Annotated in this window: 49 protein-coding genes (2 of these 49 only partly in view); 32 read left to right on the top strand and 17 right to left on the bottom strand. The window is 71.5% G+C overall.

What is annotated here, in order from left to right:
• A protein-coding gene (gene sepH, locus C8K30_RS20045; protein WP_158281069.1) for a septation protein SepH crosses the window boundary here: on the bottom strand, nt 1-578 show its 5' end (the start). It extends 598 nt beyond the left edge of the window; only the first 578 of its 1,176 coding nucleotides appear in the window; the start codon lies at nt 576-578; its stop codon lies beyond the left edge, outside the window.
• 120 nt (nt 579-698) lie between these two features.
• Here sepH and C8K30_RS20040 point away from each other — a divergent pair, with 120 nt between their 5' ends.
• A complete protein-coding gene (locus tag C8K30_RS20040; RefSeq protein ID WP_108494657.1) occupies nt 699-1,562 on the top strand; it encodes an inositol monophosphatase family protein in 864 nt (287 codons plus the stop codon).
• Nucleotides 1,563-1,872: 310 nt separating this feature from the next.
• Nucleotides 1,873-2,172, top strand: coding sequence for a DUF4193 domain-containing protein (locus C8K30_RS20035; protein WP_020014531.1), 300 nt, complete (start codon nt 1,873-1,875; stop codon nt 2,170-2,172).
• 85 nt (nt 2,173-2,257) lie between these two features.
• Here C8K30_RS20035 and C8K30_RS20030 read toward each other — a convergent pair whose 3' ends face one another.
• Entirely contained in the window at nt 2,258-2,701 is a 444-nt protein-coding gene (locus C8K30_RS20030; protein WP_108494656.1) for a DUF3093 domain-containing protein, read from the bottom strand.
• Nucleotides 2,702-2,790: 89 nt separating this feature from the next.
• Between C8K30_RS20030 and dut the strand changes: the two genes are divergently transcribed.
• From dut to C8K30_RS20010, 4 genes are all read left to right on the top strand, one after another.
• A complete protein-coding gene (gene dut, locus C8K30_RS20025) occupies nt 2,791-3,267 on the top strand; it encodes a dUTP diphosphatase (protein WP_165919536.1) in 477 nt (158 codons plus the stop codon).
• A 131-nt stretch (nt 3,268-3,398) separates the two neighbouring features.
• Complete coding sequence (locus C8K30_RS20020) at nt 3,399-4,124, top strand: DUF3710 domain-containing protein (RefSeq protein ID WP_108494655.1); 726 nt, start codon at nt 3,399-3,401, stop codon at nt 4,122-4,124.
• Between the two features lie 15 nt (nt 4,125-4,139).
• Entirely contained in the window at nt 4,140-4,520 is a 381-nt protein-coding gene (locus tag C8K30_RS20015; protein ID WP_108494654.1) for an OB-fold nucleic acid binding domain-containing protein, read from the top strand.
• A gap of 29 nt (nt 4,521-4,549) precedes the next feature.
• Entirely contained in the window at nt 4,550-5,293 is a 744-nt protein-coding gene (locus C8K30_RS20010; RefSeq protein WP_233257294.1) for a DUF3159 domain-containing protein, read from the top strand.
• Here C8K30_RS20010 and C8K30_RS20005 read toward each other — a convergent pair.
• The gene (locus C8K30_RS20005) at nt 5,290-5,955 is read right to left on the bottom strand and encodes a TrkA family potassium uptake protein (protein ID WP_108494652.1); all 666 of its coding nucleotides are present in this window, start codon (nt 5,953-5,955) and stop codon (nt 5,290-5,292) included. The two genes, C8K30_RS20010 and C8K30_RS20005, sit on opposite strands and share 4 nt — an antisense overlap.
• Nucleotides 5,955-6,608 carry a TrkA family potassium uptake protein gene (locus tag C8K30_RS20000; protein WP_108494705.1) on the bottom strand — a complete coding sequence of 218 codons (654 nt, stop codon included), beginning with the start codon at nt 6,606-6,608 and terminating at the stop codon, nt 5,955-5,957. Before C8K30_RS20000 ends, C8K30_RS20005 begins: the two co-directional genes overlap by 1 nt.
• A gap of 82 nt (nt 6,609-6,690) precedes the next feature.
• Between C8K30_RS20000 and C8K30_RS19995 the strand changes: the two genes are divergently transcribed.
• From C8K30_RS19995 to acnA, 5 genes are all read left to right on the top strand, one after another.
• Nucleotides 6,691-8,688, top strand: coding sequence for an APC family permease (locus C8K30_RS19995; protein ID WP_108494704.1), 1,998 nt, complete (start codon nt 6,691-6,693; stop codon nt 8,686-8,688).
• A 13-nt stretch (nt 8,689-8,701) separates the two neighbouring features.
• Nucleotides 8,702-9,241 carry a DUF4870 domain-containing protein gene (locus tag C8K30_RS19990; RefSeq protein WP_108494651.1) on the top strand — a complete coding sequence of 180 codons (540 nt, stop codon included), beginning with the start codon at nt 8,702-8,704 and terminating at the stop codon, nt 9,239-9,241.
• A gap of 58 nt (nt 9,242-9,299) precedes the next feature.
• Nucleotides 9,300-10,685: a class I SAM-dependent RNA methyltransferase gene (locus C8K30_RS19985; RefSeq protein WP_108494650.1), complete on the top strand. Its 1,386-nt coding sequence runs from the start codon at nt 9,300-9,302 to the stop codon at nt 10,683-10,685.
• A gap of 10 nt (nt 10,686-10,695) precedes the next feature.
• On the top strand, nt 10,696-11,448 hold the full coding sequence (locus C8K30_RS19980; protein ID WP_158281068.1) for an SGNH/GDSL hydrolase family protein: 753 nt from the start codon (nt 10,696-10,698) through the stop codon (nt 11,446-11,448).
• A 142-nt stretch (nt 11,449-11,590) separates the two neighbouring features.
• Complete coding sequence (acnA, locus tag C8K30_RS19975) at nt 11,591-14,335, top strand: aconitate hydratase AcnA (protein WP_108494648.1); 2,745 nt, start codon at nt 11,591-11,593, stop codon at nt 14,333-14,335.
• Between the two features lie 71 nt (nt 14,336-14,406).
• Here acnA and C8K30_RS19970 read toward each other — a convergent pair whose 3' ends face one another.
• The 5 genes from C8K30_RS19970 to C8K30_RS19950 form a co-directional block, all read right to left on the bottom strand.
• A complete protein-coding gene (locus tag C8K30_RS19970) occupies nt 14,407-16,281 on the bottom strand; it encodes a plastocyanin/azurin family copper-binding protein (protein ID WP_108494647.1) in 1,875 nt (624 codons plus the stop codon).
• A 29-nt stretch (nt 16,282-16,310) separates the two neighbouring features.
• Complete coding sequence (locus C8K30_RS19965) at nt 16,311-20,333, bottom strand: ThuA domain-containing protein (protein ID WP_199230588.1); 4,023 nt, start codon at nt 20,331-20,333, stop codon at nt 16,311-16,313.
• Between the two features lie 37 nt (nt 20,334-20,370).
• Nucleotides 20,371-21,450, bottom strand: a complete 1,080-nt coding sequence (locus C8K30_RS19960; protein ID WP_108494645.1) for a multicopper oxidase domain-containing protein — start codon at nt 21,448-21,450, stop codon at nt 20,371-20,373.
• 312 nt (nt 21,451-21,762) lie between these two features.
• Nucleotides 21,763-22,380, bottom strand: a complete 618-nt coding sequence (locus C8K30_RS19955; protein ID WP_108494644.1) for a hypothetical protein — start codon at nt 22,378-22,380, stop codon at nt 21,763-21,765.
• Between the two features lie 150 nt (nt 22,381-22,530).
• Nucleotides 22,531-23,427 (bottom strand): alpha/beta fold hydrolase, encoded by an 897-nt coding sequence (locus tag C8K30_RS19950; protein WP_108494643.1) that lies wholly within the window; start codon nt 23,425-23,427, stop codon nt 22,531-22,533.
• An 80-nt stretch (nt 23,428-23,507) separates the two neighbouring features.
• Between C8K30_RS19950 and C8K30_RS19945 the strand changes: the two genes are divergently transcribed.
• The 4 genes from C8K30_RS19945 (at nt 23,508) to C8K30_RS19930 (ending at nt 26,671) form a co-directional block, all read left to right on the top strand.
• Entirely contained in the window at nt 23,508-24,140 is a 633-nt protein-coding gene (locus C8K30_RS19945; RefSeq protein ID WP_108494642.1) for a TetR/AcrR family transcriptional regulator, read from the top strand.
• A 65-nt stretch (nt 24,141-24,205) separates the two neighbouring features.
• On the top strand, nt 24,206-24,988 hold the full coding sequence (locus C8K30_RS19940; RefSeq protein WP_108494641.1) for an alpha/beta fold hydrolase: 783 nt from the start codon (nt 24,206-24,208) through the stop codon (nt 24,986-24,988).
• Nucleotides 24,989-25,023: 35 nt separating this feature from the next.
• Complete coding sequence (locus C8K30_RS19935) at nt 25,024-25,713, top strand: CoA pyrophosphatase (RefSeq protein ID WP_108494640.1); 690 nt, start codon at nt 25,024-25,026, stop codon at nt 25,711-25,713.
• Between the two features lie 25 nt (nt 25,714-25,738).
• Entirely contained in the window at nt 25,739-26,671 is a 933-nt protein-coding gene (locus tag C8K30_RS19930) for a threonine/serine dehydratase (RefSeq protein ID WP_108494639.1), read from the top strand.
• A 31-nt stretch (nt 26,672-26,702) separates the two neighbouring features.
• Here C8K30_RS19930 and C8K30_RS19925 read toward each other — a convergent pair whose 3' ends face one another.
• Together C8K30_RS19925 and C8K30_RS19920 are read right to left on the bottom strand one after the other, a co-directional pair.
• Entirely contained in the window at nt 26,703-27,419 is a 717-nt protein-coding gene (locus C8K30_RS19925; RefSeq protein WP_108494638.1) for a DUF4241 domain-containing protein, read from the bottom strand.
• 29 nt (nt 27,420-27,448) lie between these two features.
• On the bottom strand, nt 27,449-28,336 hold the full coding sequence (locus C8K30_RS19920) for an aminoglycoside phosphotransferase family protein (RefSeq protein WP_108494637.1): 888 nt from the start codon (nt 28,334-28,336) through the stop codon (nt 27,449-27,451).
• Nucleotides 28,337-28,525: 189 nt separating this feature from the next.
• On the opposite strand from C8K30_RS19920, the gene C8K30_RS19915 reads away from it, so the two are divergent.
• The 4 genes from C8K30_RS19915 (at nt 28,526) to C8K30_RS19900 (ending at nt 33,266) form a co-directional block, all read left to right on the top strand.
• Nucleotides 28,526-28,960, top strand: a complete 435-nt coding sequence (locus tag C8K30_RS19915) for a DUF1801 domain-containing protein (RefSeq protein ID WP_233257293.1) — start codon at nt 28,526-28,528, stop codon at nt 28,958-28,960.
• A gap of 119 nt (nt 28,961-29,079) precedes the next feature.
• Nucleotides 29,080-30,576: an alkaline phosphatase gene (locus C8K30_RS19910; RefSeq protein WP_199230587.1), complete on the top strand. Its 1,497-nt coding sequence runs from the start codon at nt 29,080-29,082 to the stop codon at nt 30,574-30,576.
• 16 nt (nt 30,577-30,592) lie between these two features.
• Nucleotides 30,593-31,126: a hypothetical protein gene (locus C8K30_RS19905; protein ID WP_108494635.1), complete on the top strand. Its 534-nt coding sequence runs from the start codon at nt 30,593-30,595 to the stop codon at nt 31,124-31,126.
• 73 nt (nt 31,127-31,199) lie between these two features.
• Entirely contained in the window at nt 31,200-33,266 is a 2,067-nt protein-coding gene (locus C8K30_RS19900) for an AAA family ATPase (protein WP_199230586.1), read from the top strand.
• Between the two features lie 16 nt (nt 33,267-33,282).
• Here C8K30_RS19900 and C8K30_RS19895 read toward each other — a convergent pair whose 3' ends face one another.
• The gene (locus tag C8K30_RS19895) at nt 33,283-35,277 is read right to left on the bottom strand and encodes an NAD(P)-binding protein (protein ID WP_108494633.1); all 1,995 of its coding nucleotides are present in this window, start codon (nt 35,275-35,277) and stop codon (nt 33,283-33,285) included.
• A 135-nt stretch (nt 35,278-35,412) separates the two neighbouring features.
• Nucleotides 35,413-36,864 (bottom strand): GuaB1 family IMP dehydrogenase-related protein, encoded by a 1,452-nt coding sequence (locus tag C8K30_RS19890; RefSeq protein WP_108494702.1) that lies wholly within the window; start codon nt 36,862-36,864, stop codon nt 35,413-35,415.
• Nucleotides 36,865-37,037: 173 nt separating this feature from the next.
• On the opposite strand from C8K30_RS19890, the gene dxs reads away from it, so the two are divergent.
• On the top strand, nt 37,038-38,960 hold the full coding sequence (gene dxs / locus C8K30_RS19885; RefSeq protein ID WP_108494632.1) for a 1-deoxy-D-xylulose-5-phosphate synthase: 1,923 nt from the start codon (nt 37,038-37,040) through the stop codon (nt 38,958-38,960).
• Nucleotides 38,961-38,967: 7 nt separating this feature from the next.
• Here the strand turns inward: dxs and C8K30_RS19880 are convergent, their stop codons facing one another.
• Nucleotides 38,968-39,474: a MarR family winged helix-turn-helix transcriptional regulator gene (locus tag C8K30_RS19880; protein WP_108494631.1), complete on the bottom strand. Its 507-nt coding sequence runs from the start codon at nt 39,472-39,474 to the stop codon at nt 38,968-38,970.
• Nucleotides 39,475-39,558: 84 nt separating this feature from the next.
• Between C8K30_RS19880 and C8K30_RS19875 the strand changes: the two genes are divergently transcribed.
• The 7 genes from C8K30_RS19875 to C8K30_RS19845 all read left to right on the top strand — a co-directional run bounded on the left by C8K30_RS19875 (nt 39,559) and on the right by C8K30_RS19845 (nt 47,602).
• A complete protein-coding gene (locus tag C8K30_RS19875) occupies nt 39,559-40,956 on the top strand; it encodes an MFS transporter (RefSeq protein WP_108494630.1) in 1,398 nt (465 codons plus the stop codon).
• A 13-nt stretch (nt 40,957-40,969) separates the two neighbouring features.
• Complete coding sequence (locus C8K30_RS19870; protein WP_108494629.1) at nt 40,970-42,325, top strand: cytochrome ubiquinol oxidase subunit I; 1,356 nt, start codon at nt 40,970-40,972, stop codon at nt 42,323-42,325.
• Nucleotides 42,322-43,341, top strand: a complete 1,020-nt coding sequence (locus tag C8K30_RS19865; protein ID WP_108494628.1) for a cytochrome d ubiquinol oxidase subunit II — start codon at nt 42,322-42,324, stop codon at nt 43,339-43,341. Before C8K30_RS19870 ends, C8K30_RS19865 begins: the two co-directional genes overlap by 4 nt.
• The gene (locus tag C8K30_RS19860) at nt 43,338-43,583 is read left to right on the top strand and encodes a hypothetical protein (RefSeq protein ID WP_108494627.1); all 246 of its coding nucleotides are present in this window, start codon (nt 43,338-43,340) and stop codon (nt 43,581-43,583) included. Before C8K30_RS19865 ends, C8K30_RS19860 begins: the two co-directional genes overlap by 4 nt.
• Nucleotides 43,555-45,237, top strand: coding sequence for an ATP-binding cassette domain-containing protein (locus tag C8K30_RS19855; protein WP_108494626.1), 1,683 nt, complete (start codon nt 43,555-43,557; stop codon nt 45,235-45,237). The genes C8K30_RS19860 and C8K30_RS19855 overlap by 29 nt, the downstream gene beginning before the upstream one ends.
• 2 nt (nt 45,238-45,239) lie before the next feature.
• Entirely contained in the window at nt 45,240-46,778 is a 1,539-nt protein-coding gene (locus C8K30_RS19850; RefSeq protein WP_233257309.1) for an ATP-binding cassette domain-containing protein, read from the top strand.
• A gap of 158 nt (nt 46,779-46,936) precedes the next feature.
• A complete protein-coding gene (locus C8K30_RS19845) occupies nt 46,937-47,602 on the top strand; it encodes a GNAT family N-acetyltransferase (RefSeq protein WP_108494624.1) in 666 nt (221 codons plus the stop codon).
• 4 nt (nt 47,603-47,606) lie between these two features.
• On the opposite strand, the gene C8K30_RS19840 is transcribed toward C8K30_RS19845, so the two are convergent.
• The gene (locus tag C8K30_RS19840; protein ID WP_199230585.1) at nt 47,607-48,275 is read right to left on the bottom strand and encodes an MSMEG_1061 family FMN-dependent PPOX-type flavoprotein; all 669 of its coding nucleotides are present in this window, start codon (nt 48,273-48,275) and stop codon (nt 47,607-47,609) included.
• A gap of 96 nt (nt 48,276-48,371) precedes the next feature.
• Between C8K30_RS19840 and C8K30_RS19835 the strand changes: the two genes are divergently transcribed.
• The 4 genes from C8K30_RS19835 to C8K30_RS19820 all read left to right on the top strand — a co-directional run bounded on the left by C8K30_RS19835 (nt 48,372) and on the right by C8K30_RS19820 (nt 55,141).
• Nucleotides 48,372-50,576 (top strand): DEAD/DEAH box helicase, encoded by a 2,205-nt coding sequence (locus C8K30_RS19835; protein ID WP_108494623.1) that lies wholly within the window; start codon nt 48,372-48,374, stop codon nt 50,574-50,576.
• Nucleotides 50,577-50,637: 61 nt separating this feature from the next.
• On the top strand, nt 50,638-53,166 hold the full coding sequence (locus C8K30_RS19830) for a tetratricopeptide repeat protein (protein WP_146197535.1): 2,529 nt from the start codon (nt 50,638-50,640) through the stop codon (nt 53,164-53,166).
• Nucleotides 53,167-53,292: 126 nt separating this feature from the next.
• Complete coding sequence (locus C8K30_RS19825) at nt 53,293-54,174, top strand: hypothetical protein (protein ID WP_233257292.1); 882 nt, start codon at nt 53,293-53,295, stop codon at nt 54,172-54,174.
• A 103-nt stretch (nt 54,175-54,277) separates the two neighbouring features.
• Entirely contained in the window at nt 54,278-55,141 is an 864-nt protein-coding gene (locus tag C8K30_RS19820; RefSeq protein ID WP_108494620.1) for a hypothetical protein, read from the top strand.
• Here the strand turns inward: C8K30_RS19820 and C8K30_RS19815 are convergent.
• Nucleotides 55,101-55,856, bottom strand: coding sequence for a bifunctional 2-polyprenyl-6-hydroxyphenol methylase/3-demethylubiquinol 3-O-methyltransferase UbiG (locus tag C8K30_RS19815; protein ID WP_158281067.1), 756 nt, complete (start codon nt 55,854-55,856; stop codon nt 55,101-55,103). The two genes, C8K30_RS19820 and C8K30_RS19815, sit on opposite strands and share 41 nt — an antisense overlap.
• Before the next feature lie 232 nt (nt 55,857-56,088).
• Between C8K30_RS19815 and C8K30_RS19810 the strand changes: the two genes are divergently transcribed.
• Nucleotides 56,089-56,835 carry a metallophosphoesterase gene (locus C8K30_RS19810; protein ID WP_108494619.1) on the top strand — a complete coding sequence of 249 codons (747 nt, stop codon included), beginning with the start codon at nt 56,089-56,091 and terminating at the stop codon, nt 56,833-56,835.
• A gap of 13 nt (nt 56,836-56,848) precedes the next feature.
• Here C8K30_RS19810 and C8K30_RS19805 read toward each other — a convergent pair whose 3' ends face one another.
• On the bottom strand, nt 56,849-57,400 hold the 3' portion of the coding sequence (locus C8K30_RS19805; protein WP_108494618.1) for a bifunctional 2-polyprenyl-6-hydroxyphenol methylase/3-demethylubiquinol 3-O-methyltransferase UbiG. The gene runs 219 nt beyond the window's last position; the window shows 552 of its 771 coding nt (coding positions 220-771); its start codon lies off the right edge, out of view — the gene reads right to left on this strand; its stop codon occupies nt 56,849-56,851.

Genomic DNA, 57,400 nt, shown 5'->3' with positions numbered 1-57,400 from the left:
GGGCCGCCGTCGTCCTCCGGGAGGCCGAGCCAGCGGGCCTCGTCGTCGAGCGCCGTCACGAAGCCGCCGCGCGGCTCGAGGGACCAGCGGGCGATGCGGGGCCGCTCGGCGGCCGTGAACTCGACCTGCACTATCCACGGGTGGCTGCCCTGCCGGGTGGCGGTCCACGTGGCGTCGTCGGGCCGCACGCCGCGCGAGCGCAGCCGCTCGTCGGCGACGTCGCCGAGGGTGGTGGCGCCGTCGTCGTCCGTCAGGACGGCCTTGGCGCGCACCCGCGAGACCGCGTGCTCCCGCTCGGAGATGACGGGGTACTCGAAGCGCCGCACGTGCTCGATCGGCAGGCCCGACGCCTCGGCGAGGGCCTCGCACGTCTCGCCAGCCCGCAGGCGCTCCTGGATCTCGCGGGGGCGTAGCGCCGACGCCTCCTGGGCGCGGATCGACTCCATCCGGGGGCGGTCGCCACGGATGGCGGCACGCAGGGCATCGGTGATGGGCAGGGTGCTCTGGGCGCCGTCGCGCGCAGCAAGGACGAGTCGTTCACCGTCCTCGTGCAGCCGTACCAGCTCCAGCTCGTCCATGCCAGTCCTCCCGGGGTAGTCCTGTGGGCCGAGCCTGCCACCGCGCGGCGGCAGCATGGCGCAGGCGCGTCGGTGTGCCGCCGGATCGTAGCCCGTGGGCGGTTGCGGCAGGATGGGCGCGTGATCTCACCCGCAACGCCCGAGCTGCCCGACGGCGTCACCGTCACCGCCCTCCGCGATCTCGCCGTCCGCCTGGCCACGGCCGCCGGCGCACTGGTGCGTGAGGGCAGACCGGAGCGGGTGGTGGTCGCCGCCACCAAGTCGAGCGAGGTGGACCCCGTGACGGTCATGGACCGCGCCTCGGAGGACCTGCTGCGCGAGATGATCGCCGCCGAGCGCCCCGACGACGCGATCCTCGGCGAGGAGGGTGACGACGTACCCGGCACCAGCGGCCTGACCTGGGTCCTGGACCCGATCGACGGCACCGTGAACTACCTGTACGGCGTCGCGTCCTGGGCCGTGTCCGTGGCTGTGGTGGCCGGCCCGCCGGACCCCGCCTCGTGGACCGTGGTGGCCGGGTGCGTGCACAGCATCGCCGACGGGCGCACCTGGTCGGCCGGGCTCGGCGAGGGCGCCACCCGGGACGGCGTGCCGGTCCGCGTGGGTGCCCCCGCGTCCCTCGGCACCTCCCTGGTGGGCACTGGCTTCGGGTACGACGCCGGCCGCCGCGCCGAGCAGGCCCAGGTGCTGACCCAGGTGCTGCCCAGGATCCGGGACATCCGGCGGCTCGGCTCCGCGGCGATCGACCTGTGCCTGCTCGCGGACGGCTCGCTCGACCTGTACTACGAGCGGGGCCTCAACCCGTGGGACATGGCGGCGGGCGCGATAGTGGCCACCGAGGCGGGCGCCGTGGTGACCGGTCTGCGCGGCGCGCCGGCCGGCAACGCCATGACGGTCGCTGGCCCGCCCGACCTCGTCGCGCAGCTCGCCGAGATCCTCGAGGCGGCGGGCGCCGACGGCGCGAGCTCCCCCGGACACGGGTGATCTTTTTCTGACACGCCGTGGGGGGAGTCATCTCCGCCCATCCCGGTCCAAGGCCGATCAACGGGGTGTCGTTGCAGGTCAGAGCATAGGTGACGGGGGTTACACGGGCAGATGTAGCGCGCCTGACAGAAATGGTGCACAATCCGTGGGCCGACTCGGGAACAAAACCGGGGCCGTGTGCATTATCTGCGCGTACACCCGCAACGGACGCCGTTCGACGGCGCTTGCGGTGACCCGGCCGGGGCGGCGTCGAACCCCCGGACCTCCCGAAACCTTCCGGCGCGACCACCTACCCGACGGAGAACACCACATGGCAACTGACTACGACGCCCCGCGTAAGAACGATGAGGATGTCGAGCAGGACTCGATCCAGGAGCTGCAGGCACGTCGTTCTGACAAGTCCTCGGGCGTTGTGGACGAGGACGAGACAGAAGCGGCCGAGGGCTTCGAGCTCCCGGGTGCTGACCTGTCCGGCGAGGAGCTCGCAGTACGTGTGCTGCCGCGACAGGCGGACGAGTTCACGTGTTCGAGCTGCTTCCTGGTGCACCACCGCAGCCAGCTGGCCTACGAGAAGGCCGGCCAGATGATCTGCACGGAGTGCGCCGCCTGATCCACCAGGCCTTCGGCACCGACGACACGACCGGGCTGTCATGCAAGTGCGTGGCAGCCTTCGTCGTGTCCCAGCCCGTCAGGTCTCAGCCCGTCAGGGCCTGCACCAGCAGCTCTGGCCGGCGCGTGGAGACGAGCCAGTAGGGGGTGGGGTCGGCCGGGTCGTCGAGCGCGACCCGCACCCCGGTCCTGGCCCAGGCGCGCAGGCACACGTACGCGCGCGCATCGAGGCCCGGGCCCAGCTCGTGCCGCATGGCGGCGACGTCGAGCGGCTCCGCGGCGCCGAGCAGCGCGACCGGGATCCGGGCGCTCCCGGCGCGCAGGACGCCGTCGGACACCTCCACGACGGGGGAGGTCGCCGCCAGAGCGACAGCCGATCCCACGCACACCAGCAGCCCGACGGCGACCGCCGTCGCCGCGTGCACCGGCCACAGCGCGATCGCCGCGATGGCGCCCAGACCGACCGTGCCGAGCCAGCCACCGGGACCAGGCAGGAGACGCTCGTGGAAGGTGAGGGTGGTCGCCGTCATGGGGACATCATCCCAGCCGTGAGCACCGCCCGAGCGCACTCCCCGGCACTCTTGCGGCGGCATGCGCCGAGGTGGCGTACTCTTCCGGCGTGCCCACCCCTGTGCCGACCGACGACGGGAGCACGGTCGACGTGCTCATCCGCCTCCTCGACGACGTTCCCGTCCCCTCCTACGCGCATCCCGGCGACGCCGGTGCCGACCTGGTGACCACGGTCGACCTCGAGATCCCGCCGCAGGGCCGGGTGACGGTGCCCACGGGAGTGTCGATAGCGCTGCCGGACGGCTACGCGGCGTTCGTGCACCCGCGGTCGGGCCTGGCCGCGAAGCACGGCGTCACCATCGTGAACGCGCCCGGCACGGTGGACGCCGGCTACCGCGGCGAGATCAAGGTCACGCTGCTCAACACCGACGTCACCGAGGCCGTGAAGCTGGTCCGTGGCGACCGCGTGGCGCAGCTCGTGATCCAGAAGGTCGAGCGGGCGCGGTTCCTGACCGCCGAGACGCTCCCCGGATCGCACCGGGGCGACGGCGGCTTCGGTTCCAGCGGCGGTTTCGCCGGGCGCTGAGCGCCTCGCACGAAGGCTGTCCCGACTACCGTCCCAACTCCGCCCCGGACGGGTCTAGGCTGTAAGTAACGAGCGGATAACGCTGCCCTGCGAAGCAATCGCGGGCGGACGAACAACGAAGGAGCGTGGCTGTGGGTCTGTTCAGCCGACGAGGCACGGCCAATGAGCCCGCCTCGGTGGAGTGGGCGTCGGTGAAGGCCGAGCAGCAGAAGCGGCCGCACGGACCCTTCGACCGGTCGCAGGTGGACGAGATGGGCCCCCGGGTCGACCTCGGAGCGATCTGGCTGCCGGTGATGCCGGGCCTCGAGCTCCGCATGGAGATCGACAAGAAGACGCAGAAGGTGACCGGGGTGACGGCCGCGCTGGAGGGGTCGAACCTCCAGATCCAGGCCTTCGCCGCGCCGCGCACCGAGGGCATCTGGGACGAGATCCGGCACGAGATCGCGCAGTCGGTGAGCGGGCAGGGCGGGATCGTGGACGACGTGCCCGGCGTGTTCGGCCGCGAGCTGCTGGTCCGCATGCCCGTGACCGGCCCGGACGGGCAGTCCGGCCAGCGGCCCGCGCGGTTCGTCGGCGTCGACGGCCCGCGCTGGTTCATCCGTGGCGTGCTGGCGGGCAAGGCGGCGCTGGACGCCGAGTCGGCCAAGCCGCTGGAGTCCGTGTTCGCGAACATCGTCGTGGTGCGGGACCAGAGCCCGCGCCCGCCGCGCGACCTGCTGCCCCTGGCGCTGCCGAAGTCGGCGCGCAAGGACGGCGCTCAGCAGGCCTCGGCCGCGGACGGCCCGGCGGACGCCGTACCGCAGATGTCGGACTTCAACCCGCTGCGCCGCGGTCCCGAGATCACCCAGATCGGCTGACGAGGTGAACCACTGATGTCGCTGCGCTCGGCTCTCGCGTCCCGCATCGCGGCGACGCTGGCCTCCAACGAGCAGGTCGAGGACACCGAGGAACGCGCCGACGCCTCCCGCAACGTGGGCTGCTCGGCCGTCACGTCCCTGCCGGACCGCACCCGCGGCAAGGTCGCCGGCGTGCTGCGCTCGGTGGTGCTGCGCCCGCGCGAGGGTGTGCCCACCATGGAGGCGGAGCTCTTCGACGGCTCCGGCGCCCTGGACCTCGTGTGGCTCGGGCGGCGGACCATCGACGGCATCGAGCCGGGCCGCCGGATCCGCGTCGAGGGCATGGTGTGCGACGTCGACGGGCGTCGCACCATGTTCAACCCGCGCTACGAGCTGCGGCCGCGGCCGGGTGAATGACCCCCTCCGAGCACGGCACAATGGGCCCCATGAGCGAACCAGCACGTCCTGACGTGCCCCCGCAGTCCGCAGACACCCCCGCGCGCGGCATGCGTGCCCTCGCCGGCGAGGAGTTCTCCGCAGCTCAGGCCGTCGGCGGTGTGCGCGGCCTGGTGGAGGCGGTGCTACCCGGTCTGGTCTTCGTTGTCGCCTTCGTGATCTTCACGGACCTGACGATCCCGCTCATCGCGTCGGTGGTGGCCGCCCTGGTGCTCGTCGTGGCGCGTCTGGTGCAGCGCACGCCCGTCACGCAGGCGCTGGGCGGCCTGCTCGGCATCGCCATCGGCGTGGTGTGGGCGTGGACGTCGGGCGAGGCCGAGAACTACTACGCGGGCGGCCTGCTGCTCAACGCCGGGTACCTCGTGGTGCTGCTCGTCACGATCTTGGTGCGCCGTCCCGCCGTCGGCTACGTCGTCGAGGCGCTGCGCGCCGGCCTGACGCCCGACGCCGTGAAGGCCGAGGCCAACCGTGCCGACGGCGAGCCCTCGGTGCTCGCCGCGCTGACCGCCTGGCGGGACGACCCGGCGAAGATGCGGACCTACACGATCGCCACCTGGCTCTGGGTGGGGTTGTTCGCCCTGCGCCTCGCCGTGAAGACGCCGCTCTACTTCGCGGGCGACATAGCGTGGCTGGGCACCTTCCACCTCCTGCTGGGCGTGCCGCTCTGGGCGCTCGTGCTGTACCTGACCTGGTATGTCGTGCGGCGGCCGAAGGTCCAGGCGCAGGCCGGCTAGCCCTTCGGGACCAGCAGCTTCTGGAGCGCGTCCGTGTCGGCGTCCGCGCCGGCGACGAGCAGCAGCTCGTCGCCGGCCTCCAGGGTGTCGTCCGGGCTGGGCACCAGCGGGCGGCCGTCGCGCACGATGGTCGCGAGCGTGACCTCCGCCGGCCACACCACCTGGCCCACGCGGGTACCCGCGACCCGGGAGTCGGCGGGCAGCGTGAGCTCCAGGATGTCCGCGCCCGAGTGGCTGAAGCTGAAGATCTTCACGAGGTCGCCGACGGCGACGGCCTCCTCGACCATCGCGGTCATGATGCGCGGCGTCGAGACCGCGACGTCCACGCCCCAGGACTGGTCGAACATCCACTCGTTCTTCGGGTTGTTCACGCGCGCGACGGTGCGCGGCACCCCGAACTCCGTCTTGCCCAGCAGGGAGAAGACCAGGTTCACCTTGTCGTCGCCGGTGGCGCCGACGACGACGTCGGCCTGCTCCAGCTCGGAGGCCTCCAGCGCGGGGAGCTCGCAGGCGTCCGCGAGCACCCACTCCGCCTCGGGGACCTGCGAGACCCGCATGGCCGAGGCGTTCTTGTCGATCAGGGTGACCTCGTGGTCGTGGCTCAGCAGCTCCCGGGCGATCGAGCGGCCCACGGAGCCGGCCCCGGCGATGACTACGCGCATCAGTCCTCCTCGGCGGGTGGGGCGGCGGTGAGGATCCGCTCGACGTCGGCGGCGCTGTCGGCCGTCATGAGGAGGTGCAGCACGTCGTTCTCCTGGAGCACGATGTCGGGTGTGGGCAGGACCGCCGTCGTGTACCGGATGACGAACGCGACGCGCGCGCCCGTCGCGGCCTCGAGGCTGAGCACCGGCCGGCCCACCCAGCGCCGGTGGTAGTCGATCTGCGCCAGCCGGACCGTGCCCGACGGGTCGCGGTACTCGTCGGTGGAGCCCAGCGGCAGCATGCGGCGCAGCACCTGGTCCGCCGTCCAGCGCACGGTGGCGACCGTGGGGATGCCGAGGCGCTGGTAGATCTCGGCGCGGTGCGGGTCGTAGATGCGGGCGACGACGTTGTCCACGCCGTACGTCTCGCGCACCACCCTGGCGGACAGGATGTTGGAGTTGTCGCCGTCGGACACCGCGGCGAACGCGTACGCGTCCTCGATCCCCGCCTGGACCAGGGTGTCGCGGTCGAAGCCCACGCCGGTCACCTTCTTGCCGGAAAAGTCCGCGGGCAGGCGCCGGAACGCGTCCGGGTTCTGGTCGATGACGGCCACGGAGTGCCCGCGGCCCTCGATCTCCTGGGCGAGGCTGGAGCCCACACGGCCGCAGCCCATGATCACGAAGTGCACGGACGGAACGCTACCGCGCCGGATGGCCGGTGCGCTGCAGGGCATCCGCGGGCATAGGGTTTCCAACGTGTCGGACATCGTCGATGCGGCCAAACGACTCCTGGTCGGCCGCCCCATGCGCAGCGAGAGCCTGGGGCACACGCTGCTGCCCAAACGGATCGCCCTACCGGTCTTCGCCTCGGACGCCCTGTCGTCCGTGGCGTACGCGCCGGACGAGATCCTCCTGACTCTCTCGATCGCCGGTATAGCGGCCATGGCATTTTCGCCATGGGTCGGCCTCGTGGTGGTCGTGGTGCTGCTCATCGTGGTCGCGTCCTACCGCCAGAACGTGCACGCCTACCCGTCCGGCGGCGGCGACTACGAGGTCGCCACCACCAACCTGGGTCCGTCGGCGGGCATCGGCGTGGCGTCGGCGCTGCTCGTCGACTACGTGCTCACCGTGGCGGTGTCCATCTCGTCGGCGGCCCAGTACGCGTCCGCGGCCATCCCTGGGCTGCGCGGGCACGAGGTGGTCGCTGCGGTGATCGCCGTGGCGCTGCTCACCCTGGTCAACCTGCGCGGCGTCAAGGAGTCGGGCACCGCGTTCGCGATCCCGACGTACTGCTACATGGCGATCGTCGGGGCCCTGGTGGTCACCGGCGCGTTCCGCTTCTTCTCGGGAACCCTGCCGGAGGCCCAGAGCGCGGAGTTCGAGCTCTCCGCCGAGGCCGCGTTCGACCAGGGCCTCGTCGGCCTCGGGGGCGCGTTCCTGCTGGCCCGGGCGTTCGCGTCCGGCTGCGCCGCCCTGACCGGCGTCGAGGCCATCAGCAACGGGGTCCCCGCGTTCCGCAAGCCCAAGTCGCGCAACGCCGCGACCACGCTGCTGCTGCTCGGCACCATCTCCTCGACGATGATCATCTCGATCCTGCTGCTGGCGCAGGCCACGGGCGTCCGGTTCGCCGAGAACCCGCACGAGCAGCTCACGGTGGACGGGCAGCCGGTCTCCGACGACTACGTCCAGATCCCCGTGATCGGCCAGCTCGCCGAGGCCGTGTTCTCCGGCTTCCCGCCGGCCTTCTACGCGGTGTCCGCAGTGACGGGCCTCATCCTGGTGCTCGCCGCGAACACGGCGTTCAACGGGTTCCCCGTGCTGGGCTCGATCCTCGCGCGCGACGGCTACCTGCCGCGCCAGCTGCACACCCGCGGCGACCGGCTCGCGTTCTCGAACGGCATCGTCGCCCTCGCGGTCGCCGCGATCGTCCTGATCATCGCCTTCGACGCCCAGTCCACGCGCCTCATCCAGCTCTACATCGTGGGCGTGTTCGTGTCGTTCACGCTGTCCCAGCTCGGCATGCTGCGGCACTGGACGCGCGAGCTGCGCACCGAGCCCAACCCCGCGGTGCGCGGCCGCATGAAGCGCTCGCGGATGGTCAACGGCGTCGGGTTCGGGCTCACGGGCACCGTCCTGATCATCGTGCTGCTCACCAAGTTCACCCATGGTGCCTGGATCACGATCCTGGCCATGGGTGTGCTGTTCGTCCTCATGCGCGGGGTGCGCAAGCACTACGACCGGGTACGCGACGAGCTCGCGCTCGACGACGTCTCCGCCGCCCGCGCGCTGCCGAGCCGCGTGCACGCCGTCGTCCTGGTCTCCAAGGTGCACAAGCCGACCATGCGGGCCGTGGCCTACGCGCGGGCCGCGCGGCCCAACGTGCTCGAGGCCGTCACCGTGGGCGTGGACCGCGAGGACATCGAGCGGCTCACCGCCGAGTGGGAGGCCCTCGACCTGCCCGTGCCCCTGCGCATCCTCGACTCCCCGTTCCGCGAGATCACGCGGCCCGTGCTCAAGTACGTACGGTCCGTGCACCGCGAGTCGCCGCGCGACCTCGTGATCGTCTACATCCCGGAGTACGTGGTCGGCCACTGGTGGGAGCAGCTGCTGCACAACCAATCGGCACTGCGCCTCAAGGGCAGCCTGCTGTTCACGCCCGGCGTGGTGGTGGCGTCCGTGCCGTGGCAGCTCGCCTCGTCGCGGGGCCAGACCGGCCTCGAGGGGGACACCTTCCTGCGCGGCCGGCGGATGTAGGGCAACGCTCAGCATGGTCCCTGGCGACCGCTACGATCGCGCAATGACGACACCTCAACAGGGCCCTCAACAACAGGCGGCAATGCCGCTACACCCCCAGGTGTCGCAGAACCAGCATGCCCAGTACCTGCCAGTGCCGCCGACAGGCGCGGTGTCCTACGCACTTGGCTTCCTGGCTTTCATCGGCATCCCGTTCCTCTCGCTCCTGGTCGCGGGGATCGTCATGGCCGCCGTGTATCCGTCCGCGAAGAGGAAAGGCGGGCTCGCCGCGGAGAACGCGCGTCGTGCCGCCAACTGGGGAATCACAGCGTTCCTGATCGCCACCATCACCCTGGTCACACACTTCGTTCTTCTCTTCACCGCGACGGGCACGTCGCTCGGTGACGGCTTCTATCCGGTCGGCATCCCGATCACGATCTTCGCCGCGACGTTCGTCGTCCACCTGGTCGTGATCATCTGCGGTCTCGTCAAGGCGAACCGCCGCGAGGTGCTCCGCAACCCGCTCGCCATCCCCTTCATCCGGAGTGCACAGCCGACACAGAACGCTGCCTGAGCGGGTCGCCGGGCCAGGCGGTGGAAAGGGTGATGGCCGGGCAGGGGATACTGGGCGCATGCCCCGCAACCCCGACCGCCGCACCGCGCCCGCCGACCCCGAGCAGGGCGGCCGCCCGCGCCGTCGTCCGCAGCGTTCCCCGCGGCCCGGCCGGGCCCGCCGCGTGAGCGACGTCCCCGCGGCCGAGGTGGGGACCGAGGTCGAGCTGGAGGTCGGTCCCGTCGCGCACGGCGGCCACTGCGTGGCGCGCCTGGACGGCCGCGTCGTCTTCGTCCGCCACACCCTGCCGGGGGAGCGCGTTCGCGCCCGCGTCACCGAGGGCGGCCCCAGCTTCTGGCGGGCCGACGCCGTCGAGGTGCTCCAGGCCTCGCCCGACCGCGTCGAGCCCGCGTGGCCCGCCGCCGGGGCCGACGGCGTCGGCGGCGGCGAGCTGTCGCACGTCGCGCTGCCCGCCCAGCGGCGCTGGAAGACCGACGTGCTGGTCGAGCAGCTGCAGCGCCTGGCCCGGATCGACCCGGACTGGCTCGCCCGAGAAGTGACGGTCGAGGGTGTTCCCGGCGACGACGAGCGCCGTGGCCTGCACTACCGCACGCGCATCGACCTGGTAGCCGACGCCGACGGCCACGCCGGCATGCGCAAGCACCGCTCGCACGACGTGCTCGCGCTGAAGAAGATGCCGCTCGGCACCGCGGAGATCGCGGCGTTCGCGGTCGCCGAGGACGTGTTCACCCGCACGTGGGAGCCGGGCGCGCAGCTCGCGCTGGTGGCGCCCTCCGAGGGTGACCCGGTGCTGCTGGTCGACGGCGAGCCGTGGCGCCGCGGGAAGCCCGACACCCGGCCCAACGCGCGCCGCGCCGTGACCGAGACGGTGGCTGGACCGTGGGGCACGCACCGCTACCGCGTGGCCGCCGACGGGTTCTGGCAGGTGCACCGTGAGGCGCCGGCCGTGCTGACGGGCGCGGTGCTGGACGCTGTCGGGCCCGTCGAGGGCGCCACCGTGCTGGACCTGTACTCCGGCGCGGGGCTGTTCACGCTGCCGCTCGCGGACGCCGTCGGGCCCGACGGGCGGGTGGTCGCCGTGGAGGGCGACGCCCGGGCCGTGAAGGACGCGCGGCGCAACGCGCACGCGTTCGGGCAGGTCGACCTGCGCGAGGGCGCGGTGGACCGCGTGCTCGCGGACGACCCGGACGGCGCGGCCGACGTCGTGGTGCTGGACCCGCCGCGAACCGGCGCCGGGCGAGCCGTGGTGGACGCGATCGCCGCGCGTGCCCCGCGCCGCATCGTGTACGTGGCGTGCGACCCGGCGGCGCTCGCGCGCGACGTCGGCTACCTCGCGGGGCACGGCTATACGCTCACGGGCGTGCGCGGGTTCGACCTGTTCCCGCACACGCACCACCTGGAGGCCGTCGCGGTCCTGGACAGGCAGGTTCTTCCGGGCGCATAGGATGCGCAGCGTGAAGCGGTGGCTGATGAGCGGCGGGATCGTCGCGTCCGTGGTGGTGGCGCTCGTCGCCGCGGTGGTGGTCGGCATGATCGCCGGAGCCGGTGGCACCGCCGCCGGTGATACGAGCGGGGAGGCGAGCGGTTCGCCGAGCCCGACGGCGTCGCCGTCGGCGTCGGCGTCGGCGATGGTCCCTACGGTCACCGTCGAGAAGAAGCCTGTCGCGCTGTTCGTCGGCGACTCGTACACGGTGGGTCAGGGCTCGTCGGCGCCGGAGAAGCGGTGGAGCACGATAGTGGCCGACAAGATGGGCTGGGCCGAGCGCAACGAGGCGCAGGGCGGCACGGGCTACGTGAGCCGGAGCGTCACGATCCCGAAGCTGTCCTACGGCGAGCAGCTCCGGGCGGCGTCGAAGGAGGGCGTCGACGTCGTGGTGATCGCCGGCGGCCAGAACGACTTCGACGAGCTCGAGGAGGACCCGGAGCTGGTGTTCAGCGCCGTCGCGCGGGCCTTCAAGACTGCGCACCAGAAGTTCCCGGACGCGCGGATCATCGCCGTCGGGCCCTCCACGCCGTGGGAGATCGGGCTGGAGGCCCGTGCCCTCGACAGCGCGGTGCGGGCCGCGGCCGAGCAGCAGGGGGCGACGTACGTCTCGCTGATCGACCCCGACGTGGTGCTGGACCAGTACGTGCACGAGGACGGCATCCACGTCACGGACGAGGGCTACGCGGCGATCGCGCACCGGGTGATCTCGCAGATATCTTGACGTCAAGATAAATGCGATATGCTGGCTCCAGCAGCCCGGCCTAGGCTGGGTGAAGCCCCCTGGAACCCATGCGGCGGCTCCTTCGCGCGATGACCGCGCCTGTGAGAGCCGACGCACCGTCAGCCCCGCAGAAGGAGCCCGAGTGAGCACCGTGGACACGTTCGGATCGAAGGGAACGCTGGAGGTCTCCGGTAAGTCCTACGAGATCTTCCGGCTCAGTGCGGTCGAAGGCGTGGAGCGCCTCCCGTACTCGCTGAAGATCCTCGCCGAGAACCTCCTGCGCACCGAGGACGGCGCGAACATCACCGCCGACCACGTGCGTGCCCTCGCGTCCTGGGACCCGGACGCGCAGCCCGACACCGAGATCCAGTTCACGCCGGCGCGCGTGATCATGCAGGACTTCACCGGCGTGCCCTGCGTCGTCGACCTCGCCACGATGCGTGAGGCCGTTGCCGCGCTCGGCGGCGACGCGACCAAGGTCAACCCGCTGGCCCCCGCCGAGATGGTCATCGACCACTCCGTGCAGATCGACGTCGCCGGCCGCGCCGACGCGTTCCAGCGCAACGTCGAGTTCGAGTACCAGCGCAACCACGAGCGCTACCAGTTCCTGCGCTGGGGCCAGACGGCGTTCGACGACTTCAAGGTCGTCCCGCCGGGCACCGGCATCGTGCACCAGGTCAACATCGAGTACCTGGCTCGCACGGTGATGACGCGTGAGGTTGGTGGCGTCCTGCGGGCCTACCCCGACACCTGCGTCGGCACCGACTCGCACACCACCATGGTCAACGGCCTGGGCGTGCTGGGCTGGGGCGTCGGCGGCATCGAGGCCGAGGCCGCGATGCTCGGCCAGCCGGTCTCGATGCTCATCCCGCGGGTTGTCGGCTTCAAGCTGAGCGGCTCCATCCCCGCCGCCGTGACCGCCACCGACGTCGTGCTCACGATCACGCAGATGCTGCGCCAGCACGGCGTGGTCGGCAAGTTCGTCGAGTTCTACGGCGAGGGCGTGGCCCAGGTGCCGCTCGCGAACCGCGCCACCATCGGCAACATGTCGCCGGAGTTCGGCTCCACGGCCGCGATCTTCCCGATCGACTCGGTCACGGTCGACTACCTGCGCCTGACCGGCCGCTCCGAGGAGGCGCTCGCGCTGGTCGAGGCGTACGCCAAGGAGCAGGGCCTGTGGCTCGACGCCGACTCGCCGGAGCCGGTGTTCTCCGAGTACCTCGAGCTCGACCTGTCGACGGTCGTCCCCTCGATCGCCGGGCCGAAGCGCCCGCAGGACCGCATCGAGCTGACGAACGCGAAGTCGGCGTTCCTGCACGACCTGCCCAACTACGCCCCCGAGGTCGGGGCGGGCGCCGACGAGACCGGCGGCGAGTCGTTCCCCGCGTCGGACTCGCCGGCGCCGTCGACCAACGGTCGCAAGCACGTGCACGTCACGAACAGCGAGGGCAAGGAGTTCGAGCTGTTCCACGGCGCCGTCGCGATCGCCTCGATCACGTCCTGCACCAACACCTCGAACCCGTCGGTCATGATCGCCGCGGCGCTGCTCGCGAAGAACGCCGTGGAGAAGGGCCTCGTCTCCAAGCCGTGGGTCAAGACCTCCATGGCACCGGGCTCGCAGGTCGTGACCAACTACTACGAGAAGGCCGGCCTCTGGCCGTACCTCGAGAAGCTGGGCTTCCACCTGGTCGGCTACGGCTGCGCCACCTGCATCGGCAACTCCGGCCCGCTCGACGAGAAGGTCTCGGAGGCCGTCAACGAGCACGACCTGTCCGTCGTCTCGGTGCTGTCCGGCAACCGCAACTTCGAGGGCCGGATCAACCCGGACGTCAAGATGAACTACCTGGCGTCCCCGCCACTGGTCATCGCGTACGCGCTGGCCGGCACCATGGAGTTCGACTTCGAGCACGACCCGCTGGGTCGCGACGAGGACGGCAAGCCGGTGTTCCTCCGCGACATCTGGCCCAACCCGGACGAGGTCGAGAAGACGATCGCGTCCTCGATCGACCGCAAGATGTTCGAGTCGGACTACGCCGACGTCTTCAAGGGCGACGAGCGCTGGGCCGCCCTGGAGACCCCCGAGGGCGACACGTTCGCCTGGGACAGCGAGTCCACGTACGTGCGCAAGCCCCCGTACTTCGAGGGCATGGGCATGACGCCGGAGCCCGTCACCGACTTCTCCGGCGCCCGCGTGCTCGCCAAGCTCGGCGACTCGGTCACGACCGACCACATCAGCCCGGCCGGCTCCATCAAGCCGGACAGCCCGGCGGGCAAGTACCTCGCCGAGCACGGTGTGGGCCGCCGCGACTTCAACTCCTACGGCTCGCGCCGCGGTAACCACGAGGTCATGATCCGCGGCACGTTCGCGAACATCCGCCTGCGCAACCAGCTCCTGAACGACGTCGAGGGTGGCTTCACCTTCAACTTCGTGAAGAACGCCCAGGACACGATCTACGACGCCGCGCAGGACTACGCCGCGGCCGGCACCCCGCTCGTGGTGCTCGGCGGCAAGGAGTACGGCTCCGGCTCGTCGCGCGACTGGGCCGCCAAGGGCACCGCGCTGCTGGGCGTCAAGGCAGTCATCACCGAGAGCTTCGAGCGCATCCACCGCTCCAACCTCATCGGCATGGGCGTGCTGCCGCTGCAGTTCCCGGCCGGCCAGAACGCCGAGTCGCTGGGCCTGGACGGCACCGAGACCTTCGACGTCACCGGCGTGACCGCGCTGAACGAGGGCGTCACGCCCGAGACGGTCAAGGTCACCGCGACCAAGGCCGACGGCTCCAAGGTCGAGTTCGACGCCGTGGTCCGCATCGACACCCCGGGTGAGGCGGACTACTACCGCAACGGCGGCATCCTGCAGTACGTGCTGCGCTCGCTGGTCGCCTGACCGCTCGTCGTCCGACGACAAAGCTCGGGGCACCTTCCCTGTGGAAGGTGCCCCGAGCTTTGTCGTGTCCGCTACCGCCCGACGTCGGACCGCTTGGCCACGTTGATCAGCTTGACGCGCTTCGTCTCGGTGATGACGCCGTCCGCCCTCAGGCGGTCGGCGACCTGGGTCACATGGCTGACGAACGCGCTGTGGCTGACCCACGGCCCGTCCGCATCGATGAGGTCGGCGATGGTGCAGCCGTTACCCGTGTCGACGTTGGCCACCGTGCTGTCCAGGTTCCCCATGATCACCGTCGGGCGCTCGTCGGAGACGGGGCAGGCGTCGGTCCCCTCTCGTGAGACGGAGAACCTGAGCGTCCCCGTCCGGGTGACGTTCCCGGCGTTGTCGGTGGCCCGGTACTGCAGCGCGTGCGCGCCCGGGCCGGTGACCTCGATCGGGCCGGTGTACTCCCGGAAGATGAACGAGTCCAGCGCGTACTCGATGAACGCCACCCCCGACCCGTCGTCCCGGGCGTTGATCGTCACCGTCGCCGAGTCGATGTAGGCACCCTCGTCGTCCTGGTCACCGTCGACCTGCGCGGAGGCGATCGGCTGCGTCGTGTCCGGCGGGTCCGCCCCGCCGACGACCACCAGGTCCACCGTACCGGGCTGGGAGACGTTCCCGGCGTTGTCGGTGGCCCGGTAGGACACCGTGTGGGCGCCCGTGACGTCGACGACCACGGGGTCCGTGTAGGCCGCCCAGCCGGCGCCGTCCAGCCTGTACTCGACGCTCGCCACACCCGAGCCGGCGTCCTCCGCCAGGAGCGACACCGTGGCCGAGGCGACGTAGGCGCCGTCGGCGTCCTGCTCGCCCGTGACCTCGGCGGTGACCGACGGGGCCGTGGTGTCCTCGTCGGGCCGCTCGACGACGGTGAACGTCGCCGACCCCTCGGCGGAGGCGTTGCCTGCGTTGTCCGTGGCCCGGTAGGTCACGGTGTGCTCGCCCAGCGTGTCGACGACGACGGGGTCGGTGTAGGGCGCGTACCCGGCGCCGTCGAGCGCGTACTCGACGGTCGCCACGCCCGAGCCGGCGTCCTCCGCCGCGATGGTCACGGTCGCCGACCCGAGGTAGGCGCCGTCGGCGTCGAGGTCGCCGGACACCTGGGCGGACACGTCGGGGGCCGTCGTGTCCTCCCCGTCGCTGGGCACGACCACCAGGTGCACCATCCCGGGCTCCGAGACGTTGCCCGCGTTGTCGGTGGCGCGGTGCTCCAGCATGTACGTGCCCGGCTCGTCGAACACGACCGGTTCGGCGTAGGGGACGTACGCGCCGCCGTCGACCGAGTACTCGACGGATGCGACGCCCGAGTCGTCGTCCTCGGCCGCGAGACTCACCGTGGCCGAGCCGATGTAGGCGCCGTCGGCGTCCTGCTGGCCGGCGACGTCGGCCGTGACGACCGGGGCGGTGGTGTCCTCGCCACCGCCGTCGGTGACCACGAGCTCGCCCACCATCGTGCCGTGGCCCGGGATCGCGCAGAAGTACCGGTACGTGCCCGGCGTCAGGACGACGTCGGCCTCGTAGCGCCCGCCGTTGGAGTCCAGGGGGTTGGCCAGGATGTCCAGGGTGACGTCGTGGTTGTACCCCGGCGTGCTCGTGTCGAACGTCAGGGTGTGGCTCATGCCGATCGTGTTGCCGGTGGCCGTGCTGTTCTCGAACACGATCGTCGTGGCCCCTGCGGCCGCCGTGGCGGGCGCCGTGGCGTACGCGGTGACGCTGTTGTTCCCGGTCCAGGTGAGCACCTGGTCCGCTACCTGTTCCGCCGTCGGGTCCGCCGCCTGGGCGGCGGACCGGTCGGCGGGGGTCTCGCCCCGGTACTCCACGGCGGTGGCCGGTGCCAGCGGCAGCGCCACGAGGGCACTCACCGCGGCCCCCGCGAGGAGGCGGGACAGCTTCTGTCGGAACATGGGAGCCTCTCTCGTTCTCGCGGACATGGTCACAGGTCCCGCACCCGGATGTTGCGGAACTCCATGGCGTCCGCGTCGCTGTGGTTCTGCAGGCCCACGTACCCGCTGAGGAACTGCCGCAGGTCCGTCGGCGGGTCACCGGGGCGCGAGGACGCCTTGCCCGGCGAGTTCTCGAACTCGTTGATGACTACGCCGTTGCGGATGATCGTGTACTGCTGGCCGACCACCTGGATCTCGTAGTCGTTCCACTCACCCTTCGGTGTCACCCCGGCCTGCTCGAGGGTGTTCGGGTCGAAGTTGTAGATCGAGCCCGTCTTCTGCGGCTCGCCGGTCGGCCCGTCGTAGAGCTGGACCTCCTGGCCGCAGTAGATCGCCACCCAGGCTTCCTGGTCGGTCAGCTGACCGCACTCCGGCCGCTCGTCCCGCGGCACCCGCGGGTCGGGGAACCGGGTGAAGACGCCGCTGTTGGCGAACCTGCCCTCCGGGGCGGAGTCCTTGAACTGCAGCTTCAGCGAGAAGTCGCCGAGCTCCTCGCCCGGGTACCAGAGCATGCCCAGCCCGCCCTGGGCCAGGATCGACCCGTCGGGCAGGAGGTCGAAGTTCCCGCCCGGCGCCTGCCGCCAGCCGGCCAGCGACTGAGCAGTGCCGTCGAACAGCCAGCGGTACCCCGTGCTGCCCTCCGCCCCGATGCCGGACGCCTTCGCTGCCTGGACCAGCTTCGTCTGCGCCAGCTTCGTGATGACCTGGTCGGCCACGAGCTGCTTGGCCACCGCGGTCACGTGGTTGACGAACCGGCCGTTGGTGTCCCACTCGCCCTCGTCGTTGATCAGGTCGTTGATCGTGCAGCCGCCCAGGTCGACGCTCCGGACGCTGGTCTTGGTGGCACCGAGCCAGACGTTCCTCCGGTCGTCCGGGATGGTGCACGTCGTGGTGGCAGGCACCTCCACCTCTCTCGTCTCGCCGTCGGCGTAGGTCACCGTGAGCGTCGCGTCGTAGCTGCCCACGCGGATGTAGGTGTGCCGTGGGTTGGCCTCGGTCGACGTGCTCCCGTCCCCGAAGTCCCACTCGTAGGAGACACCGCCCGAGCGGTCACCGGTGAAGGCGACGGTGAGTGGGTCGCTCTGCACGCTGGCCCCGGAAGCGGCCGGCACCGGCGTAGCCGGACCGCCCGTGTACGTGATCCGGACGAGCTTCTGGCGGTCGGTCAGGGAGAAGAAGCCGCCGCCGTAGTCGAGCAGGTACAGCGCGCCGTCCGGACCGAACTTGGCGTCCATCCACTGGTCGACGTCGGTGTTCCCGCCGCCGCTCTGGATGATCTGGCGCAGGTCCTCGGCGAAGACCGGGGGACCGGCCTCCTCGACCGTCTCCGGGTTCACCGTCACGGCGATCCGGTTGTTGGAGTTGGACTGGTCCCCGATGAACCACTTGTTGTCCCAGTACGCCGGCCAGGCGACGCCGCTGGTGGTGTCGACGTCGGACCGGTGGTAGGTCGGGCCGTTCATGACCGCCTGACCGCCGCCCCGCAGGTACGGCTGGGTGTAGGTGGCCTCGTCGTCGACGTAGGAGGGGATGCCGTCCTCGCCCGCGGGGAAGACCGGGCCGCCGCCGCTCGGCGAGTACCAGATCATGTTGTCGCGGACCGGCGGAAGGTCGACCAGGCCGGTGTTGCGCGGCGAGGTGTTCTTCGGGTTGTCGCAGTCGTACCAGCCGGTCAGGACCGTCGCGTCCGTGTTGCTGCGGTCACGGTAGGGCTGATTGTTGCCCATGCAGTAGGGCCAGCCCTGGTTGCCCGCCGAGGTGATGATGGTGGCGGTCTCGTACTTGGCCGGGCCGAGCTCCGGGCTGGGCAGGCCCGCGTCCGGACCGACCCAGGCCGCCGTCAGCCAGTCGTTCTCCTTGTCGTAGGCCAGCCGCGAGATGTTGCGGACGCCCATGACGTAGATCTCCGGGAGGGTCTTGTCACCCGGGTCGTCCGCCTCGGGGAAGAGGTTGCCCTCGGGGATCGTGTACGTGCCGTCCGGCTCCGGGTGGATCCGCAGGATCTTGCCGTTCAGGTTGTTCGTGTTGCCGGCCGTGCGGCGCGCGTCCTGGAACGAGATGCCCGCGTACTCCTGGGTCCAGTTGTTGCCGGAGTAGCCGTCCGACCCGCCCGACGAGTTGTTGTCACCCGACCCGATGTAGAGGTTGCCGTCGTTGTCGAAGTCCATGCCGCCGCCCGCGTGGCAGCAGCTGTGGATCGGCGTCTCCCACTGCAGCAGGTCCTTGCGGGTGGACTGGTCGATCGCGTCGGCCTCGGCGTCGTAGGTGAAGCGCGACACCGTCCGCTGGCCGACGCGGCGCTCGCGGTCGATCGACTCGTGCGGCATCCAGTAGGCGTAGATCCAGCCGTTCTGCTCGAACTGGGGGTCGAGCGTGATCCCGAGCAGGCCCTCCTCGTTCTTGACCAGCTCGCTCCCGCTGCCACGGTTGCCCATGACGTCGAGGGTGGTCAGGAGGTTCGTCGACTCCGTGTCCGGGTCCCAGCGGTGGATCGTGCCGCAGCCCAGCCCGACGTTCGGGTCGTCCCAGGAGACGATCGGCCCGGAGGGGCAGGCGGCCTTGCCGACGTAGAAGACGCCGCCGTCGGGCGCGATCGTGAGCCCGTGCGGCTCGCCGATCTGGTCGAGCGTGCCCGCGGCGTTCTTCGCCGTCAGCCGCTCGGACTCGTAGTTCGCCGCGATGGTCGCCTGACAGTCGCCGCGGACCATGCCGGTGGACCAGAGCAGCCCGCCGAGCAGGTGGTCGCGGAACCCTTCCTCCGCGTAGCTCGCCGCGGTGCCGCCCATGCCGGTGTAGAACGACCGGCCGCCGTCGTAGTCACGGCACCAGGAGATCGGGTGGAACGGGCCGTTCGCGGCCTCGCCCGCGTCGTAGTCCCACTCCTGCACCTGCGCGACGGTGTGCACCTCGCCGATGGGGTTCGGCGACCAGTTGAGCCACCGGTCCGAGCGGGTCCAGTTCCGCGGGAGCCCCTCGTTGGCCGGGTGCTCGCGGTCGACGACGTTGACCGTCGCCTCGTTCACCGGGACCTCGGGGTCGGGCTCCTCCTCCCCGCTGCCGTCGAAGAGCTGGATCTCGGCGAGCTGGGTGAGGTCGTCGCCCGCGTTGGCCGTGATGTCGAAGCGGTAGTACGGGTAGGCGACGTCGTTCTCGATCTGGAAGTCGATCGTGGCGAACCGGTCGGGAAACTCCGCGCCGGCCCGCGTGTCCAGGTCGGTCCAGGTCTCGCCGTCCGCCGAGCCCTGCAGCGTCCAGTCCTGTGGGTCGCGGCCCGCGGAGTCGTTGGCCGAGGTGAGCGCGTACCGGGTCGCCGCCAGCGGCTCCTCGAGCTCCAGCTCGATCCACGCCGTCGGCTCGAACGCGAGCCACTTGGTGCCGGAGTCGCCGTCGATCAGGTTCGCGGCCACCTCGTTCGGCGGGTTCTCCGCGCTCGCGGTGGCGGTTACGACCGGCAGCGGGTCCGGCAGGTTGCCCGCCGGCCGGGTGCCGATCAGCCCGGTGAACCACTGCGAGCGGTCCTGCGCACGCGCGGCGTCGCGGACCCCGAGGAACCCGCCACCGCCCTGCACGTACGCCTTGAGCGCGTCCTCCTGCGCGTTGGTGAGCTCGACCCCCTCGGCCGACAGGAAGACCACGCCGCGGTAGCTCGCGAGGTTCTCGGCGGTGAAGGCCTGCGGGTCGGTGGCCGTGTGCACGGTGAAGCCGTGCTCGGCGCCGAGCTCGCGGATGGTCTTGCTGGCCAGCGTCACCGGGTCGGCCTGCTGGTCCGGTGCTCCGTGGAACACGAGTACGTTGACGTCCGCCGCGTCCTGGGGGGCGGCGTCGCCCGGTGCGGCGGCCACGGGGACGGTGGCCACCGGGGCGGCGTCGACGGTGGCGCTCCGCTGGGCCTGCGCCGGGACGGCCGTCATCCCGAAGACGAGGGTGGCGCCCATGGCTGCCGCGAGGGCGCCCCGTGCCGTCCTGCGCGAGGCGGCTGCCTCGCGGGTCGTGCCTCTTCCTGTCCGTTCCATCGCTGCTCCTTTGCGCGTGATCGGAGAATCGTGGCGGTCAGTGGCCGCTGTGGGCTGCTGCGCCGGTCTCGGTGCCGGTCTCAGTGCCTGTGTCGGTGGCGCTGCTGGTCGTGTGGCCGCCGTGCTCGTGGAATCGGTCGATCGCCTCCTGGGCGCCGTCGGGCATGCTGCCGTCGGCATTGCGCACCAGGAAGATGCCGGCCATGCCGCCGTCCGAGTGGAACTGGACGTGGCAGTGGTACATCCAGGCACCCGCGCCGACGGACTCGCCTGCCACCACCTGGAACCCGAACGAGGAGCCCGGGTTGAGGTCGCGGGTGTCGATCACCCGGGTGGGGTCGTCGGGGCCGGTCAGGTACCCCGTGCGGTTGTCGGCCCAGCGGTGGGCGTGCAGATGGAACGTGTGGAGCTGGTCCCCGTGCCCGATCGCGATGAACTCGACCTTCTCGCCCTTGTTCGCCTCGAGCATCGGGGTGTCGGGCGCCGACTTGTTGTTGATGGTCATGTCGTTGAACACGACGGTGTACTGGCGGTCGGGCACGCGGTCGCCCTCGCGCCGCACCACGAGGCCGCCGTAGAGGCCCGCGCGCAGCCCGGCGGTGCCGTGCTCCCCGCCCATCGCGTGGTCGTGGTAGTGCCAGTAGCCCGCGGAGCCCGCCATCCAGGTGCCGTCGGCGCGCTGCTTCTGCTTGTGGCTCCTCCAGACGTAGGTGCGGGTCTCGCCGGGCTCGTTGAACGAGTCGTTGAAGGGGCTGCCGTCCGAGTCGGTCGCGTAGTCCACGCCGTGCGGGTGGATCGACAGGCGCTTGTCGGTGTTGTTCACCAGCTCGACCTGGAGGGTGTCGCCCTCCCACATCTCCAGCACGGGACCGGGGATGGTCGCCTTGCCGGGGGTGAGGCCGTAGCCGTAGAGGCCGCCGGGCAGCGCCTCCGCGTACACGGTGATGTGCCGGGTGGTGGCCAGCGGCCGGACCGCCGACGACACGGCGGCGGCCGAGTCGGAGCCGAGCGCCAGCGCCGCCGTCGGCGCCATGAGCCCGGCGAGCGTGCCGGTCAGGATCGAGCGGCGGGACACTCCGCTGCGCTGGGTTGTGGCGTCAGTGCTGTTCTCGGGCATGAGTCTCCGTTCGACACCATCGGGCAGGCGGTCGTGCCGTCCCGACGAGACAGAAGTGCGGGAGGGACTGGCTCAGGCGCGCGAAGCCGTCGGCGGCGGCGCCGTGAGTGACAGCGTTGTCACGGGGGTGGACCTCATCGTCGTTCCCTCGTGCGTCACGCGGCGGTCGGTGACGACTGCCGCGCCCCCGTGGCAGGACGTGCACCACCGGGTGACTTTTCGAACATAGGAGGACTTATGCCGAGTGTCAAGCAAAAGTTGGACAAAGACCGACAGGCTTCGTCTATACGACCAAGCAAAGATTGTGGTGCGTCACGCGAGCGCGACGAGCAGCCAGGCTGCCGACACGAGCAGGACCACCGCGGCCAGCAGCCCCGTCAGGGGGTGGGCGAACGCCGCCGTCGGACGGTGGGCGCGTGGGTGGGTGGTCATGCGGAGCACCCAGCCGAGCGGCCACGCCAGGACGGCGGCCAGGAGCCCGGCCAGCGCGCCGAGGTACAGGCCGGGCGCGTCGAGGGTGTTCGCGATGACCCCCACCTGGATCGCGGTGGAGAGCGCGACGACGGTCGGGATCAGGTGGAGTCGCGACTTGCCGGCGGTGACGCCCGGCTTGTCCTCGTCCTTGGCCGCCGCGACGGCCGCGCGGTACTTGCTCGCGACGAGCCCGGTGCACAGCCGTGTCAGGACGGCGTGGGCGACGAGCGCCGCGACGTAGATGCTCACGACGCGGCCGGTCACGACGGTGCCGTCGGGCCAGGCGTGCACGGTCGCCAGGGCGCCGAGCGCCGCGAGGGCGGTGCCCAGCACGATGCCCGCGCCGGGAACGAGCCGCGACCAGGGGCCGGAGTGCCGGACGGTCCAGGCGAACCATGGGATCGCCAGGACGCTGACCATCGTCGCCGCCAGGGTGCCGTCGCTCGTGTGCTCCATAGTCTTCCCCTCGACGAAACCGGTATAAACCGGACACGAGCGTACGGCGTTACCGCAGGTCAGGGAAGGTTTCTGGTATTCGGGTGGTGATGTCAGGCGGTGTTCACGCGGTGTTCACCGTGCAGGCGGCGATGTGCCCGGCGTCGCCGGCTACGCGGACGCCGGTGCCGCCAGGTGGTCCAGGATCCTGGACCGAACCGCGGGGTCGCCGAGGATCTTGTTGTGCCCCAGCCCGGTAGTCGTGAACAGCTCGCCCGACGTCGCGTGGGCCTCGTGGAGCTGCTCGGACAGGAGGTGTGGGTTGATCGGGTCCCCGGTGTCGTGTACCCAGAGGGTGGGGACCGACGTCGGCACGGTGCGCGTCAACAGGTCGAACCGCTCGTAGACGTCGGGGTGGCCAGGCAGGCCGTATCGCTGGGCGGCTGTCGCGAAGCGGTCGCGCAGGTCCCAGGGGAGTCCCGCCGTGCGGACGAACCAGTCGGTGGCGGCGCGGACCGACGTGAGGCCGGAGATCGCGGTGAACCGCTCTGCCTTGACGCCCTCGTGCAGGGCGATGCCCGCGGGGAGCACCCCGAGCGAGTGCCCGACGACCGCCGCCCAGGGCGCGTTCTCGGCGTCGGACAGCCGGCGGATGATCGCGAGGTCGTCGAGCCCGGTCCGGTGGCGCCCGCCGGAGGCGCCGTGCGCGGGCGCGTCGTAGGCGACGACCCGGAGGCCCGCGCCGGTGAGGTCCTCGACGATCCGGCCGAACGCCGACGCGCGAGAGCGCCAGCCGTGGACGAGCAGGACGGCGGGCGCTCCGGCCTCACCCCAGGTGTATGTGGTGACCGTGACGGTTCCTCCCGCGTCCCGGCCGCCGCGGAACGTGGGGTGGTGCGCGAGCGTGCCGCGGCGGGCGGAGTCGTGGACGGCCCGGTCCGCGGGCCGAACCGTCGCCGGCGCACCAGCTCGCCAGTAGGTGGCCGCGCCCAGGGTCAGGGCGAGCGGCGGGGCGGCGCGGCCGAGGACGCGGAACGAGGCACGGGCTGCGCGCTGGGTCTTGGACACGGGAACCTCCTGGGGGGCTAAACAATCTGTACGATCGTTCGCACACTATCTGATGTGCGAACGGTCGTACACTTTCTTTTGTGGACCAGCTGACCGACCTGCGCCGAGCCCGTGGCGACCGCACCCGCCGCGAGGTGCTGGACGGCGCCGTCCAGGACGCCTCGGTGCGCGGGCTGGACGCGCTCACGTTCGGAACGCTGGCGGCGTCGGCCCCCGTGAACAAGAGCGCGATCGCCGGGCTGTTCGGGTCCAAGGAGAAGCTGCAGCTCGCCGCCGTGGAGCGGGCCAGGGAGATCTACACCGAGCACGTGATCGTCCCGGCGCGGTCCGCGGAGCGAGGCCTGGCGCGGCTGTGGGCGCTGGTGCGGGCCTGGACCGAGTACTCGCGATCGCGGGTGTTCCGGGGCGGATGCTTCTTCCGCACCGTCGAAGTGGAGTTCGACATGCGCGAGGGTGCGGTGCACGACGCCGTCGTCGAGGCGCAGCGGTCCTGGGAGTCGTACCTGGTGCACCAGGCGCAGGTGGCGGTCGACACCGGCGAGCTGGCCCCGGACACCGACCCGCACCAGGTGGCGTTCGAGGTCGACGCGCTGCTGAGCGCCGCGAACGACCGCTCCCTGCTGCTCGGCGACGACGGCGTGTACGGGCGCACCCGGGAGGCGGTGCGGGCCCTGCTGGTGGCGCGGGGCGCGGACCCGGCAGTGCTGCGGTAGGGGCTGCTGCAGATAGGTCCCCGATTGTTTCAAGGTCGTATACATGTCGTAGTTACCCTCTGTTCATGGCGATGTCGCACGAAGTTCCCCACGGCACGCCCGAACAACCCGCTGCGGTCGTGCTCGCAACGACGCGCTGGGGCAGCGGGCCGGGCCGGGCGCTGCTGCTGCACGGCATCGTGTCCGCCGGCGCCACCTGGTGGCGGCTGGCCGAGACGCTCGCCGACGACGGCTACGAGGTGGTAGCCCCCGACCTGCGCGGGCACGGAGCCAGCCCGCGCGCCGACTCCTACCTGCTGGCCGACCACGTCGCCGACGTGCGGGCGCTGGGCACCGGCTGGGACCTCGTGGTCGGGCACAGCCTCGGCGGCCTGCTAGGTGCGCTCGCCGCCGACGCCGACCACGGGTTCACCCGCCGCCTCGTGCTGCTCGACCCCGCGCTCGACATCCGGGAGGACCGGTACACCGACGGCGCGGACGCCGAGATCGAGGAGGCGACGCACCCGCCGTCGGCCAGGGTGGTGCAGGGCGCGCACGCGGGCTGGGACCGGCGGGACGCCGCGGCCGTCGCCGCGGCCGCGAAGGCCGCCGACGCCGCGGCGGTAGCGCACACCCTGCGCGACAACGCGCCCTGGCGGCACGCGGACGTCGTCACGCGCCTCGTGGTCCCGACGCTCGTGCTGGGCGCCGACCCCGCCCGCGGCGCGCTGTTCCAGCCCCGGACCGGCGTCGAGCTCATGATCCGGAACCCGAGCGTGCGGGTGCGGGTAGTGGTGGGTGCAGGGCACGCGGTGCACCGCGACCGGCCGTCGGTGGTGGCCGCCGCCATCCGGTCGTTCCTCTGGTGAACCGAAGCCCTGCGAGGCGGGGTTAGGGTCGGTCGGTGAGCTCCTCCGCATCCGCACGCAAGCAGCTGGTCGCCCTCGCCGAACGAGGCTTCGAGGGGCCCTGGCGGCACGCGCGCGGTGACTTCTCGGACGACGTACGCCCGGCGTCCGTCCTCGTGCTGTTCGGCGTGCTGGACGACCTCGCCGCCGACCGCGACGACCACGACCTGGCAGTGCCCGCCGACCTCGACGTGCTGCTGCTGGCGCGCGCCGCGACGCTGCGCAGCCACGCCGGGCAGGTCGCCTTCCCCGGCGGCCGCGCCGACGACGGCGAGGACGCCGTCGCCGCGGCTCTGCGCGAGGCCGTCGAGGAGACCGGCCTGGACGCGTCCGGTGTGGAGGTGCTCGGCGCCTTCGGCGAGCTGCCCATGCCGGTCAGCAACCACGTGGTCACGCCGGTGCTCGGCTGGTGGGCCCGCCCCACCCCCGTGCGCGTGGTCGACGTCGCCGAGTCGGCGCACGTCTTCCGCGCCCCCGTCGCCGACCTGCTCGACCCCGCCAACCGCTTCACCACGGTGCTGCGGCGCGAGGGCCAGACCTGGCGCGGCCCCGGCTTCCACGTGCACGACGGCGCCGTGACGCACCTCGTGTGGGGGTTCACCGCCGGGATCCTCGACGCGATGTTCGACCAGCTCGGCTGGACCGAGGACTGGGACCGCGCCCGGGAGCTGGCGGTCACCCCCTGATGCCCGAAGACCTGAGGAGGACCCGATGACCGACGTGACCCGCGACGCGATCCGCGCCGCAGAGGCCCTGATCCGTCCCCACGTCCGGCACACCCCCGTGCTGGACGTCGACCTGGCGGACTTCGGCCGCCCCGCGCAGCCCGTCTCGCTCAAGCTCGAGTGCCTCCAGCACTCCGGCTCGTTCAAGGCACGCGGCGCGTTCACCAACCTCCTGACCCGCGACGTGCCCGACGCCGGCGTGGTCGCCGCCTCGGGCGGCAACCACGGGGCCGCCGTCGCCTACGCGGCGGCCCGGCTCGGGATCCCCGCGACGATCTTCGTGCCGAGCGTGACCTCCCCGGCCAAGGCCGACCGCATCCGCGGCTACGGCGCCAAGCTCGTCGTGGGCGGCGACCGGTACGCCGACGCGCTCGCCGCGAGCGAGGCGTTTGTCGCGGGCACGGGCGCCCTGGCCGTGCACGCCTACGACCAGCCCGAGACGCTGATCGGGCAGGGCACGCTCGGGCTCGAGATCGCCGAGGACCTGCCCGGCATCGACACGCTGCTCGTCGCCGTGGGCGGCGGCGGGCTCATCGGCGGCATCGCCGCCTGGTACCGCGGCGACATCAAGATCGTGGCGGTCGAGCCGGAGGGCTCGCCGACCCTGCACCGGGCGCTCGCGGCGGGAGAACCCGTGGACGCGCCGACGGAGGGCATCGCCGCCGACTCCCTGGCGCCCAAGCAGGTGGGGCAGCTCATGTTCCCGCTGGCCCAGCAGTTCGTCGCGCAGTCGGTGCTGGTTACCGACGACGCGATCGCGTCCGCCCAGCTGTCCCTCTGGGACGCGGCCCGCGTGGTGGCCGAGCCCGGTGGCGCGGCGGCGCTCGCCGCGCTGCTGTCCGGGACCTACGTCCCCGAACCGGGGGAGCGGGTCGCGGTGCTGGTGTGCGGGGCGAACACGACGGCCGTGAAGTTCTGATCGCCGCGCGGCCTCGTGCCCGTGCCGCTGGTCAGATGCTGACGAGCGGCGCGGCGTCCTCGGCGTCCTCCTCCTCGTCCTCGTCCGGGCCGGCGACCAGCAGGTCGATGTGCACGCCGAGGAGAGTCCCGTCAGCGGCATGCGTCGTGACGACGGGATAGAAGCCGTCGCCCCAGCCGGAGTGGCTCAGCACGACGTTCTCGCCGGCCCGGGCCAGCGGCATCGTCACGTTGGCGCATCCATCCAGGTAGTGGTCGGCGCTGTCCATGAGGTTGAACCACGAATCCGGCTCTCCTGAGTCGAAGACGTCGTCGTACCAGTTGTCGTCGCCGTCGCTGTCAGCCGCGGGCATGCAGGATGCGATCGCCTCGGCGTCCGCGAAGGCGACGGTTCCCGTGTCGACCCCCACGCCGTAGCACTCCTCGTCGCTCGGCGGCTCTCCGCCCTCCGGGGTCACGGGTCGCACCTCGGCGACCGGTCCGGCGTCGGACACGACGAGCGAGAGGTAGGCCTCGCGCGGATGGCTCCCGTCGTGGGCGTCCGAGACGTCCGCGACGGTCACGAATGCGGGGTAGGAGCCGGGCGGGACCTCGGTGACCAGGCCGTCGCCCAGGCTCACGAAGGGGTCGGACGCCTCGAGGCGTCCGGAGGGGACGTGCAGGACGCCGAGGGCGTGCACCGTCTGGGGGTGCTCCGTCCCGTCGGGCGTGCCGTCGAGCAGGGCGAAGAAGGGCTGGTCGTAGGTCATGCGAGGAAGGTAGCCGCCGTCACCGACACTCAGCCGAACAGCTGCTCCACCGCGTGCTCGCCGACGCCGACCATGATCGGGTGCGTGTCCGGGTAGGAGAAGCAGATCGCCGTGTACAGCAGGGCCCAGCCCTGAGCCCTGCGCCACATCCCGGCGTCCCAGCCGCGCCCGTCCCGCGCCTCCGCGTCCACGACCGCGCGGAAGCGCTCGCGGCCCTCGGCGTCGAACGTCAGCCACATCATGCCGAGGTCCGACGCCGGGTCGCCGCTGGTCACGTCCCCGAAGTCGATCACGGCGGAGAGCCGGCCGCCGTCGGCCACGAGGTTGGCCGGGTGCGGGTCGCCGTGCAGCCACACGGGGACGCCGTCGTACGCGGGCGCGTCGAGCGCCTCGGCCCACAGGGCACGGGCGCGCCTGTGGAGCCGTTCCGGCAGGAGCTGGAGTCGGTCCTCGAAGTCGGTCCGCTCCGTGACGGGGATCCCCCGGAACCGGTTCTCGGGCGCGTCATCAGGGGCCGGCTGGTGCAGCGCCACGAACACGCGGGCCAGGTGCCCGGCCCACGGGTTGCGCTCCGCGGCCGGGACGGTGGCCGCCGCGACGCCGTCGGCCCACCGGACGATGCCCCACGGCCACGGGTAGTCGAGCGCCGCGCTGGGCGCCCCGACCCGGACCGGGTCCGGGACGGGGACCGGCAGCCGCGGGGCGAGCAGGGGTAGCACAGCTTGCTCGTTGCGGATGAGCTGCGCCCCGAGCTCGCGCCGGGGCAGGCGCAGGGCGAGGTCGCCACCCAGCCGGAGCATCACGTTGTCCCAGCCGTTCGCCACCAGCTCCAGGGGCCGGCCGGCGAGGTCGGGATGCTGCTCGGCCAGGAGCGCCCGGGCGAGGTCGACGGTGACATCGAGGTCGGCGGCGACCACAGGAACTCCTTGCCTCGGGCCGGTACGGGGCCCTCACCTTACCGATCCGGTGAGCTGCCAGTCGGCAGCCCACCGCGTGAGGTCGGTACTCGGCACCGAGATCGGCACAGGCCCGTACCGATCTCGATGCCAGCTACCGACCTGTGCAGGAGAACTGCAGATCCAGCGGGGCAGCGCGATACTGGGCGGGTGGTGACCACCTGGACCGGCGGCGATCCCGACGCCTACCTCGACGCCGTGACGCCGGCTGTTCGGCGGCGGGACGCGCAGACCCTCCGCGAGCTCATGGAGCGGGTCACGGGCGAGGCCCCGCGCATGTTCGGGACGTCGGTCATCGGCTTCGGCGAGTACCACTACGAGTACCCGAGCGGCCATTCCGGGCACGCCGCCGCCGCGGGGTTCGCGCCCCGGAAGGCGGCCAGCACGGTGTACCTGCCCGACGGCGTCGGCGCGCACGCCGACCTGCTCGCGCGGCTCGGCCCGCACACCACCGGCGTCGGCTGCCTGTACCTGAAGGACCTCGACCAGGTGGACCTCGCGGTGCTCGAGGAGATCGTGCGCCGGTCGTGGGAGCGGGTCACCGACGGGACGTTCGGGCAGCGGGCCAGGGAGTCCGGCTCCTGACCGGTCCCGCTCACCCCCTGTTCATGTGCGCGCCATCGCGGCGGCGTCCCCGGTTTCGCCCGCCGGGTTAGCGTCCCGCGCGGGCGCCACTCCGGTGCCCGGGACGGGAAGAGGAGCACATGCGCACCAGCACGCGTCGCGGCGCCAGTCGCCGTGTCATGGCGGCAGCCGCCGTGGCCCTGGCGGTCGTGGCGGGTTCGGTCGTCACCACGGCCACCGCCATCGCCCAGCCGGACCACAGCCGCGCGAAGAACGTCATCTACCTGGTGGGCGACGGCATGGGCCGCACCCACGTGGACGCCGCGCGCCAGCGCTACTACGGCGCAGCGGGCAAGCTGGTCATGGAGACCCTGCCCACGGTCGGCCAGGTCACCACCTACGCGGTCCAGAAGACCTCGGGCCAGCCGGGCGAGGCGGACTTCGTTCCCGAGTACGTGACCGACTCGGCGTCGTCGGCCACCGCGTGGTCGTCCGGTGTGAAGACGTACAACGCCGCGCTCGGCGTCGACGCCAAGGGTGAGGTCGTGCCCACCCTCATGGAGCTCGCCAAGAAGGCCGGCTACCGCACCGGCAACGTCTCGACCGCGGAGATCACCGACGCCACGCCCGCCGGCCAGATGAGCCACGCGCTCGCGCGCGGCTGCCAGGGCCCGACCTACTCCGCCGCGGCCTGCCAGGACCTCGCCGTGACCGGCGAGGCGCTGCCGACCGACGACGTGCGCGTCACCCCGATCGCTGACCAGATCGCCCGCAACGGCACCGCCGACGTCGTGCTCGGCGGCGGCCTCGCCCGGTTCGACGCCGCCGACGAGGAGGCGCTCGCGGCGCAGGGCTACGAGGTGCTCGGCTCGCCCGCGGACCAGGCGGTCGCCACGCGCGACGACCTGGACGACGCCGACGGCCGCAAGGTGTTCGGCCTGTTCAACCGCGGCAACCTGACCATCGAGAAGTTCAAGCGGGAGAACCCGAACGCCGTCCAGGCGGCCGAGCCGTCCGTCGCCGAGATGACGAGCAAGGCGATCGACCTGCTCAGGAACAACAAGAAGGGCTTCTACCTGCAGGTCGAGGGCGCGCTGATCGACAAGCGCTCGCACGCCAACGACGCGGCGCAGACGCTCGAGGAGATGAAGGCGTTCGACGAGGCCGTGCGGGTCGCGCTGAACTTCGCCAAGAAGGACGGCAACACCACGGTGATCGTGACCGCGGACCACGAGTGCGCGGGCTTCAACATCATCGGCAAGGGCAGCTACACCAACGCCGAGGCCGTCACCCCGCCCGGGAACGTCGACGCGGGCAACACCGCGAACAACTCGGCGCCGAGCCGCGCGGCCTCCGGTGCGCTGGACGGGACCCGGTCCACCGGCCCGGTGAACGGCTCCGGATCCGGCAACTCCGGCAACTTCGCGCCGGCCACCTTCGCCACCCCGGACGACCCGGAGGGCGTCGAGGACGGCTCGCCGGAGGCGAGCCTCTGGCTGACGTACCTGTCGGGCAACCACACGGGTGCCGCCGTGCCGGTCTTCGCGTACGGCCCCGGCACGCGGGACCTCGCCGACACGGTGGACAACACCGACCTGTTCGACGTCGTCGGCCACGCCCTGCGCGTGGTCCGCTGACCGGGCCGGGATCATCGTGAGCGTCCGCGCCGTCGTGCTCTCCGTCGCCGCCCTGCTGGTCGCGGGCGCGGTCGGCGTGGGCGCCACCCTGCTGGTCCGCGGTGCCGGGCCGGGTGCCGAACAGGTACCCGACCCGGCGTCCGCGGCCCGTACCGCGTTCCCCGGCTTGACCGCCCCCACCGGCGACCCGGAGCTGCCCGGGCTCGCTACCGCGAGACCCCGGCCGGGCACCGTCGCGGTCGTCGAGGGGCCGTTCGACGACCGCCTCGACCTCAGCGGCCTGCGGCTCGCCGGCAACGGAGTGACCGGCACCGTCACGGTCACCAGCGACGTGAGCGAGCTGATCGAGCTGCAGGTCCTGGCCGGTTTCTACGACGCCGACGGCAAGCTCCTCGGCACCGGGCGGTTCACGCACCATGCCGGCGAGGAGGACCACGGCCACACCGGGCCGCCGTCGGAGGAGGAGTCCTTCGAGGTCGCGGTCCCCGATGACCTGGGTGGGACGGTGGCCGCGGCGGCCGTCGGCGTGCCGGTCCTGGTGAACGAGTAGCGCCGGAACCGGCCCGGGAACGTATCGCCTCCTCGTTGCGTTGAGCACCAGGCCCCGACAACAAGGAGACCCGGTGCAGCAACGCCAGATCGAGCAGAACCACGTCGACGCCCTGTACGCCCGGCTCGACGGCGAGGTGGCGCGCGTGCGCGCCGACCTCGACGACGCGGTTCGCGCCTCCTCGACCGACCCCGAGGAGGCGTACACCCGGGAGGTGCGCGTCGCGATGCTCAATCGTCGGGAGCGCACCCTGGGCGCTGCCGAGCACCACCTCTGCTTCGGCCGGATCGACGACGCCGACGGCCGCTCGCTGCACATCGGCCGCACCGGCCTGAGCGACGGCGACGACCAGCTGCTCGTCGACTGGCGCGCCGACGCCGCCCGCCCGTTCTACGCCGCCACCGCCGCCCACTCGCTGGGTCTGCGCCGCCGCAGGCACCTGCGCCTGGACGGGCGCAGGGTCGCATCGGTCAACGACGAGATCCTGGACGGCACGGAGCCGGGGCCGGACGACGTCGTCGGCGACGGGCCGCTCATGGAGGCGATCAGCGCCCGGCGCACGGGCCGCATGCGCGACGTCGTCTCCACGCTGCAGGCCGAGCAGGACGCGATCATCCGGTCCGCGCACCGCGGCGTCACCGTCGTGGAGGGCGGCCCCGGCACGGGCAAGACGGTGGTCGCCCTGCACCGCGCCGCCTACGTCCTGGCCGGCTTCGAGGAGGCGCGGGCCGACGGCGTGCTCGTGCTCGGCCCCAACTCACGCTTCCTCGACTACATCGCCGAGGTGCTGCCGTCCCTCGGCGAGAACGACGTGGCGATGAGCACCGCCGACCGCCTGGTCGCCGACGCCCTCGGCCTGGCCGAGGCCCTTCCCGCGGGCCACGACGTGCGCCGGGCCGCCGGCGACGTCCAGCTGGCCGGCGAGATGGCCGACATCGTGCGGCAGTACCAGGCACCCGACGGCACCCTGACCGTGCTGGTCGACGGTGATCCCGCCACCCTGGACGAGCACGCCCTCGCCGAGGCGCGCGCGACCGCCGGCGGCGCCGGGCTGCCGCACAACCAGGCCAGGGCGCTGTTCAAGGACCTCGTCGTGGACTTCGTGTCCGACGAGGTCCAGGCGCGTGCCCGCGTGTTCCTCGCCAAGCTGGACGAGGACATCGAGGTGCTCACCGGCGGCGTGAACGTCGACAAGGCGGCAGCGGGGGACCTGGCGCGACTGGGCTTCGCTCCCGACGAGGGCGGCGCCTTCGGGCACGCCGCCGCCGTGGCCGAGCTCGACCCGGGCGCGCTGCGGGCGGAGCTGGTCGAGGATCTCGCGCTGGAGCGGGCCGTCGAGTCCGCGTGGCCGCGTCTCGCGCCGGAGGACGTGGTGCTGGACCTGCTGGAGGCGCATCCGGAGCTCGCGCCCGACGGCGCCGGGCCCGACGGCGCCTGGGCTGACGGCACCCCGGCCTGGACCGCCGCCCACCTGCCGCTGCTCGACGAGGCCGAGCACCTGCTGAACGGCCCGCCCGTCCGGACGTACGGGCACGTCGTGGTGGACGAGGCGCAGGAGCTGACGCCGATGCAGTGGCGCTCGGTGCTGCGCCGCTGCCCGGGCCGCTCGATGACGGTGGTCGGCGACCTGGCGCAGGCCGGGCCGGCGACCGGCGCGGGATCCTGGGCCGACGCGCTGGGCAGCGACCTGGCCAAGCGCGCCGACGTCCGGACCCTTACCGTCTGCTACCGCACCACCGCCGAGGTCCTGGAGGTGGCGGCGCCGCTGCTCGCGGAGATCGCCCCGTACCAGGCGCCGAGCGTCGCGGTGCGGCACGGCGACGCGCCCCGACGGGTGGCGGCCGGACAGCGGTCCGGCGACCTGGTGTCCGCCGTCGTCGCCGAGGCGAGGACGGCGGCCGACGCCGACCCGGACGCCCTGGTCGCCGTCGTCGCCGCGGACTCCGCTGTGCCCGGTCTCGAGGAGGCCCTGGACGGGGCGGTCCGCGTGGTGCCGGTCTCCCAGGTCCGCGGCCTGGAGTTCGACGCAGTGGTGGTCGCCGATCCCGAGGGCATCCGGCACGCCCGGCCGGGCGGCGAGCGCGACCTCTACGTCGCGCTGACCCGCCCGACCAGCCGGCTGGTCATCGTCGAGGCGTGAGGGTGGTGCGCCCGCGTCACCCCTTGCGGCGGACGGAAGCGTCCCGGGCGAGCACGGCGATCGCCTCCGGTGTCCCGATCGTGACGAGGCGGCGCCCGGCCCAGAGCGTGTTGTCGGGTGAGGGGTAGGACTCGAAGCGCTCGGGCCGGTCGGCCGCAAACCCCAGCAGGCGGAGCTGGTGTCGCGACCCGACCGTCTCTGTGCGCTGCCTCTCCAACGCCGAGCCGGGTTCGATCACGACCTCGGCCACGACGAGCACCTTCTTCCCGTACGGAACGACGTCCAGCGGTGTCGCGCCGAGGACCGCGGTCGCGAACATCGCGTAGGTCATGTCCGATGCGTTGTGCGCGTTGGCGATGTGCTCGAGCTGCTTGAGATCGGTCTTGCTGGTGCTGGCCAGGACGTCGGTCAGGCGCTCGCTGAAGGTCTTCGACTCGACGTTCGCTCCGACGCGCAGCTCCCGCTTCACGGGGCCGGGGACCAGCCAGGCGATCCACCGTGCCTGGCGGGCCTGCAGCCACCGCTTGAGGCCCGCCTCGTACTTGATGGACAGGTGCAGCGTGGCGAGGGCGGCCTCGATGTTCACCGCGTCTCTCCCGGAGAGCGCCAGCACGGCCCGGGCCCTGCCCGCGTGGGCGTCGGACATGACCTGCTCGTTCCGGGCGTCCCCGATCACCACCGGCACGCCGAGCCGGTGCGCGGTCGCCACGCCCGGTGCGTTGGGATCGATGTCGACCCCGACGACCCGGATGCGCTGCCGGCGCAGCTCGAGCAACACCTTGTCGCCCAGGTCACCGAGCCCGACGACCACCACGTGCCGGGACATGCGGCGGGCAGGTCCACGCTCGTTGGTCAGCTGGGTGCGGTTGAACAGCCACGACGTGATGACGACAGCGGTCACGACGGGCACGATCGTCGCCGCGAGGATCGCCAGCGTGTAGTCGATCCACCGCTGCCAGCTCTCGCTCTTCAGGTCCGGCTCGACACCGTTCAGCGCCTTGACGACGGACTGGTAGAGGGACAGCTCCAGTCCGTCGTCCCCCAGCAGGCTCCCGACGACGCCGGCCCCCACGACCAGGACGAAGCCCGTCGCGGCAAGGGCCCAGATGCCGACGCCCAGGCCCTTGGCGAACGCGAGGAGCCGCAACCCTCGCTGCTGCGGTCGAGGTTCGGCCGCCGCGAGCTCGGCGGGGGTCGGGTGGCGTCTGCGCCACCAGGGCCGTTGCTTCCATCGCCCCAGCACGAGGCGGGTTCGCGGCGAGCTCGGGGGCGGCAGGACGACGACGTCGCTCGGGGGCGTGACCCGGGCTCGCCTGCGGAACCGTACCGTCCACGTCCGCTGGTACGTGCGCACCGTCTCGCGGAGGTCTGCGAGCTGCACGGTGCTCCTGGGCGGCGTCGCTTCCATCCGTCCGAAGAGGCCGAGCAAGGGCTCGAAGCCCTCATGATCCTCCGGCTGGGCGTCGTCGGCCGGCGGCTTGCCGATGACGAGGTCCGCCCCCGGGACGTTCACCGGGCGGGGCTCGCCGAGCGCGCTGGCGACCAGGAGTGGCGCCATGACCGCGGACGGCGACAGCACGTGCACGGTGCGGGCGTAGACCGTGCTCGGGTCGTCGGTGACGAACTGCTGCAGCCGTTCCTTGAGCCGCTGGTCGTCGATCCGCACCACCACCCGCTTCGTCGGCCACATGGCGCGCACGGCGAGCCACGCGGCGACGTTAGCGGCGTCGTCCTCCGACACCAGGGCGAACGCGTCGGCGTGGTGTCCGCCGGCCTCCTCGAACCGCCAGTCGTCCGGCCGGGCCGCCACCGTGACCTTCACACCGAGGTGCGGCAGCCGTTCCTTGATCAGCGCCGCGTAGCGGCCGTCGTCGGCAGGCAGGATGACGGTGACGGAGGCGCCGTGGTCGCGGGTGAGGTGGTCGGCGAGGCGGTAGCTGATCGGCCCTTCGCCGAAGAGGACGAAGTGCCGACGTCGGCCGCGGGGCCGGGCAGACGATGACCGAGCCATCGGGCTCCCATCATGGGTGGGCTCATGAGGAAAGCACGTGCTCCCGGACCAATCGGCGCATAACACGCCGTAGTCGACATTTGCCCGGGTGATCTCCGCTGCGGCACGCTCTCCCGCCCACGGGCCGAGAGCTACCTACCAGCTCGTCGCGACCGGCATGCCCTCCTGGTAGCCGGCGGCCGACTGGATGCCGACGACCGCACGCTCGGAGAACTCGGCCAGCGAGCGGGCGCCCGCGTAGGTGCACGACGAGCGCAGGCCGGACGTGATCTCGTCGAGCAGGTCCTCGACGCCCGGGCGGGCGGGGTCGAGGTACATCTTGCCGGTGGAGATGCCCTCCTCGTACAGGGCCTTGCGGGCCCGGGCGAACGCGGTGCCCGCGCCGGAGTTGCGGGCCGCGACCGCCCGGGCGGACGCCATGCCGAACGAGTCCTTGTAGAGCCGGCCCGTGCCGTCGTCCTTCAGGTCGCCGGGCGACTCGTAGGTGCCGGCGAACCAGGAGCCGACCATGACCTGCGACGCGCCGGCGGCCAGCGCGAGGGCGACGTCGCGGGGGTGGCGCACGCCGCCGTCGGCCCAGACGTGCTTGCCGAGCTCGCGCGCGGCGGTAGCGCACTCCAGGACCGCGGAGAACTGCGGGCGTCCGACACCGGTCTGCATGCGGGTGGTGCACATCGCGCCCGGGCCCACGCCGACCTTGAGGATGTCGGCGCCGGCGGCCACGAGGTCGCGCACGCCCTCGGCCGTGACCACGTTGCCGGCCACAACGGGCACCGTCGGGTCAACGGAGCGTACGGCGTCCAGGGCGGCGAGCATCTTGGTCTGGTGGCCGTGCGCCGTGTCGACCACGAGGACGTCCACGCCCGCCGCGAGCAGGTCCTTGGCCTTGGCGGCGACGTCGCCGTTGATGCCGACGGCGGCGCCGATCCGCAGGGCCCCCGAGGAGTCGAGCGCGGGGGAGTAGATCGAAGAGCGCAGCGCGCCCTTGCGGGTCAGCACCCCGGCCAGCAGGCCGTCGCGGACCACGGGGGCGAGGTCGAGCCGGGCGGAGTGCAGCACGTCGAACGCGGCCTCCAGCCCGCCCGGGCCGTCCAGCAGGGCGGCGTCCAGGAGTCGGGGCTCGGCGGACATCACCTCGGACACCCGGGTGAACCGGTCGACGTCGGCGCAGTCCGACTCCGTCACGACCCCCACGGGCCGGTCGTCCTGCACCACGACGGCGGCGCCGTGCGCGCGCTTGCCCAGCAGCGTCAGCACGCTGTGCACGGTGTCCTGCGGGGCGACCACCACCGGCGTCTCGATGACGGGGTCCTTGGCCTTCACGTCCGCGACCACGCCCGCCACGACGTCCGCCGGGACGTCCTGCGGGATGATCGCGATGCCGCCGCGCCGCGCGACCGTCTCGGCCATGCGCCGGCCCGCCACCGCGGTCATGTTGGCGACCACCACGGGGATCGTGGTGCCGGTGCCGTCGTCGGACGCGAGGTCGACGTCGAACCGCGACGTGACGTCCGAGCGGGACGGGACGAGGAACACATCGCCGTAGGTGAGGTCGGTGGCCGGGGTCTGCTCGGGGAGGAATCGCACGTTCACCAAGAGTAAAGAGTTCTTCTCGCTGTGCCTATGAGTCCGACCACATCGTTGTGGAGGTATCGCAGACAGGCAGGGGATACGCGCCGTCCGTGGCACAGTGGAGTGGTCGGCGCCCTTTAGAGTGGGGCCCCGATTCGCCCCTCACCGGGCACGACGAAAGGACGCGCATGGGTCTGCTGAGCGACATCCGTTCGCCCGAGGACGTCCGGGCGATGACGCCCGGCCAGATGCCGGAGCTCGCCGAGGAGATCCGCAGATTCCTCGTGGAGAGCGTCTCGCGCACCGGCGGGCACCTCGGCCCCAACCTCGGTGTCGTCGAGCTGACCATCGCCCTGCACCGGGTCTTCGACTCGCCGCGCGACAGCCTCGTGTTCGACACCGGCCACCAGTCGTACGTGCACAAGCTCCTGACGGGCCGCCAGGACTTCTCCGACTTGCGCAAGCGCGGCGGCATGTCCGGCTACCCGAGCCGCGCGGAGTCCGAGCACGACGTCGTGGAGAACTCCCACGCCTCCACCGCCCTGTCCTGGGCCGACGGCATCGCCAAGGCCAACCAGGTGCGCGGCAAGGACGACCACGTCGTTGCCGTCATCGGCGACGGCGCCCTCACGGGCGGCATGGCCTGGGAGGCGCTGAACAACATCGCCGAGAGCCGGGACCGCAAGCTCGTCGTCGTCGTCAACGACAACGGCCGGTCCTACTCGCCGACCATCGGCGGCCTCGCCAACCACCTCGACACGCTGCGCACGACGCGCGGGTACGAGGCCTTCCTGAGCTGGGGCACCCGCGCCCTGCATCGTTCCGGCCCGCCCGGACGCTTCGCGTGGCGCTGGCTGCACGGCCTGAAGAAGGGCCTCAAGGACGTCGTCGCGCCGCAGGGCCTCTTCGAGGACCTGGGCATCAAGTACATCGGCCCCGTCGACGGCCACGACACCGAGGCGCTCGAGCGCGCGCTCGGCCGCGCCAAGGCGTACGGCCGCCCCGTGATCGTGCACGCGATCACCGAGAAGGGCCGCGGCTACAAGCCCGCCGAGGAGGACATCGCCGACCGGTTCCACGCCGTCGGCGTCATCCACCCCGAGACCGGGCTCCCCGTCGCGCCCAGCCGGTTCGGCTGGACCAAGGTCTTCGCGGACGAGATCGTGAAGATCGGCCGCCGCCGGCCCGACGTCGTCGCGATCACGGCCGCCATGCTGCACCCCGTGGGGCTCGCCCCCTTCCAGGAGCAGTTCCCGGAGCGCACCTTCGACGTCGGCATCGCCGAGCAGCACGCCGCGACGTCGGCCGCGGGCATGGCCTTCGCCGGCCTGCACCCCGTCGTCGCCGTCTACGCCACGTTCCTGAACCGCGCGTTCGACCAGGTCCTGATGGACGTCGCCCTGCACAAGGCGGGCGTCACCTTTGTCCTGGACCGCGCCGGCATCACCGGCGACGACGGCGCCAGCCACAACGGCATGTGGGACATGGCCATGCTGCGCATCGTCCCCGGCCTGCGCCTGGCCGCCCCGCGCGACGAGACGACGCTGCGCGCCGCCCTCCGTGCCGCCGTCGACGTCGACGACGCGCCCACCGTGGTCCGCTACCCGAAGGGCGCGGTCGGCGAGGACATCCCGGCCGTCGAGGAGCTCGACGGGGTGGACGTCGTGGGCCGGTTCTCCCCGGCGGCCGGGGCCCCGACCGGCTCTACCACTGGCAGCGGCTCGACCGGCGGGACGGCCCGGCGCGTGCTCGTCGTCGGCGTCGGCTCCATGGCGGCCTGCGCCATGGAGACCGGTGCGGCGCTCGCGGCGCACGGCGTCGAGGCCACCGTCGCGTCCCCGACCTGGGTGCTGCCGGTCCCGGAGAACCTGGTCAAGCTGTGCGGCGAGCACGACCTGGTGGTCACGCTCGAGGACGGCGTGGTCGACGGCGGCGTGGGCGACATGCTGGCGCAGCGCGCGGGCGAGCAGGGCATCAGCACGCCGCAGGTGCACATGGGCCTGCCGGTCCGGTTCCTCGACCACGCGAGCCGCGACCACATCGTCCGGGCGCAGCGCATGACGGCGGCAGACGCCACCCGGGACGCCCTCGCGGCGCTCGCGTTGCTCTGAGAGCCTGCTACTCGGCCCTTGCTCCTGAACGACCGGACGTTGCCGGTCGCGTCTCGACGAGCCCGGACTCGATCGTGCGGAGCAAGGAGGTCGCGGCCTGCAGGTCTTGGGCATCGCCGCCTGCCGCCTCCGACACTGCGCGAGCCCACTCCTGGCGAACGAGCTCGTAGTTCCGGTGACCGCGTTCGGTAGCGCTGACGGTCACGTAGCGGCGATCCCGGGGTGACACGGTTCGCTCCACCAGGCCCTTCCTCTCCAGGCCGCGGAGCACGACCGACAGGTTCGTCCGTTGCAGCCCCGTCTCCTCGGCCAGCAGGGTCGGAGTGGTCCCGTCGCCGCGCTGCAGATGGCGCATCACCATGCCTTCGGACGTCGAGAGGGTCACCGCGTCCGGGTCGGTGTAGCCGCGGAACTGGATCTCGCGTGCGATGCGCAGTACGAGATCGGCGAGCTCGGACCAGAGCTCTGGCGCCGGCTCCGGGTCGGCCTGAGTTCGATGGCCACGTGTCGTCATGGCACCAGCCTACTTGCCACCACATACTTATGGGGTAATACTGATCACGAGATACTGATGATCACATAAGTGTTAGGAGCTGTCATGAGCTTCGTGTTCGTGCTGCTGGCGGGAGCCTTCCTGCCCATCGCCGACTTCTTCATCGTCAACGTCGCGCTCCCGACCATCGACGCGGACCTGGGAGCGTCACCCGCCTTGCTCGAGCTAGTGGTCTCCGTGTACGGGATCGCCTATGCGGCGATGCTCGTGCTCGGCGGCCGGCTCGGCGACCGCTACGGGCGCCACACGCTGTTCCGGATCGGCCTGGCGGGTTTCATCGTCGCCTCCCTCGCGTGCGGCATCGCGCCGACAATCGGCTTCCTCGTCGCGGCCCGGATCGTTCAGGGCATGACAGCCGCAGCCCTCGTCCCACAGGTTCTGGCTACCTTCCACTCGACCTTGGACGGACCGCGGAAGGTTCGCGCTCTCGCGCTCTACGGAGCGACGTCCGGCATCGCCGCGGTCGTCGGACAGCTGGCAGGCGGGCTGCTCGTCAGCGCCGACGTCGCCGGGTTGTCCTGGCGGCCGATCTTTCTCGTAAACGTCCCGATCGGGCTTGCCGCGCTGATCGCGGCGCGCACGGTCCCGGCCAACAAGTCCCCGCACCCGATCGCGATCGACCTCGTCGGCACGGTGCTCTTCGCGGCGACGCTCACCGCGCTCATCCTGCCCCTGACCGAGGGGCAGGCCAGTGGATGGCCGTCCTGGACCTGGCTGTCACTGGCGGCCGCCGTGGCTCTCGCCGTCATCACCGTGGCCGTCGCCCACCGTGCCGAGAGCGCCGGGCGGGTACCCCTGCTGCCGCCCTCGCTCCTGAAGCTGCCGTCCATGCGCAAGGGCCTGCCGATGATCGGCCTCTTCAGCATCGGGTTCGGCGCCTTCATGTTCGTCTTCGCGCTGCTGGTCCAGGACGGGCTGCACAACGACGCGCTGCGCGGTGGGCTCTCGATCCTGCCGATGGCCGTGTTCTTCTTCCTCGGCTCGGTGCTCAGCCCGCGTCTCATCGATCGGTTCGGCCGCGGCGCGCTGGCCGCGGGTGGGACGATCCAGGCCGTCGGTCTGGCCGCCCTCATCCTCATCGTGGCCACCGGTTGGCCGGAGGTGAGTCTCCGGTCGCTCGCCGTCCCGCTCGTGCTGATGGGGGGTGGCCAGTCCATGCTGTTCTCCGGCCTGTTCCGCGTCGTCCTGGCGGACGTCCCGGCGCACCTGGGTGGAGTGGGGAGCGGCGTGCTCATCACCGTCCAGCAGGCAAGCCTCGCCCTCGGAGTGGCCATCCTCGGGACCGTCTACGTGACGATGGCGACGGTGAGCGTTCCGGCCGCCTTCGCAACCGCGATCGGCACACAGCTGGCGATCGTCGCCCTCCTTGTCGCCTTGCTGCGCATCCTGCCGCGATTCACCTCGACCGAGCAGGCCGCGCGGCCGATGCCCGTCGAGGTCTGAAGGAGAAGCCGAGATGAGCCTTCTGGATCTTTCGCGCTGGCAGTTCGCCATCACGGTCATGTTCCACATGACGTTCCCCGCGATAACGGTCGGGCTGTCGATCCTGCTCTCGGTCGTGTACGGCATGTACTGGCGAACGAAGAAGCCGGTGTTCCTCCAGGCCTTCCGCTTCTGGCGACGGATCTTCGCCGTCGGGTTCGCCATCGGCGTCGTCGCAGGGGCCGTCATCACCTTCGAGATGGGGATGAACTGGGGCCAGTACGGAGCCAGGACCGGCGCGATCATCGGCCCGATCATCGGCATGGAGGTCGTGACCGCCTTCTTCGTCGAAGCGGGCTTCATCGGCGTGCTGCTCTACGGGGACGGTCGCGTCAAGGAGCGCACCATGTTCATCGCGACAGTCATGGTCTCGCTGGGCACGTTGCTCTCGTCCACGTGGATCATCGCCGCGAACTCGTGGATGCAGACGCCGGCCGGCTACCACCTCGTCCACGGCTACTTCGAGCCCGTCGACTGGTGGCAGGTCATCTTCAACCCGTCGTTCATCTGGCGGTGGCCCCACATGGTCGTGGCCGTGCTGATCTCGGCGAGCTTCTTCGTGGCAGGCATCTCCGCGTGGTACCTGTGCAAGGGTCGCGCCCTCGCCTTCGCCCGGCGTTCCCTGTCCATCGCGCTCGGCATCGCCGCCGTCCTGATGCCGCTGCAGCTGTTCCTCGGCGACTCGGTCTCGGGGGCGGTCCTGGGCTCGCAGCTCTCGAAGCTCGAAGCGCTCGAAGGCAACTGGGAGAGCGGGAGCACCAGCTTCGTGCTCTTCGCGATCCCGGACCAGCAGGCCGCGACGAACATCGCGCAGCTCGACGTCCCGTGTCTCGGCAGCTTCATCGCGAAGGACCTGACCTGCCGGACCGGGATGCCGGGCCTGTCGATGACCGATGCGGCCGACCGGCCCGACATGGCGGCGACGTTCTGGGGCTTCCGCATCATGTTCCTGGCCGCCGTCCTCATGTTCGCGCTCGCGTTCACGGCCACCGTCCTGCGCTTCCGCAACCGGCTCTGGACCGCGCACGGATTCCATCGTGTCCTGCTCTGGACGACGCCGGCCGGCATTCTCGCGATCCTGGGCGGATGGGTCACGGCCGAAGCGGGGCGACAGCCCTGGGTGGTGTTCGGGCTGCTCAGAACGGACGACGCCGTGTCGGACCTCGCGCCCGGGGCGGTGCTGTTCTCCGTCGCGGGGTTCACCGCGCTGTACCTCGTCATGCTCGCGGCGTATGTCACCTACGTCGTGCGCGTCGTCCGGGTCGGTCCGGAACGCGACGACCCGCTTACCAGCGCTGTCCACGTCGCTGAGGTCGAGGCCGTCCGATGATGCCCACGCTCTGGTTCTGCGTCGTCCTGCTCTCCTTCCTCATGTATGTGGTTCTGGACGGGTACGACCTCGGCGTCGGCATGGCCTCACTCGTCGAGCGCCGCCCGGACCGTCGTCGGGCCATGCTCGAAGAGGTCGCCGTCGCCTGGGACGGGAACGAGACCTGGCTGATCCTGCTGGGCGTCTCCCTCTGGGCAGGCTTTCCCACCGCGTTCGGCACGCTCCTGCCGCACCTGTACGTTCCGCTCGTCGTCATGCTGTTCGGCCTGATCGTGCGCGGTGTCTCCGTCGAGATGGCGTCGCAGGTCCCCGAGTCGTCGGGCTGGGTGAGCGCCTTCGGCTGGGCCTCGCTCGTCGCCGCCGGCGCGCAGGGGTTCGCGCTGGGGGCTCTCGCCTCCCCGGTCGAGGCGAGAGGCGGGTACGCGGCCTGGTTCGCGGTGCTCTGCGCGGTCCTTCTTGCCCTCGCGTACACCGCTGCCGGGTACGCGCACGTGGTGCGGAAGTTCACCGGTGAGCTCCAGGCTGCCGCCGCCGCCCGCGGGCGAACGAGCCTGATCGCAGGTGTTCTCCTGTTCGTCGTCGTGGTCTCGGCGATGCAGGCGACTGCGGCTCCGCTGAACCTGACAACCTCTGCCCGAGTCGGGGCGTTCACCGGATTCCTCCTGTTCGCCGCCGCAGGGGTCGTCACCGCACTGGTCGCGTTCGGAACGGCGACCAGAAGCGCCGCAGCGGAGAAGCTGCCCGCCACAGCGCTCGCGGTTGCCGTCGTCGCCGGCGTCCTGGCCTTGCTCGCCGGTAGGTACCCGATGGTGGGCGCCGGGTTCGACCTCGCTTCGGCGGCCGGCCCGCACGCCACCATGACGTTCCTGCTCGTCGGAGTCGGACTGAACATCCCGCTCGTACTGGGCTACAACCTGTTCGCCCACCACGTCTTCCGGGAGAAGGCGGTACGGCACGGTCACCTCCCCGACGAGGGACCGAGCACCCGACCGAGCCTGGAGGGACGACGCCGATGAGCACGAAGCCACACCCTGACGACACCGCAGCCAGGAGGATCACGTCGGCGATCCTGACGACAGGGAAGGCGGTCGGTTACACGGTTCTCGGCATCGTCGCGTACTGCGTATCTCAGGGCATGCTCGGCGGCTACCCGCAGTACCACTCGTACCTCCTGACGACGGCGGGCATGGTGGCGCTCTGCATCGCTGCCGGCGTCGCCTGGATAGTCGATGAACGCCGGCACCGTGGTGATGACTGACGCCGACGTCGGCGGCGCGGCTCGGCGGCTCTTCCGGGCGAGCGCGTCGTTGCGAGTCGCGTCGTCGGTCGCCGCGCTGGCCCGCTGGGCCGGAGTCGCGCTCGTCGTCACCGCGGTCGTCGCCCGCTCGCCCGACGAAGCGTTCCGGGGCATCCTCGTCCTCGCCGTCGGGGCGCTGCTGGTCGTCCTCGCCGACCGCGGAGTCGAGCACTTCCGAGACCTCGGCCGCCGGGAGGTCGCCGACGGCGTCCGGTCCCGGCTCAGTACGACGCTGCTGCCACGTGACGCCCGGCGAACGACCGTGGCCGCCTCGGACGCATCCCTGGCAATGGTGGACCTGGTCGACGACATCGCCGGCTACCACGCCTCGATCGGCCCGCTACGACGGTCGGCACCGGCGGAGATGCTGCTGGTCCTCCTGCTCACCGCCGTGCTCCACTGGCCGGCGGCGATCGTGCTGGCGCTGTCGTCAGCACTCCTGCCGCTCAACCTGCGTCTGGCCGGTCTCTTTGCTCGGGACGGCATGGACGAACGGCAGCAGGCCGCGGAACGGCTGAGCGCGACCGTTCTCGACAGCTTCCGCGGCATGAGCACGCTGAGGACCCTCGGCGCGGTCGCTCGACGACGACACGTGGTCGAGCACGCGTCCGACGAGCTCGAGAGATCGACGATGGGTGTCCTCCGGCGGGCGTTCCTCTCCGGACTCGGCATGGACGTGGTCATCACGTTCTCGATCGCGGTCAATGCCACGTATATCGGCGAGACGCTGCTGGGCTACGTGCATGTCGGGTTCTCGCAGCCGTTGAGCCTGTTCTCCGGGCTCCTGATCCTGCTCGCCTGCCCGATGTACTTCACGCCGATGCGGACACTGGCGGCAAGCTTCCATGACAAGGAGGGCGCGGAGGCCGCAGCGCGGGTGCTCGCCAGGTACTCGGCCGACAACGAGGACGCACTACCGCGCACGCCGCGTCGAGCGTCCGTATCGGGGGCGCCTGAGGTCCGGCTGCGCGCGGTGACCTTTCGCTACCCGAACGCACCGAGCGACGTCGTCGCGGGCGACGTCACCTTTGCCGGGGGCACCTGGTCCGCCATCGTCGGAGCGTCGGGAAGCGGCAAGAGCACCACCCTCTCGCTCATCGCAGGCACGAAGGCTCCGACAGGCGGGTCGGTGCAGTGGCAGTTCGGCGACACGGCCGTCGACCCGCGGCCCGGTGTCCACGTCTGGCTCGGTCAGGCCACCGTGATCGTGGACGGCTCGATCCGCGAGAACATCACTATCGCTGCCCCGCGGGCCGGCCAGGGCGAGATCGACCACGCCATCCGGGTCTCGGGGCTGGAGCCGGTGATCACCCGACTGACGGACGGCCTCGACACCATCCTCGGCGAGCACGGTCACGGCCTTTCGACAGGAGAAGCCCGCAGGGTGGCGATCGCACGCGCCGTGCTCCAGGACGCGCCGCTGTGGATTCTCGACGAGCCGACGGCGCACCTCGACGAGGAGTCGGAGCGGTGCGTCATCGAAGCCCTCCGCCGCGCTACGCAGGGTCGAACCGTCATCGTGGCGACGCACTCGGACAGCGTCGTCCGCGCTGCCGAGAACACGTACCTGGTCGAGGACGGAATGCTCAAGTCCTTCGCGAGGGTGAGGGCGTGACGATGGACTGGCGTCGACGTGATCGCTTCACAGCCCCGGTGGGCCTTGCCGTGGCCGCGCTCGCCGAGGTCTGCTCCAACGGGCTGATCGCATACTCCGGCTGGTTCGTCACCGCTTGCGCGATCGCGGGGGCGACGGCGTTCAGCACCTTCTCGTACCTGGCGCCGAGCGGAGGCCTACGTGCCCTCGCGCTCGGCCGGGTCGCCGCCGGGTACGGGCAACGCCTGATGCTGCACCGGGCTGCGCTGGGCCGCGTGACCGAACAGCGACTCGCGTTCTTCTCGCGGATGGGCACCATGTCGAGTACGGAGGTCGACGCCTGGTCGGGTGCTTCTCTCGACAAGGCAATGGCCGACGCCGACAGTGCCGGGATGGATCTGGTCCGGGGAACCGGCCCGATCGTCTCCGGCGTGTGCACACTGATCGCCACCGCTCTTGTCGTGATGGTCGCGGGCTCACCGGCCGCCGGTCTCATCCTGCTCACCGGGTACGTCCTCACGCTCACGATCACTGTCCTCGGCGTTCGAGCAGCGCGCGACGGGGACGAGGAGGACGCGCGTCGGCGGGTTCGAACGGAGGTCGTGACCGTCGTCGACTCCTGGGACGAGATGGTCTCGATCGGAGCCGTGGACGTACTGACCGATCGTCTCCGGGCACGAGTCACCAGGCTCGAAGCCGAGCGCTTCCTTCGCCGGTCCAGGCGGTCGTCAAGACACGCCCTGGCCGACCTGATGATCCTGGTCACGGTCGTCGCGGTGCTCGCGGCATGCGTGTCGAGGGAGATGAGCGGGCCGGCCATCGCGCTCGTCGCGCTGGGGGCGATCGGGACGATGGGGACGCTGTCTCAGCTCCGGGCGGGAATCGAGGCGCGCGGCGACGGGGCGTCCGCACGCAGTCGACTGGTCCGGGCGGATGCGGGGACAGCGCTCGTCAGTCCGCTCGCGGTCCGTCTGGATGGCGCACGCATCACGTTCGACGGATACGCGCTGCCTGCCATGCCGTTCCGCTCGGCGCGCGCAGTCCGGGGGGAGGCCCGACGTGGTGACGTCCTGGTCGTCACAGGTCGTTCCGGAGCGGGCAAGAGCACGTTGCTCCGTGCCCTCGCGTCCGGAGCCGAGGACCCACACGCCAGGCGGCTCCTTCGGAGGGTTCTGGTGGCCGCGGACGAGTACATCTTCTCGGGGACGGTCGCTGACAACCTGCGACTGAGTGATCCCGAGCTGACCGACACGGGCATCCGTTCGCACCTGGAATCGGTTCATCTCGTCGAGGCGGGCATCGAGCCCGGAACGACGGTTGGCATCGGCGGTCGCCAGCTCTCCGGAGGAGAGGCGCATCGGCTGGCCATCGCGCGAGCGCTCGCCGCGTGCCCGGACATCCTCCTGGTCGACGAGCCGACCGCAGCGCTTGATGAAGCCACTGGCGCACGAGTGCTGGATCTCCTGCGCGGACAGAGCAAGACCTTCGTCATCCTCGCGATGCACTCGCTCCCGAGCACGTGGCGTTCGACGCCGGGAGTCATCGAGCTCTGCCTCGACTGACGGCAGTGCTCCTCGACCGGGGGTGACGCGGTCGCTGGGCTGCGCGCCGAACGGCATGGTCCTCGAGATCTCCTGCTCGCGGGCGGCTCCCGGTTCCGCCGTCCGAGCCGGGGGATTTCAGGTTGCTCGCACCGGGCGGCGCCTGGAACGGTCTGACGATGGATCTTGCCGACATGTTCCCGCCGTTCGGGCTCCGGGTCGCCTGCGGCGACCTCGAGCTGCGCCTTCCCGACGACGCAGAACTCGCCCGTCTGGCCGACGTCGCCGTGGCCGGCATCCATCCGCCCGAGCGGCGTCCGTTCCTCGTCCCGTGGAACGTCGGTGAGCCGGACGAGGTGCGCCGCGGTCTCCTGCAGTACCACTGGTCGTCGCGCGGCAATGTGTCGCCGGAGTCCTGGGCGCTGGAGCTCGCGGTGTTCCGCGACGGCGAACCGGTCGGCGTCCAGAGCGTCGGCGCCAAGAACTTTCCAGTGACTCGCTCGGCGGGGACCGGCTCCTGGCTCGCCCTGGCGCACCACGGCGAGGGCATCGGCAAACGCATGCGGCTGATGGCCCTGCACCTGCTCTTCGACGGGTTCGACGCCGCCGACGCGACGACCGAGGCGTTCGACGACAACCCCGAGTCCAACGGGGTGACGCGGTCGCTGGGCTACGCGCCGAACGGCGTCGTCCTGCAGGAGCGGCAGGGCGAGGCCGCCGCCGAGAACCGGTACCGCATGCCGCGCGACGCGTGGGCGGCGCGGCCGGAGGCGCACCGCCTCGACGTCAGCTTGACGGGTGTGGCCCCGGTCCGAGCGCTGCTGAAGATGGATCCCGAGCCGTAGCTCGTCAGCCGTAGATGGTCTCGGCGTACTTCGGTCCGTAGTGCGCCTCGACCTCCTCGAGCGTCTGGTCCTGCCGCTCCAGGGTGTGGGCGATGACGGCGCGGCGGGGCACCGGCTCCTGGCCCCACGTGTCCGGGTCCCACGTCTTGGAGCGCAGGAACGCCTTCGAGCAGTGGTGGAAGACCTCGTCGATGTCGACCTCCAGCGCGAGCACCGGGAGGTTGCGGCGCACCTGAAGCTCCGCGAGGTACGGCGCGTCGCGCACGAGGCGAGCCGAGCCGTTGATCCGCAGCGTGTCCCCGCGCCCGGGGATCACGAAGATGAGCCCCACGTGTGGGTTGGCCAGCACGTTGAGGAACCCGTCGGTGCGGCGGTTGCCGGGTCGCTCCGGGATCGCGATGGTGTGCTCGTCGAGCACGCGGACCAGCGAGCCCGCCGGGTCGCCCTTGGGGGAGACGTCGACGTTGCCGGCGACGTCCGACGTCGCGACCAGGCACAGCGGCGACGCCGCGAGCCACTGCCGGTCGAGGTCGTGCAGCGCGGTGCGTACCTTGCCCGCTGCCGGGCCGAGGGGCGGCGGGATGATCTCGCGGAGCTCCTCGACGCTGGTGACGGGAGTCCCGCCGAACCTGCTCGGCGGGCTGGTCAGCTGGTTGCTCGGCTGATTGGTCATGGGCTCAACATAGGCCGGGCGCGCCGCCCGCGACCAGTGCCGGCGCGTAGCCCGCGAATGGGGCATGTCAGACCATCCGGGTACGCTCGCAGCGCCATGACCGAGCAGACCACCCTCCCCAGCCCAGCAGACGCCCCCGCCGGCTCGCCCCGGCCGTGGAAGGCCCGCGCGGCGCGCCGCGTCGTGGAGCAGGCCCAGGCGCTGCTCGACGACGCCCGCCTCCTCACCACGGCCGACGTCGGCCTGCGTGAGCGGGTCCGCGACGCCTACACCGCCACCCGCGAGGTACGTGTCCACGCCGACCTGCGCACCGTCGGCGTCACGGCCCTGGAGGAGCGGCGCAAGAAGCTGCGCGTCGCCGTCCTGGAGAAGGCCGGGTTCAAGCACGTCACCCAGGTGCTCGTCGCGGGCACCGACCGGCTCGTCGAAGCGGGCATCGGCGCCGGCACCGCGAAGCTCGCCACGTCCGCCGCCCGCGAGCTCGCCGACGAGGTCGACGCCGAGCTGCGGTTCCGCATCGACGTCGACCCCGACGACCCGTACGCCACCGTGCTCGTCCAGTCCCTGTACGCGTTCGGGCTCGCCACCGACGCCCGGCACCGGCACCTCGACGAGGCGCGCCGCGTGTCCGACGTCGTGCCCGGGCACCTCGAGCCCGCGCGGGCCGCCACCAGCGTCTGGCGGCGTCTGGTCGCCCCCGCCGACCGCAGGACCGCTGCGTTCCGGGCCGTCTCGGCGCTCGCGGACCAGGTGAGCTCCGCGCGGCTGACGGACGATGCGCGCGCGGTGCGTGCCGCCGTCGGGCAGCCGCCGGAGGGCGGCGAGGTGTGGGCGGACTTCGAGGCGCGGTCCGCCGAGTACTACGGACTGTTGTCGCAGGTCGTGGACCTGGGCGACGACCACGAGGCCGCCGAGGGCGGCCTGCCCGCCGACGTCGTGCGGCGGGTAGAGGCGCAGCCGCTGGACCGGACCCTGCTGCGCGCGAACCTGCGCGGGTACCAGCAGTTCGGCGCGAAGTACGCGCTGGTGCAGCGGCGCACGATCCTCGGCGACGAGATGGGCCTGGGCAAGACCATGCAGTCCATAGCGGTGGCCGCGCACCTCGTGGCGACGGGCAGCACACACGTGCTGGTGGTGTGCCCGGCGAGCGTAGTCACGAACTGGAAGCGTGAGGTGGAGCAGCACTCCGACCTGACGGCCGTGGTGATGCACGGCAACGACCGGGAGCAGGCGGCGGCGGGCTGGCTGGAGACCGGCGGCGTCGCCATCACGACGTTCGAGGTGCTCGGAAGGCTCGACCTGCCGTACGACCTGCGGCCCGCGCTCATGGTCGTGGACGAGGCGCACTACGTGAAGAACCCCGAGACCCTCCGCGGCCGCGAGGTGCGGCGCTGGGCCGACCGGTCCGACCGCGTCCTGTTCCTGTCCGGCACACCGATGGAGAACAAGGTCGCCGAGTTCAAGAACATGGTGGGTTATCTGCAGCCCGAGGTGGCGGGTCAGCTCGACCCGAACGCGGACCTGTCCGGGGCCAGGGCCTTTCGCCGGATCGTCGCGCCCGCCTACCTGCGCCGCAACCAGGAGGACGTGCTCACCGAGCTGCCCGAGATGGTGCAGGTCGAGGAGTGGGAGCAGTTCGGCCCGGTCGACGGCGCCGCCTACCGCGACGCCGTGCTCGCCGGGAACTTCATGGCGATGCGCCGGGCCGCGTTCGCAGTGTCCGCGCCCGACGAGTCGGCCAAGCTGGTCCGCCTGCGCGAGCTCGTCACCGAGGCGGTCGACGGCGGCCGCCGGGTCATCGTCTTCTCCTACTTCCTGTCGGTCCTGGAGCAGGTGATGGACCTGCTCGGCGATCTCGCCGTCGGGCCCCTGACCGGGTCGGTGCCCGTGCCCGAGCGGCAGGCCATGGTGGACGCCCTGTCCGAGTCCGGCGGGCCGTCGGTGCTGGTCAGCCAGATCACCGCCGGGGGAGTAGGGCTCAACGTGCAGGCCGCGAGCGTCGTCGTCTTCTGCGAGCCCCAGGTCAAGCCCACGATCGAGGCGCAAGCCGTCGCGCGGGCGCACCGGATGGGTCAGACCCGCACCGTCCAGGTGCACCGGCTCCTGGTCGAGCAGTCCGTGGACCAGCGGATGATGGAGATCCTCGGGTCCAAGGCGGCACTGTTCGAGGAGTTCGCCCGGCAGTCCGAGATCACCGACGCCTCCCCGTCGGCCGTCGACGTCGCAGCGCCGTCCGAGACCTCGCTCTCGCGCACGATCCTCGCCGAGGAGCAGGAACGGCTGAGCCGCACCATGAGATGAGCCTCGGCGGCCTGTTGGGGTGTGATAACCGGTACGGGCGGGATTGGGGTTCACTGACATCGTGTCCACGTTGTCGTCACGCCCCCGCACGACGCCTGTGCTCACGATGTCGCCCGGGCGCCTGCTCGCTCCGGAACGGCGCGTCGTGCCGTTCGTCGGACGGGCCGCCGAGCAGGCGTCGCTCGCCGAGTGGTGCACCGGGCCCGAGCCCGTCGCGGTCCGGCTGGTCAGTGGCCCGCGCGGCGTGGGCAAGACCCGGCTCGCCCGCGAGGCCGCCAACCACATGGCACATGCCGGGTGGACCTGCCTGAACGTGCCCGACGGCGCGGAGCCGCGCGCGCTGGCCGCCGTCCCCGACGGCGCCCCCGCACTGCTGGTCGTGGACGATGCCGAGCTGCGCGGCCCTGGGCTCGCGGAGCTCCTGCGTGCTGCCGCGCGGGGCCGGAACGGCGCGCTCCGAGTCCTGCTCGTCGCACCCGGCGTGGGCCCGTGGTTCAACCGGCTCACGGCGACGGACCTGGGCGTCCGGGCGCTGCTCGAGCCGGCGCGTGCCGGCGAGGATCTCGCGGCAGCGGTGCTCCCCGGGCAGGTGGACGCGCGGCTCGTGTCCGCGCTCGTGGAGCCGTACGCGGACGCGCTCGGCCTGACCGCACCGCAGGTCTCGGTCGCGTCGGTCCCGGGCGGGGCCCGGATGCTCGACCTGCAGGCGGCGGCGCTCTGCGCCGTCATGCGCGCGCAGGCACGCCAGCGGCAGGGCGTGCTGCCCGTCGACGTGTCCGACGCCCTCGACGAGCTGCTCGAGCACGAGCGCTGGACCTGGTTCCGCTCCGCCGAGGAGGCCGGCCTGCTCGGCGAGGCGGGCTTCGCGCCCGAGGCCATGGACGGGCTGGTCGCCGCGGCGACGCTCACCGGGGTGCGGACGCCGGACGCGGCGGAGAACCTCGTGCGTCGCGTCGCCGCCGTCGTGCCGGGCGTGCGACCGGGCGCGGAGGCCGGCGTCGGACGATGGCTGCTCGACCTGGACCCGCACCGGGCGCTGCCCGGGCGGCTGGTGGACCCGCACCTGCTGGCAGAGCTCACGGACATCCCCGAGCTCCTCAGGGCGTGCCTCGCGGGGGCGGCCGCGCCGTCGGCCCGGCGGGCGGCCCTGCGCACGGCCGGGATCGTGGTGGAGCGGCTCGACGGGCGGTCCGAGGATCTGGGCGCCGCGCTCGACCAGCTCGGTGCCGCAGTCGCGGTGCTCCCGGAGGACCACGACGTGCTGCGGTCCGTCGCGGGCGTCCTGCCGCGTCCCTCGCTCGCGCTCGGCGAGCTGCGCGCCGAGGTCACGCTGCGCACGCTCGCCGCCACACCGCGCGACGACACCGCGCGCCGCGCCGAGACGCTGCGCGACGTCGGGATCGCGCTCGGCGAGGTGGGTCGCGCCACCGACGCCGAGCCGTACGAGCGGGAGGCGGTAGCCCTGTTCCGCGAGCTGGCCGAGTCGGACCCGCACCGGTTCCGGCCGCGGCTGGCGGCCTTGCTCGCGAACATGGGCGCGACCTACTCGGACCAGGGCCGGCCGGAGGAGGCGCTGCGCTGCGAGGAGGAGGCCGTGGCCCTGCTGCGTATCGTCGCCGCGGACCACCCGGGCGTGGTCACGCTTGACCTGACCATGGCGGTGTCGAACCTGGCCGTGACGTTCGCCGAGCTGGGGCAGCCGCTGGCCGCGCTCGCGCCGAGCCGCGAGGCGGTCGGGCTGTGGCGGGAGCTCGCCGGCGGTAACCCGGGGCGGTTCACCTCGCATCTTGCCCTGTCGCTGATGAACGTGGCCCGGCGGCTGCTGGAGCTCGACCGGGGCGAGGAGGCGCTGGAGCCGGCCGCGGAGTCCCTGGAGATCCGGCGGCGGCTGGCCGCGGCCGACCCGGACGAGCACCTGTCCGACCTCGGCGACTCGCTCCAGGCCATGGGCAGCGTGCTGTCCGACCAGGGCAGGAACGAGGAGGCACTGCGGCACATAGAGGATGCCGTCGGGATCCGGCGCCGGACCGCCCAGGAGAATCCGGGCTGGTACCTGCCGGACCTCGCGTACTCGCTCCGGGCGCTGGGCACCCAGCTCTCCGACCTGGGCAGACGGGACGAGGGCCTCGAGCTGCAGCAGGAGGCCGTCGAGGTGCAGCGACGGCTCGCCGCCGAGAACCCAGGGCGATACGTGCCCGAGCTCGCCGAGGCGCTGTCCGGCCTCGGCGTCACCCACTCCCGGCTGGACCTGTCGCAGGAGGCGCTCAACGTGGAGCGGGAGGCGACCAGGACCTGGCGCGAGCTGGTCGAGTCCGACCCGCACCGCTACCGCCCCCGGCTGGCGCAGTCGCTGACCAACCTGAGCTCGATCTTCGCCGTCCTCAAGCTCGGCGACGAGGCCGTCGAGCCCGCGAGCGAGGCCGTCGCCCTCCTGCGGGAGCTCGTCACCGAGAACGCTGCGAAGTATGGGCCGCGGCTGGCGGAGGCGCTGCGGACGCTGGCGCTCGCCCTGCACGACCAGGAGCGGTTCGACGAGGCGGGGCGGGCGCGGGCCGAGGCGGAGGAGCTTGCCGGGGCGCGAAGGGCCTGAGGGCAGCTCAGATGCTCCCTATGCGAAACTGATGTTTCGTTAATATATGGACTTGACCAATTTGTTGCCTTAGCATCGAATCACTGGAACCAGGTCGTTGTGCGCGAATCCTGGGGGGTGGTCCACATGCAGAACTGGGCTCGGGGAAGTCTCCTGGTCGTCGCACTAGGTGCGATGTCCAACCTCGCACTTACCTTCATTCCCGACGTGATGCCGCATCGGGTGACGATCCCGATCGTCTGGTGCACCGCCGTCGCGACCGTCGTCATCGCCGTCGTGTACCTGTTCGAGCAGACCATCGCGGCTCGCCAGCGGGTCGAGCGAGACGCCGAGCTGGAACGGGCGCGCCTGCTGAACGAGCTGCGCCAGTACCGGGGCATCGAATGGGTGAGCGCGGACCGCGAGCACCGGAACGCGTCGCTCGATATCTGGAGGGCGGCGCGGCACCAGGTCGTCGTGTTCGGGTTCGGCATGACGAGCGTGGCGCGCGACCCCAACCTGATCTGGGCGATGGTCAACCGCGGCGTGGACGTCGACGTCATCAAGGTCGACCCCGAGTGGCTCGTTGACCATCCCGCGATCGCCTCGACCATCGACGGGTACTACGACCGGGACGAGGCGTTCATCGGCCAGGTGCTGCAGGCGCACGTCCGGCTGGAGGGGCTCGCCCGCGAGATCAACGAGGCCGGGCGAGGGCAGCTGAACATCCACACCTACCGGACCACCGTCCAGTACAGCGGCTCGATCCGGGATCCTGGGACGCCTGAGGCATCCGGCTACGTGGAGTTCCACCTCTACCGGAAGTCCATCGAGCGCCTCGGCATCGGCCTGAAGCAGTACGACGGCGACGACGACCTGAACCCGCCGATCCTGCACCACGTGCTGCACTCGCTCGCGCTGGCCGTGGGGCACCCGGTGCCCGCCGAGCGAAGGCCGCCGGCCCTGGGCGCCGGCGACGAGGGGGTCGTGCTGGGTGGCGACGACGTGCCGCCCGGGGCTGGGCAATGACACGGCCCGACGGCGGGTTGTGGGGTGGTCTGGAACTGGTCGCCCTGGGGGTGGACTCGGAGCTGGTGGAGGCGGGGCGATGAGACCAGGACGCGGGCGTTGGGTGGTCTCCGGCCAGAGGCCGGGCGAAGCGGGACGACCGTGGGCGGGCGGCGGACTGCTGGTGATCGTCCTCGGCATCTCCGCCAACCTGCTGCTGACGTTCGCGCCCGACGTCGTCCCGGCGTGGGTCGCAAGTGCGGTGGTCGTGTGCACGTCGGCGACCCTCGTCCTGGTGGCCGTTGCCGTCCTCGTCCAGCGACTTCGGCAGGCCTCGGACGCCGAGGCGGCTGCCGCCCGTGCGGTGAAGGAGGCGGAGGCAAGGCGGCGAGAGCTGCGCGGTGTCGTGTCAGCGGGCAAGGAACGCGTCCGGGGGGCTGAGTTCTCGGAAACCCTGCTCGGAGCCCGCGAGAGGCTGATCATCCACGGCGTGGGCATGACGCAGGTCTCGCGCGAAGTGGACCTGATTCGAACGGCGGCCCTGAGTGGGCTGGAGATCCACATCGTGATGGTCGATCCCCGGTGGCTGCGGAGGACCCGGGGCATGGCAGGCGCGCTGGCGCGCTACTACGACAACCCGCAGATGCTGGGACAGGTCGAGAAGTCGCATCGGGACATCGTGACCATGGCGCGGGAGGTCAACGCCGAGTGTCACGAGGAACGTGTGCGGGTGCACACCTATCGGGCGATCTCTCCGTTCGGCGCGGCGATCGCAGAGCCGGGGACGCCGGAGGTGAACGGCCTGATCGAGTTCCACGTCACCGGCCGCTTGCCGCGGCGCATTCGGTTCGGCGTCGAGTACTACCAGGACGACGCGCGAGACCGGTCGGTCGTGTCGCAGATCATCGACTCGATCTCCGATCTGAGCGGCTACAACTTCACTGCGACTAATCCGGATCGTTCGCGCGATGCCGAGCAAACACCGTGAGCCAGGGTTTGCCCCGCAGGTCTGCGGTGAGCAGGTCGGTGATCACGAACCCGTCCCCGGCGGCATCCCGAACGAGGCTGAGGAAGTCATCCTTCGGGTAATGGCCGCGCCATCGTTCCACGGCAGTCCCGTTCATTCGGGTCTTGGCAAAGAAGTTCTCGTCGCGGATGTCCTCGATCGTGGTCGAGAAGAGGGCAAGGCCTCCCGGGGCGACAAGTTCCAACGCTCGCCGCACGACGTCTTCGTCCGCAGGCTTCGGAAAGAGGTGGATGAAGGCATTGGCCACGACCAGCTCGAACTTTCGGTCAAGCGGTGGTGCCACCTCGCCGGCGGCGTCGAAGAATTTTCCGGTAAGGAACTCACCTTCCAGGAACGTCGGCCCGGGGCCCTGCAAGGCTTGTGTGTCCCTGGAACGTGCGAGCTCGATCATGCGGGAGGAAAAGTCGACTGCCGTCACGTTGTACCCGCGCTCTGCCAGCAAGAAGGCATGGGAGCCGTCAGCGCAACCGATGTCGAGCGCATGTCCTGCCGCGACGGGCTTCAACGGCCTGCCCTGTTCGGGGTCCTGCAACCAGCGTGCCGCATGTCGTAGGCGCTGAGGTGACGTCTCCCGGTAGTCGTCGGCAAGCGTTTGATACGCGGCCAGGTTCGCGTCGAGCACGGAGGCGAGTCCTGGCCGGAGCGCGGTGGGTGCGCTCGTCGTGACGGCCGACATGCGGCTCCTAGGGCATCGGGATGCAGATATCGGGGAATGTCCACTGGGCATGGCGCGGCCGCCGGGCTTGTGGCCTGGTGTGGACACACGGATCTTGGCAGATCTTCCTTGAATATGCACACGCCAGCTCGGTTGGATCCTCGGCGAAGAAGTGCACGTCTGCTCGGTCGGGCGAGTGCTTGGCTGAGGCGATGCAGGCCAGCGAGGATCAGGATGTGGCACTATCCAGAGCGTGTCTTTAGATCGGATTGCCCTGATCAGTGATGTCCATGGCAACCTCACCGCGCTCGATGCAGTGCTCGACGACATCGAGTCACGGGGGATCGACCGGATCATCAACCTTGGCGACTTTGTCGGGAAGGGGCCGCGGGGGAGTGAGGTCGTCGACCGGTGCGACAAGGCGTGCGACGTCAACATCCGGGGAAACTGGGACGACCACCTGCCGGTGTGGAGCGACGAGTCCTCCCCGGAGATGATCTGGTGGCGCGACGAGCTGCGCGAGGACCAGCGGGACTGGCTGCTCGCGCTGCCGCTGAGCCACGACCTGCTGATCAGCGGGCGGCACATCAGGCTGTTCCACGCCTCCGCGACCAGCCCGCACGTGCGCGTGCACGCCCGCCACACGAGCGAAGAGTTCGAGGGCATGTTCGTCAACACGGCGATGACGGGCGGTGGGGCTCCGCCGACGATGGTGGGCTACGGCGACATCCATGACGCCTTCGTCGAGGTCAGCCGCGGCCGGACCTTGTTCAACGTCGGGAGTGTAGGCAACCCGCTGGACGAGCCGGTGCCCAGCTACGCGATCCTCGAGGGCGTCCTGGACGAGCCCGGCCAGGCGCCGTTCGGCCTGCACTTCATCCGGGTGCCGTACGACATCGAGGCGGAGATCGAAGCGGCCGCGAGGCTCGGTATGCCTGCGCTGGAGCCCTACGCGATCGAGCTGCGGACGGCCGTGTACCGCGGGTTCCGGGGGCTGTGATCAGGGGACGTGATCAGGCCGGCCGGGTCACGACGACGTCGACCCAGAGCTTTCCTTCGGCGTCCGGATCGACGACGACCCAGGGCTGTACCGGGACCTTGGTGCCGTACACGTCCCGGGCGGCCTCGCGGACGAGCCACACGAAGTACTCGAGCGTGTAGTGGTTCCGCCAGCGGCGGGCTACCTGCCCGCCCGCACCCGCCTTCATCTCGAGGCCCTGCCGGTTCGACAGCGCGGCCGTCGTCGAGAGCAGGGCGGTGCCGCCGGGGGCGACATGGCTGAGCACCTTGCGCACTGCGTCGTCGTCGGCCTCGGGAGGGAAGAGGTGGACGAAGGCCGTGGCGAGCACCAGGTCGAAGCGTGCTCCGTCGAGCGGGGCGTCCGTCCCGTCCTCGTCGACGTACCGGCCGGCCAGGAACTCGCCGTGCAGCAGGGACGGCTTGTTCGGCAGGGTCGGGTCGTCCATGAGCTCACGGGCCGCCGAGATCATCCGCGCCGAGAAGTCGATGCCGGTGACCGTGTATCCGAGCGCGGACAGTACGCGGGAGTGGGTGCCGTCCGCACA

The organism is Promicromonospora sp. AC04, assembly GCF_003058225.1.
Lineage (GTDB): Bacteria > Actinomycetota > Actinomycetes > Actinomycetales > Cellulomonadaceae > Promicromonospora.
This window is presented reverse-complemented; position numbering and strand designations above follow the sequence as displayed.

Bases quoted from the DNA above. Each gene is read 5' to 3' on its own strand.
- C8K30_RS19910 (WP_199230587.1), top strand. From the start codon at position 29,080: ATGCGCACCAGCACGCGTCGCGGCGCCAGTCGCCGTGTCATGGCGGCA.
- C8K30_RS20035 (WP_020014531.1), top strand. From the start codon at position 1,873: ATGGCAACTGACTACGACGCCCCGCGTAAGAACGATGAGGATGTCGAG.
- C8K30_RS20005 (WP_108494652.1), bottom strand. From the start codon at position 5,955: ATGCGCGTAGTCATCGCCGGGGCCGGCTCCGTGGGCCGCTCGATCGCC.
- C8K30_RS19815 (WP_158281067.1), bottom strand. From the start codon at position 55,856: ATGTCGGCCGTCACGACGAGCGCACCCACCGCGCTCCGGCCAGGACTC.
- C8K30_RS19860 (WP_108494627.1), top strand. From the start codon at position 43,338: ATGAGCACGAAGCCACACCCTGACGACACCGCAGCCAGGAGGATCACG.
- C8K30_RS19845 (WP_108494624.1), top strand. From the start codon at position 46,937: ATGGATCTTGCCGACATGTTCCCGCCGTTCGGGCTCCGGGTCGCCTGC.
- C8K30_RS19855 (WP_108494626.1), top strand. From the start codon at position 43,555: ATGAACGCCGGCACCGTGGTGATGACTGACGCCGACGTCGGCGGCGCG.
- C8K30_RS19840 (WP_199230585.1), bottom strand. From the start codon at position 48,275: ATGACCAATCAGCCGAGCAACCAGCTGACCAGCCCGCCGAGCAGGTTC.
- C8K30_RS19960 (WP_108494645.1), bottom strand. From the start codon at position 21,450: ATGCCCGAGAACAGCACTGACGCCACAACCCAGCGCAGCGGAGTGTCC.
- C8K30_RS19870 (WP_108494629.1), top strand. From the start codon at position 40,970: ATGAGCCTTCTGGATCTTTCGCGCTGGCAGTTCGCCATCACGGTCATG.
- C8K30_RS19835 (WP_108494623.1), top strand. From the start codon at position 48,372: ATGACCGAGCAGACCACCCTCCCCAGCCCAGCAGACGCCCCCGCCGGC.
- C8K30_RS20000 (WP_108494705.1), bottom strand. From the start codon at position 6,608: ATGGGCTGCGGCCGTGTGGGCTCCAGCCTCGCCCAGGAGATCGAGGGC.
- C8K30_RS20015 (WP_108494654.1), top strand. From the start codon at position 4,140: ATGTCGCTGCGCTCGGCTCTCGCGTCCCGCATCGCGGCGACGCTGGCC.
- C8K30_RS19875 (WP_108494630.1), top strand. From the start codon at position 39,559: ATGAGCTTCGTGTTCGTGCTGCTGGCGGGAGCCTTCCTGCCCATCGCC.
- C8K30_RS19880 (WP_108494631.1), bottom strand. From the start codon at position 39,474: ATGACGACACGTGGCCATCGAACTCAGGCCGACCCGGAGCCGGCGCCA.
- C8K30_RS19925 (WP_108494638.1), bottom strand. From the start codon at position 27,419: ATGACCTACGACCAGCCCTTCTTCGCCCTGCTCGACGGCACGCCCGAC.
- C8K30_RS19865 (WP_108494628.1), top strand. From the start codon at position 42,322: ATGATGCCCACGCTCTGGTTCTGCGTCGTCCTGCTCTCCTTCCTCATG.
- C8K30_RS20030 (WP_108494656.1), bottom strand. From the start codon at position 2,701: ATGACGGCGACCACCCTCACCTTCCACGAGCGTCTCCTGCCTGGTCCC.
- C8K30_RS20010 (WP_233257294.1), top strand. From the start codon at position 4,550: ATGAGCGAACCAGCACGTCCTGACGTGCCCCCGCAGTCCGCAGACACC.
- C8K30_RS19825 (WP_233257292.1), top strand. From the start codon at position 53,293: ATGCAGAACTGGGCTCGGGGAAGTCTCCTGGTCGTCGCACTAGGTGCG.
- C8K30_RS19985 (WP_108494650.1), top strand. From the start codon at position 9,300: ATGCCCCGCAACCCCGACCGCCGCACCGCGCCCGCCGACCCCGAGCAG.
- C8K30_RS19940 (WP_108494641.1), top strand. From the start codon at position 24,206: ATGGCGATGTCGCACGAAGTTCCCCACGGCACGCCCGAACAACCCGCT.
- C8K30_RS19965 (WP_199230588.1), bottom strand. From the start codon at position 20,333: ATGGAACGGACAGGAAGAGGCACGACCCGCGAGGCAGCCGCCTCGCGC.
- dxs (WP_108494632.1), top strand. From the start codon at position 37,038: ATGGGTCTGCTGAGCGACATCCGTTCGCCCGAGGACGTCCGGGCGATG.
- C8K30_RS19990 (WP_108494651.1), top strand. From the start codon at position 8,702: ATGGTCCCTGGCGACCGCTACGATCGCGCAATGACGACACCTCAACAG.
- C8K30_RS19850 (WP_233257309.1), top strand. From the start codon at position 45,240: ATGGACTGGCGTCGACGTGATCGCTTCACAGCCCCGGTGGGCCTTGCC.
- C8K30_RS19895 (WP_108494633.1), bottom strand. From the start codon at position 35,277: ATGGCTCGGTCATCGTCTGCCCGGCCCCGCGGCCGACGTCGGCACTTC.
- C8K30_RS19930 (WP_108494639.1), top strand. From the start codon at position 25,739: ATGACCGACGTGACCCGCGACGCGATCCGCGCCGCAGAGGCCCTGATC.
- C8K30_RS19955 (WP_108494644.1), bottom strand. From the start codon at position 22,380: ATGGAGCACACGAGCGACGGCACCCTGGCGGCGACGATGGTCAGCGTC.
- C8K30_RS19970 (WP_108494647.1), bottom strand. From the start codon at position 16,281: ATGTTCCGACAGAAGCTGTCCCGCCTCCTCGCGGGGGCCGCGGTGAGT.